Annotated in this window: 58 protein-coding genes and 1 pseudogene (1 of these 59 only partly in view); 52 read left to right on the top strand and 7 right to left on the bottom strand. The window is 60.8% G+C overall.

From position 1 onward, the window contains the following. The 16 genes from AWB77_RS30820 to AWB77_RS30750 all read left to right on the top strand — a co-directional run. Positions 1–305 carry the 3' end of a hypothetical protein gene (locus AWB77_RS30820; protein WP_061138271.1) on the top strand. Its footprint begins 490 nt before the window's first position, so the window shows 305 of its 795 coding nt (coding positions 491–795); its start codon lies off the left edge, out of view; its stop codon occupies positions 303–305. Between the two features lie 63 nt (positions 306–368). After that, positions 369–2,366 (top strand): SNF2-related protein, encoded by a 1,998-nt coding sequence (locus tag AWB77_RS37370; protein ID WP_341845020.1) that lies wholly within the window; start codon positions 369–371, stop codon positions 2,364–2,366. A 105-nt stretch (positions 2,367–2,471) separates the two neighbouring features. Next, entirely contained in the window at positions 2,472–3,488 is a 1,017-nt protein-coding gene (locus tag AWB77_RS37365; protein ID WP_341845019.1) for a helicase-related protein, read from the top strand. Next, positions 3,489–3,734 (top strand): hypothetical protein, encoded by a 246-nt coding sequence (locus AWB77_RS30810; protein ID WP_061138270.1) that lies wholly within the window; start codon positions 3,489–3,491, stop codon positions 3,732–3,734. Positions 3,735–3,984: 250 nt separating this feature from the next. Then, complete coding sequence (locus AWB77_RS30805; protein ID WP_063936588.1) at positions 3,985–4,560, top strand: hypothetical protein; 576 nt, start codon at positions 3,985–3,987, stop codon at positions 4,558–4,560. 376 nt (positions 4,561–4,936) lie between these two features. Continuing rightward, on the top strand, positions 4,937–5,635 hold the full coding sequence (locus AWB77_RS30800; protein ID WP_063936587.1) for a DUF7673 family protein: 699 nt from the start codon (positions 4,937–4,939) through the stop codon (positions 5,633–5,635). A 176-nt stretch (positions 5,636–5,811) separates the two neighbouring features. Further along, positions 5,812–7,488: a PRTRC system ParB family protein gene (locus AWB77_RS30795; protein WP_061138269.1), complete on the top strand. Its 1,677-nt coding sequence runs from the start codon at positions 5,812–5,814 to the stop codon at positions 7,486–7,488. Positions 7,489–7,576: 88 nt separating this feature from the next. After that, positions 7,577–8,056: a PRTRC system protein E gene (locus tag AWB77_RS30790; RefSeq protein WP_061138268.1), complete on the top strand. Its 480-nt coding sequence runs from the start codon at positions 7,577–7,579 to the stop codon at positions 8,054–8,056. A 9-nt stretch (positions 8,057–8,065) separates the two neighbouring features. Continuing rightward, positions 8,066–8,302 (top strand): PRTRC system protein C, encoded by a 237-nt coding sequence (locus tag AWB77_RS30785; protein WP_061138267.1) that lies wholly within the window; start codon positions 8,066–8,068, stop codon positions 8,300–8,302. Then, a complete protein-coding gene (locus tag AWB77_RS37105; RefSeq protein ID WP_061138266.1) occupies positions 8,295–8,510 on the top strand; it encodes a hypothetical protein in 216 nt (71 codons plus the stop codon). Before AWB77_RS30785 ends, AWB77_RS37105 begins: the two co-directional genes overlap by 8 nt. A 41-nt stretch (positions 8,511–8,551) precedes the next feature. Then, entirely contained in the window at positions 8,552–9,541 is a 990-nt protein-coding gene (locus tag AWB77_RS30775) for a PRTRC system protein F (RefSeq protein WP_061138265.1), read from the top strand. 13 nt (positions 9,542–9,554) lie between these two features. Further along, positions 9,555–10,286: a PRTRC system protein B gene (locus AWB77_RS30770; RefSeq protein WP_061138264.1), complete on the top strand. Its 732-nt coding sequence runs from the start codon at positions 9,555–9,557 to the stop codon at positions 10,284–10,286. Then, on the top strand, positions 10,286–10,942 hold the full coding sequence (locus tag AWB77_RS30765) for a PRTRC system protein A (protein ID WP_082852792.1): 657 nt from the start codon (positions 10,286–10,288) through the stop codon (positions 10,940–10,942). The genes AWB77_RS30770 and AWB77_RS30765 overlap by 1 nt, the downstream gene beginning before the upstream one ends. After that, complete coding sequence (locus AWB77_RS30760; RefSeq protein WP_061138263.1) at positions 10,939–11,772, top strand: PRTRC system ThiF family protein; 834 nt, start codon at positions 10,939–10,941, stop codon at positions 11,770–11,772. Before AWB77_RS30765 ends, AWB77_RS30760 begins: the two co-directional genes overlap by 4 nt. Before the next feature lie 89 nt (positions 11,773–11,861). Continuing rightward, a complete protein-coding gene (locus AWB77_RS30755) occupies positions 11,862–12,341 on the top strand; it encodes a hypothetical protein (protein WP_061138262.1) in 480 nt (159 codons plus the stop codon). Between the two features lie 81 nt (positions 12,342–12,422). Continuing rightward, positions 12,423–13,517, top strand: coding sequence for a hypothetical protein (locus AWB77_RS30750; RefSeq protein ID WP_157694953.1), 1,095 nt, complete (start codon positions 12,423–12,425; stop codon positions 13,515–13,517). A 59-nt stretch (positions 13,518–13,576) separates the two neighbouring features. Here AWB77_RS30750 and AWB77_RS30745 read toward each other — a convergent pair whose 3' ends face one another. Then, positions 13,577–14,782 (bottom strand): adenine nucleotide alpha hydrolase family protein, encoded by a 1,206-nt coding sequence (locus tag AWB77_RS30745; protein WP_061138260.1) that lies wholly within the window; start codon positions 14,780–14,782, stop codon positions 13,577–13,579. A 945-nt stretch (positions 14,783–15,727) separates the two neighbouring features. Here AWB77_RS30745 and AWB77_RS30740 point away from each other — a divergent pair. The 11 genes from AWB77_RS30740 (at position 15,728) to AWB77_RS30695 (ending at position 24,012) form a co-directional block, all read left to right on the top strand. Further along, positions 15,728–15,973, top strand: coding sequence for a hypothetical protein (locus AWB77_RS30740; RefSeq protein WP_157694952.1), 246 nt, complete (start codon positions 15,728–15,730; stop codon positions 15,971–15,973). A gap of 117 nt (positions 15,974–16,090) precedes the next feature. Next, the gene (locus AWB77_RS37255; protein WP_279616200.1) at positions 16,091–16,225 is read left to right on the top strand and encodes a hypothetical protein; all 135 of its coding nucleotides are present in this window, start codon (positions 16,091–16,093) and stop codon (positions 16,223–16,225) included. A 99-nt stretch (positions 16,226–16,324) separates the two neighbouring features. Then, complete coding sequence (locus AWB77_RS30735) at positions 16,325–16,786, top strand: outer membrane lipoprotein (RefSeq protein WP_061138258.1); 462 nt, start codon at positions 16,325–16,327, stop codon at positions 16,784–16,786. A gap of 37 nt (positions 16,787–16,823) precedes the next feature. After that, positions 16,824–17,108: a hypothetical protein gene (locus AWB77_RS30730; RefSeq protein ID WP_061138257.1), complete on the top strand. Its 285-nt coding sequence runs from the start codon at positions 16,824–16,826 to the stop codon at positions 17,106–17,108. A 105-nt stretch (positions 17,109–17,213) separates the two neighbouring features. Then, positions 17,214–17,612 (top strand): hypothetical protein, encoded by a 399-nt coding sequence (locus AWB77_RS30725; protein WP_061138322.1) that lies wholly within the window; start codon positions 17,214–17,216, stop codon positions 17,610–17,612. Next, positions 17,609–18,070, top strand: a complete 462-nt coding sequence (locus tag AWB77_RS30720; protein WP_061138256.1) for a hypothetical protein — start codon at positions 17,609–17,611, stop codon at positions 18,068–18,070. Before AWB77_RS30725 ends, AWB77_RS30720 begins: the two co-directional genes overlap by 4 nt. Positions 18,071–18,319: 249 nt before the next feature. Continuing rightward, entirely contained in the window at positions 18,320–18,757 is a 438-nt protein-coding gene (locus AWB77_RS30715) for a hypothetical protein (RefSeq protein ID WP_157694951.1), read from the top strand. A 103-nt stretch (positions 18,758–18,860) separates the two neighbouring features. After that, positions 18,861–20,378, top strand: a complete 1,518-nt coding sequence (locus AWB77_RS30710; protein ID WP_063936586.1) for a hypothetical protein — start codon at positions 18,861–18,863, stop codon at positions 20,376–20,378. 252 nt (positions 20,379–20,630) lie between these two features. After that, complete coding sequence (locus tag AWB77_RS30705) at positions 20,631–21,656, top strand: P-loop NTPase family protein (protein WP_061138321.1); 1,026 nt, start codon at positions 20,631–20,633, stop codon at positions 21,654–21,656. 106 nt (positions 21,657–21,762) lie between these two features. Continuing rightward, entirely contained in the window at positions 21,763–22,677 is a 915-nt protein-coding gene (locus AWB77_RS30700; protein WP_045463797.1) for a hypothetical protein, read from the top strand. A 9-nt stretch (positions 22,678–22,686) separates the two neighbouring features. Continuing rightward, a complete protein-coding gene (locus tag AWB77_RS30695) occupies positions 22,687–24,012 on the top strand; it encodes a vWA domain-containing protein (RefSeq protein WP_061138253.1) in 1,326 nt (441 codons plus the stop codon). Between the two features lie 77 nt (positions 24,013–24,089). Here AWB77_RS30695 and AWB77_RS30690 read toward each other — a convergent pair whose 3' ends face one another. Next, positions 24,090–24,557, bottom strand: coding sequence for a hypothetical protein (locus AWB77_RS30690; RefSeq protein WP_061138252.1), 468 nt, complete (start codon positions 24,555–24,557; stop codon positions 24,090–24,092). Beyond that, positions 24,502–24,957: pseudogene (locus AWB77_RS36210) on the bottom strand (zinc-finger-containing protein). The gene AWB77_RS30690 and the pseudogene AWB77_RS36210 overlap by 56 nt, the downstream one beginning before the upstream one ends. A 368-nt stretch (positions 24,958–25,325) precedes the next feature. Between AWB77_RS36210 and AWB77_RS30685 the strand changes: the two are divergent. The 13 genes from AWB77_RS30685 to AWB77_RS30625 all read left to right on the top strand — a co-directional run bounded on the left by AWB77_RS30685 (position 25,326) and on the right by AWB77_RS30625 (position 38,758). Next, entirely contained in the window at positions 25,326–26,375 is a 1,050-nt protein-coding gene (locus tag AWB77_RS30685; RefSeq protein ID WP_061138251.1) for a TadA family conjugal transfer-associated ATPase, read from the top strand. Positions 26,376–26,387: 12 nt separating this feature from the next. Next, entirely contained in the window at positions 26,388–26,741 is a 354-nt protein-coding gene (locus tag AWB77_RS30680) for a hypothetical protein (protein WP_035967777.1), read from the top strand. A 46-nt stretch (positions 26,742–26,787) separates the two neighbouring features. Further along, positions 26,788–27,051 (top strand): conjugal transfer protein, encoded by a 264-nt coding sequence (locus AWB77_RS30675; protein ID WP_053572942.1) that lies wholly within the window; start codon positions 26,788–26,790, stop codon positions 27,049–27,051. Continuing rightward, a complete protein-coding gene (locus tag AWB77_RS30670; protein ID WP_061138250.1) occupies positions 27,045–29,507 on the top strand; it encodes a VirB4 family type IV secretion system protein in 2,463 nt (820 codons plus the stop codon). The genes AWB77_RS30675 and AWB77_RS30670 overlap by 7 nt, the downstream gene beginning before the upstream one ends. 23 nt (positions 29,508–29,530) lie before the next feature. After that, positions 29,531–30,298 (top strand): TrbJ/VirB5 family protein, encoded by a 768-nt coding sequence (locus AWB77_RS30665; protein WP_082852790.1) that lies wholly within the window; start codon positions 29,531–29,533, stop codon positions 30,296–30,298. Continuing rightward, entirely contained in the window at positions 30,295–31,317 is a 1,023-nt protein-coding gene (locus AWB77_RS30660) for a type IV secretion system protein (RefSeq protein WP_061138249.1), read from the top strand. The genes AWB77_RS30665 and AWB77_RS30660 overlap by 4 nt, the downstream gene beginning before the upstream one ends. Further along, positions 31,314–32,690, top strand: a complete 1,377-nt coding sequence (locus AWB77_RS30655; RefSeq protein ID WP_061138248.1) for a TraI domain-containing protein — start codon at positions 31,314–31,316, stop codon at positions 32,688–32,690. Before AWB77_RS30660 ends, AWB77_RS30655 begins: the two co-directional genes overlap by 4 nt. Continuing rightward, a complete protein-coding gene (traD, locus tag AWB77_RS30650; protein WP_061138247.1) occupies positions 32,687–34,558 on the top strand; it encodes a conjugative transfer system coupling protein TraD in 1,872 nt (623 codons plus the stop codon). The genes AWB77_RS30655 and traD overlap by 4 nt, the downstream gene beginning before the upstream one ends. A 10-nt stretch (positions 34,559–34,568) precedes the next feature. Next, entirely contained in the window at positions 34,569–35,087 is a 519-nt protein-coding gene (locus tag AWB77_RS30645; protein ID WP_061138246.1) for a hypothetical protein, read from the top strand. Next, positions 35,044–35,298, top strand: a complete 255-nt coding sequence (locus AWB77_RS30640) for a hypothetical protein (RefSeq protein WP_244158710.1) — start codon at positions 35,044–35,046, stop codon at positions 35,296–35,298. Before AWB77_RS30645 ends, AWB77_RS30640 begins: the two co-directional genes overlap by 44 nt. Continuing rightward, positions 35,291–35,905: an IncC plasmid conjugative DNA transfer DtrJ family protein gene (locus tag AWB77_RS30635; protein ID WP_061138245.1), complete on the top strand. Its 615-nt coding sequence runs from the start codon at positions 35,291–35,293 to the stop codon at positions 35,903–35,905. Before AWB77_RS30640 ends, AWB77_RS30635 begins: the two co-directional genes overlap by 8 nt. Before the next feature lie 284 nt (positions 35,906–36,189). Beyond that, positions 36,190–37,026 (top strand): hypothetical protein, encoded by an 837-nt coding sequence (locus tag AWB77_RS30630; RefSeq protein WP_061138244.1) that lies wholly within the window; start codon positions 36,190–36,192, stop codon positions 37,024–37,026. A 10-nt stretch (positions 37,027–37,036) separates the two neighbouring features. Then, positions 37,037–38,758, top strand: coding sequence for an ATP-dependent helicase (locus AWB77_RS30625; protein ID WP_061138243.1), 1,722 nt, complete (start codon positions 37,037–37,039; stop codon positions 38,756–38,758). A 605-nt stretch (positions 38,759–39,363) separates the two neighbouring features. Here AWB77_RS30625 and AWB77_RS30620 read toward each other — a convergent pair. From AWB77_RS30620 to AWB77_RS30605, 4 genes are all read right to left on the bottom strand, one after another. Then, positions 39,364–39,573: a hypothetical protein gene (locus AWB77_RS30620; protein ID WP_061138242.1), complete on the bottom strand. Its 210-nt coding sequence runs from the start codon at positions 39,571–39,573 to the stop codon at positions 39,364–39,366. A gap of 58 nt (positions 39,574–39,631) precedes the next feature. After that, positions 39,632–40,084 (bottom strand): bactofilin family protein, encoded by a 453-nt coding sequence (locus AWB77_RS30615; RefSeq protein ID WP_061138241.1) that lies wholly within the window; start codon positions 40,082–40,084, stop codon positions 39,632–39,634. 12 nt (positions 40,085–40,096) lie between these two features. Further along, complete coding sequence (locus tag AWB77_RS30610) at positions 40,097–40,927, bottom strand: hypothetical protein (protein WP_157694950.1); 831 nt, start codon at positions 40,925–40,927, stop codon at positions 40,097–40,099. A gap of 86 nt (positions 40,928–41,013) precedes the next feature. Next, positions 41,014–41,613, bottom strand: a complete 600-nt coding sequence (locus tag AWB77_RS30605) for a hypothetical protein (RefSeq protein WP_061138239.1) — start codon at positions 41,611–41,613, stop codon at positions 41,014–41,016. 674 nt (positions 41,614–42,287) lie between these two features. On the opposite strand from AWB77_RS30605, the gene AWB77_RS30600 reads away from it, so the two are divergent. The 12 genes from AWB77_RS30600 to AWB77_RS30545 all read left to right on the top strand — a co-directional run bounded on the left by AWB77_RS30600 (position 42,288) and on the right by AWB77_RS30545 (position 54,967). Beyond that, positions 42,288–42,557 (top strand): DUF7696 family protein, encoded by a 270-nt coding sequence (locus AWB77_RS30600; protein ID WP_061138238.1) that lies wholly within the window; start codon positions 42,288–42,290, stop codon positions 42,555–42,557. Continuing rightward, positions 42,554–43,882, top strand: coding sequence for a recombination directionality factor (locus tag AWB77_RS30595; protein WP_061138237.1), 1,329 nt, complete (start codon positions 42,554–42,556; stop codon positions 43,880–43,882). Before AWB77_RS30600 ends, AWB77_RS30595 begins: the two co-directional genes overlap by 4 nt. A gap of 182 nt (positions 43,883–44,064) precedes the next feature. Beyond that, positions 44,065–44,547, top strand: a complete 483-nt coding sequence (gene ybiA / locus AWB77_RS30590; protein WP_061138236.1) for a riboflavin biosynthesis intermediates N-glycosidase — start codon at positions 44,065–44,067, stop codon at positions 44,545–44,547. A gap of 81 nt (positions 44,548–44,628) precedes the next feature. Next, positions 44,629–46,053 carry a metallophosphoesterase family protein gene (locus AWB77_RS30585; protein WP_061138235.1) on the top strand — a complete coding sequence of 475 codons (1,425 nt, stop codon included), beginning with the start codon at positions 44,629–44,631 and terminating at the stop codon, positions 46,051–46,053. 227 nt (positions 46,054–46,280) lie between these two features. Continuing rightward, the gene (locus AWB77_RS30580; protein WP_061138234.1) at positions 46,281–46,829 is read left to right on the top strand and encodes a hypothetical protein; all 549 of its coding nucleotides are present in this window, start codon (positions 46,281–46,283) and stop codon (positions 46,827–46,829) included. Beyond that, complete coding sequence (locus AWB77_RS30575) at positions 46,817–49,138, top strand: nuclease SbcCD subunit C (protein WP_061138233.1); 2,322 nt, start codon at positions 46,817–46,819, stop codon at positions 49,136–49,138. Before AWB77_RS30580 ends, AWB77_RS30575 begins: the two co-directional genes overlap by 13 nt. Before the next feature lie 309 nt (positions 49,139–49,447). Further along, complete coding sequence (locus AWB77_RS30570; protein WP_157694949.1) at positions 49,448–49,834, top strand: hypothetical protein; 387 nt, start codon at positions 49,448–49,450, stop codon at positions 49,832–49,834. Between the two features lie 92 nt (positions 49,835–49,926). Then, positions 49,927–50,112 carry a hypothetical protein gene (locus tag AWB77_RS30565; protein ID WP_061138231.1) on the top strand — a complete coding sequence of 62 codons (186 nt, stop codon included), beginning with the start codon at positions 49,927–49,929 and terminating at the stop codon, positions 50,110–50,112. Next, positions 50,109–50,924 (top strand): hypothetical protein, encoded by an 816-nt coding sequence (locus AWB77_RS30560; RefSeq protein ID WP_061138230.1) that lies wholly within the window; start codon positions 50,109–50,111, stop codon positions 50,922–50,924. The genes AWB77_RS30565 and AWB77_RS30560 overlap by 4 nt, the downstream gene beginning before the upstream one ends. Before the next feature lie 68 nt (positions 50,925–50,992). Further along, positions 50,993–51,907: a phosphoadenosine phosphosulfate reductase domain-containing protein gene (locus AWB77_RS30555; RefSeq protein WP_244158709.1), complete on the top strand. Its 915-nt coding sequence runs from the start codon at positions 50,993–50,995 to the stop codon at positions 51,905–51,907. Beyond that, complete coding sequence (locus AWB77_RS30550; protein WP_157694948.1) at positions 51,879–53,894, top strand: hypothetical protein; 2,016 nt, start codon at positions 51,879–51,881, stop codon at positions 53,892–53,894. The genes AWB77_RS30555 and AWB77_RS30550 overlap by 29 nt, the downstream gene beginning before the upstream one ends. Before the next feature lie 137 nt (positions 53,895–54,031). Then, a complete protein-coding gene (locus AWB77_RS30545) occupies positions 54,032–54,967 on the top strand; it encodes a hypothetical protein (RefSeq protein WP_061138228.1) in 936 nt (311 codons plus the stop codon). The last annotated feature ends 74 nt before the right edge of the window (positions 54,968–55,041 follow it).

Here is a 55,041-nt window from a genome sequence, read left to right as displayed (position 1 = left end):
GCTTCCATTCGAAGGGGCAACGCGAGGTCTATTACTCCTCTCAGCAGGCGGTCGCCACAACCTTCGACGGCTTGGCGACCTTCGCGAAGAAGCATCAGTTCGGCGCGCTTGCGATGCAACTGCGCAACTTCAGCGTTCACCGACTGACGTTCTCCACTCGCGAGAAGCTGTCGTTCACGGGGCTGGAGATCGTGCTGTTCAACGACAAATGGCAGTTCAAGTTCGCTCACGACGTGGGCGACGCATTGTCCCTCTTCATTAGTGAGTTTGGGGCTGAGTATCTCGCCTCCCGCGACCGGTACTAAGGCGTCCACCGCTTTCTCCTTTCGACCCGCTTCGGCGGGTCTTTTCTTTTCTAGAGGCAATTCATGCAGAGAGATTTGTTTTCGTTTGAGCGGGACTGGTATGAGCCGTTGCGCGCAATCAGAAGTTTGGGATCGCAGGCGCCGTCGATCGCCCATCAGGGCGAACTGGCAGCGGCACGGCGTCAGCACCTCGGGCAATTCTTCACACCGGACGCCATTGCGGCGTTTATGTGGAGCTTCGTGAGCGGCTGGAAGGTCAATCGGCTTATCCGAATCCTGGATAACTCGGTTGGTTCCGGCCGGCTGCTTCAGTACGCAGACCCGGAACGCCATGCCGTGTACGGCGTCGACGTCCACGCTGACGTGATCCAGCAGTGCCAGAAGGTGTTTGAGGACGTAGGGTTTCATTGCGAGTTCCGGCAAGCCGGTATGGAAGACATCCATCCGGCGCGCTTCGATATCGCACTGATCAATCCGCCGTTCTCAATCCATCTCGAGTCGCCGCATCTGCAGACGCTGGAATGCACGACGTGGGGCCGGTACGGCGCGCGCACCAGCGCGTTGAGTCACAACTACGCCGTGCATCAGGCGCTGGAGGCGGCGAACATCGTCGTCGCGCTCCTGCCGATCACGACCGCCGAGTCGATGATCGCGGGCGAGCAGGGCGACCGCTCGAAGCGCCGCGCGGCTGGCCTGTTCGAACTTCCAGGCGACGCGTTCAAGCTCGAAGGCGCGAACGTGCGCACGGCCGTGGTGGTGTTTGACCGTTATCGCGATCGTCCCTCTGACTTCGTGCGGGCGGTCGTCGACGATCTGGCGAAGCCAGGCCCGGATATCGGGCTGCACTTCGAGGATCGTTCCTTCGGGGAAGCTCGGTTGCGACTGCAGAAGCTCGATGACAGCGTGCCGTTCATCACGCGTGCCGTCACGGGAGACAAGTCAGTCATGGTGTCACACGATGGCCGGCGCATTCGCTTGTCCTTTGCGTGTGGCTTCAACGAAGCGATGGTGCTCAACACCGTTCTCGTGAAGCGCATCTACTCGCGCGACGGCCACCGGCTGCCGCGTGGCTTCCGTTACTCCGGGCAAGGCTTGCTAGATATGGAGACGTATCTGGTGCAAGACGATCCGGTCGCGGCCTTTGGTCAGTTGCTCGATCGAATCGGCAGCGTCGGTGGCAACCCGCAACTCGCGCCCGGCTTCATGGAGCACTTCCGCAGACGCATGCGGCGTAGCGCGCGCCAAGCAATACCGCTGAGGCACGTCGCATGGACGACCGGCGCTGGATCGCGAGATCAGGTGTCGGGCATCGCCAAGGAGACCCACAAGGTCGACGCGACGCGCTGGGCCAGTCCGCTAATCAAAGCGGGCGACGAGGTCCAGTTTGATCGCGAAGCCGACGGGCGGTACCGATACGAGCTGCATGGCGTCTGGTACCACCTGTCTGTTGACGAGCTCAATGCGCGGTTCGCGGTCGAGAACGTCAGCGAGGGGTGGGAAGTGGTGCACGAAGGTCTGTGCGCGCGCTTTCCCGACCAAGCAGCGGCGTTGCGCTCGCGCGTGAAGGCGCTCGGCGTCGATCAGTGGCTCGACTGGGAGTTTCAGGTCGATGATCTAGTTGAAACGCTGTTGAAGCCGACCGGTTGCGTCGTTGCGTGGGAGCAGGGCTGCGGCAAGTCCCGGCTCGCGTTGGCGCTGATCCTCGTCTCCGGTGCGAAGCACGGCCTCATCGTCGTTGAGTCCCGGCTCATCGAGGAGATGTTGAAGGAGATCGGCCAGTTGCCGATCGCGGCCGATCAGGTGAAGGTAATCGAATCGGCGGCGGACCTTGGTGACCTGCGGCAAATCAACCTCATCTCGTATGAGCGCCTGCGTATGCCGGTGGACAAAGCCGCATCTGCGCGCGTGACATATGCGCATCGACTGCGGCGTCGCATCGGCCTGCTGGTGGCCGACGAAGGCGAGCGCCTCGCCAACCCTACGAGCGATCAGAGCCGCGCGCTTTGGCAGCTTTCGGCGCGGCGACGGTTCGTTTTGACGGGAAGTCCCATCCCGAACTAACCGAGAGATGCGTTTGGTCTAATCGCGTTTTCCGGTGGTGACGGAACGGCAGCGCAGCCTTACGGCTACCGCGTCGGCTATCTCGAGCAGAACTGGATCAACTCGGTGGAATACGCGATGCGCGGCGTCGATCGATTCAGGGATGACTTCGTGGTGCTGGAGTGGGTGACGTGGCAGTTCGCGGAGAGCCTGCAGGACGGGGCGAAGCGCGAGGTGCCCAAGATCGGCAACCTGCACCTGTACCGGGCGATGCTCGCGCCACATATCAAGCGTCGGCTGGTCGCCGAGCCTGAGGTGTCGCGCTACATCCAGATCGAGCCGCCGCAGTTTGAGGTGGAAACGGTCGACTGGGATCGCGGGCATCTGGCCGCGTACCTACGCGCCGCTGACGAGTTCGCCGATTGGTATCGCTCATCACGCGATGACAAGAAGGCGTGCAACCTCGTGACGATCCTCGCTCGTATCCGCGCGGTTCACTTCTCTGCCAACTACCCGCAGTTCGGGATGGAGGGCGTGGAGTACATCGGCGGGCTGACGAGCAAGCAACGCGCGATCGTGGCCCGGATGAGAGCGATTGCGGCCGAAGGCAAGCAAGCAATCGTGTTCGCCGAAAACCCGGGCGTGCTCGATCTTCTGGCGCGCGAGCTGGATGCGCATGGGGTGCAGACGGTCCCGTTTCATGGCGAGATCCCGATCAAGCGTCGCGTGGCCGATAAGGACAAGCGCTTCTTGGGCGGACTGGCAACCGGGCTGATGGCCACGAAGGCATCGGGCCGCGCCGGTTACAACCTGCCGAACGCCGACTACATCCTCTTCTACGACCGTTCGTGGACGTGGCGCATCGAGTATCAGGCGATGCGGCGCGCGCTGCGATGGAACCGGAAGGGCGTGTTGAAGGTGCTGTATTTCCACTTGCCGGGCAGCATCGACGAGTATCAGGACCAAATGGTCGCGCACAAGCGTGATGCGACGCAGGCGGGGCTGGACTGGGCAACGCCGGAACTGGAAGACGAGACCTTCTTGCACATGGATTCTCTGCTGGATCGCTTCGTTGATGACCTCGCATTGCTGTCGGCGGAAACGTCCGGTGACATGCGCAAACTTTTGAAGGAGGCAGCGTAAATGCCGAAAGACTCAAACGTGTATGTGGTGGTAGGGGAGGGCGTCGTCACGGTTAAACGTGAAGGCTCCAATCGTGCGGTGCTGGCGAACGTCCTCGGCAAGGTACAAGTTGATGGCGTCGAGGTGCTGTGCCTTGACCGCCTCGTTCATGAAAGCCATGAGCAGCAGTTTGGCGAGTGGACGTTGGCGGGCGCGGTCACAACCTTGCTGTCTCGACCTATGTTGCCCACGACTGGCGCGGCATAAGACGTAGCGACGCCCTTAGGTGGCGCTCGTCTCGATCATTTAGTCACAACCCGGCTTTCGAGCCGGGTTTTTTTTGCCTTCGGCGATCGAGTTGTCGTCGCCCGAGAGTTCGTAACTGGGTTCTCGGAGAAGGGCTGTATGCGACCCTGAAGGGACACTCCCAGAAACCCAATACGGACATTCGCGGGCACCACCGACCGTCGGTCTACGTATGACACAATTGCTTAATTTGCGTTGACGGCGAAATTTTATGGCAAACACCCGGGCAGCGAATAACGGAGTTCAAAGCAGCCCATTGCTGACTGCCTTTCCCGAAGTGCTTTGCTCCGAAGTGACCGTCGTCACGGATTTGATTCGACCCAGCACTGCGACTCATCCCGGGGCGGCTGTCGTTGTTCGAGGCGAATCGCTCAACATCCCGTATCGAATTCACCACGAATCCGATGACACGCTATTCCCTCAACTGAACTCGGCTCAAGCGGCCATCTATGCTTGCGTGCTGACGAGGCATCTTGACGGACATGTGCGCCAGCGCCATATCGGGCGGCTGGCCACTTCACCCGAGCCTTGGATTGCGCCTTTCATTGTGCACCTTTGCGGCGAGTATGTAATTGAAATCCTCGCTGAGATTGAAGCGAACTTGCCATCCATGGATCGATGCGTTTACGGCGCGTTTTTCAGGGAAAACGCAGTTTTCATGAAACGCACGCATGATCGAATGATCAGTTACTGGAATTGCTACTACCGTTGGCTGTACAAGCGAAAACTCGATTACGTTGGTTTCCGGGTATTCGAACGGTTCCACGAATGGTGTGTCTCCTCCTGACGGCCATTGGTGCGTCGACCTTGGTCAACGCGAGCGATTGTGAACAATTCGGATGCTCAAGCCGACTGACCGTTCATGGCCGGGTAAAGCCAACGAACGATCCACCAGAAGTCTGCGAAGAACCTTTCATTCGGCCGGTCCCCGAGACCTAATGACGGTTCGGCCACGCGCCGGGGTGTTTTCGCCATCGTGGGCGCGAGCGTTGGTTGCACCGCGTTATTTGGCCCTTAAAGTTATACGCTCCGTTCGCGGTTTGGCGTCCCCCGGTTCTGCGCCGACTGGCTTTGGGCGCCGGCGTTCTGCCGGCGCATTTTTTCGCTCATGGCATCATGCGGACAGACGCAAATTCGAGCGTCCGTCATGCCACCACAATGCAATGAGTAATCCGCCAAGACCCAGCAGCCGATCCATCGCCTTCACCGTCCCGACGCATTTAGCCGAAGCACTCCAAGAGACCGTTGACGATTTCTTCGCGAGAGCGGCGGGCGGAACGACCCCCGCGCAGCGGGCGGCCGAAATACGCGCGCAGAATCGCGATGCGAGCCTGGATTCGCTTGCGCATCTCCTCGACGTAGCGGAGGGCAACTCTCGACAGGCGCGCGTGGCTGCCCAGTTCCTAGCAGGCCTCTACAACGGCGACGACTTCCCCTTCAGCCTCCCTGACTTTCGCCGACTCGATGACGATTTGCTGGAGCATTGCCTTCAGGTGCTGCGGCTGGACAGGCGGCACGCGACGGAAGTGCAACGCTACTTTCCCAATGGCGAAACGCGCTGGCTGGCGATGATCAGACGATGGGGGCTGTCTGATGAGCCAACGCACACGCCGCTGCCCGACGACGACGTGGTGCATTCCTGTCAGTATGAAAACAAGCTAGACGCGCCGGGCTATCGGGACGTGACCTTGTTCGTCAAAGTCGCGGTTGGCGTCGACGATGTCCGCTCGCTGGGCCTCGCGCTGTCGGCGGCCGACTCCGAGCGGCTAGCTGCGGACCTCGTCGCAGTCCATCGCCTTGCGTGGACACGGGGGAAGCCGTTAGATGCCGACGAGAAAGAAACTCGACCTGCGTGGTTGTGAAAGACGGCATGAATTCGTGAGCTTTCGCGCAGCGTGCCCGCAATTTAAACGCTATCTTTACTCCATCACCCGCGTCATAGACGCATCGACCCCGCGCTGACTTTTGTCAGTCCACGTTGTTCAACCCTTTGGGAACCACTCCCAAAGGGGGCAGGTTCCCTCTCAGGAGCCCTGCCATGCAACAGCAACCTACTCTCGCCCTCAAGCAAATTCAGGTCAGCGTCAATCCCCGCAAGTACTTCGATGCGGCGGAGATGGAAGAGCTGACCGCGTCTGTGCGCGAAAAGGGCGTCATCCAGCCTGTCATCGTGCGCACGCTCGCTGACGGCGGCTTCAGCCTCGTCGCTGGTGGCCGCAGATACAAGGCGGCACTCGCGGCGCACGGCGAAGACTATGAAATTCCGGTCGTCGTTCGAGACATCGATGAGATCGAAGCGAAGCAACTCGCCATCATCGAAAACATCCAGCGAGCCGACATGTCGCCCGCCGAAGAAGCCATTGCCGCAGCCGAGCAAGTCGGGCTGTGCAAAGGCGATCGCGACGAAGTCGCGCGCATCTTCGGCTGGTCGCGTGCGACGCTGGATAAGCGTCTCGCGCTGATGAACTGCAGCACTCCCGTGCTCGATGCGCTCAGCACGCGCCAGATCCTGCTCGGTCACGCCGAGCTGCTGGCTGCGCTTCCCAAAGAGACGCAGGACAAGTTGCTGCCGGTCATCATCAAGGAAGGCAAGGCGGTCGCTGAGGTCAAGAAAACCATCGAACAGGTCGCCTGTTCGTTGGCGGCCGCGATCTTCGACAAGGCCGACTGCGCCGGATGCCCGCACAACTCGTCCACGCAGGGCGAGATGTTCGGCGAGTCCATCGGTACGGGCAACTGCACCAACCGCACCTGCTACAACGAGAAGACCGAAAAGATGCTCGAAGCGACGGCCACCGGCCTGCGCGACGAATATCCGGTCGTGCGCATCGTGCGTGCTGGCGACAACCACACCCGCGTGCAGCTCGCTGTCGACGGTCCGAAGGGCGTCGGTGAAGAGCAGGCGAAGGCGTGTCACGCGTGCCAGAACTACGGCGCGGCGGTGAGCGGCCTGCCTGACTCGATCGGCAAGGTCTATCGCGGCCAGTGCTTTGACACCGTCTGCAACATGAAGAAGGTGGCAGCGCAGTTGCAGGCGGTGAAAGCCGCGACGCAGCCGAAGCCCGAAGCAGCCAAGGCGGGCGCGAAAGCGTCGCCTGCAGCAGCGAAGGGAGCGGCCGGTTCGTCCGCGGCATCGACGACAAGCAATCCGCCGGCGACGGTGGTGGCTGAGTCGGATCGGATCAAAGCGTATCGCGTGGCGTTGTGGCGTAAAGCCCTGCGCCGCGAGGTGCGAGCCGATCCCGAGTTGGCTCAGCGATACCTCGTTGCGATCGCACTGTCCGACCAGATGCGCTGCGTCGATCAGAAGACGCTGTCTGGCATCTGGGAAAAGCTCACGCAAGAGCAGATCGCGGCTGGCGACGTCTCGAAAGCGGCTGCGGCATCGACCGCTGCCGACGACGCGCAAATCGCTCATGCCGTAACCGGCGTGACGGTCGCTGCAATTCAAGGCCTTGACGTCCAGCACCTCACGCGTCTGTGTAAGCACCATCACCTCGATCTCGCGAAGCACTGGAAGCTCTGCAAGGAGTTTCTGGAGTTGATCACGAAGTCGGAAATGATGGTGGTCGCTGACGAGTTGGGCATTCGTGCCGCGCTCGGCGACAACTTCAAGAAAGTCTTCGGCAAGTCCAAGTCCGAGGTCATCGACGCGCTTTTGGCGGTCGAAGGCTTCGACTACGCGGGCAAGATCCCGAAGGTGCTCAAGTTCTAACGCGCGGCTCGCCCGTGCATCGATCGTGATTGACATCCCTTTATAGACCGCCTCCGCGCGGTCTTTTTATATTCCTCAGGAGTTTTTCATGTTTGCAGCTATTGAACCGCTTCTGCGTCACTGCACGAAGCTCACGTTGTCCTTGCAGATGAAGGGCGACGAGATGGTTGTCTGCGTTATGCCGCAAGGCACGGCAAAAGACGCCGCCATGCTTCAGCCGCTCGCGCTCACCGCGATGGCGGCTGAACTCGACGCGGGCTTCGTCGACGCGCTCGCGGCCTATACGGGCGCGCACGCGTCGCTCGCCGAGCAGGTTGCTGCGACCACCGCCATCCTCGAAGCCGCCAAGACGACGCAAGTCTCCAAAGCGACCAAGACGCTGGCTAAGGGCGGAAGCAAGCCGGCATTGCCGGCGCCTGGAAGATCGAGCACCGACGCGGACAACGATGATGACGATGGAAGTGCCGATGCTGAAGGGCAGAGCACCGCCCCGAACGCATCGCCCGCATCGGAAGCATCGGCGGAACCGGCTAGCACCGGGACCAACCTCGCATCGCTTTTCGACTAAGGAGCAGACATGGCTATCCAAGTTGCGAAGCTCACGCGCGAGTTCGTCTACAACGGCGTGACGTTCCCCGATCCGGGGCCGACCTTCTCGCCCGACGATGTCCGCGATCTCTACTCCGCGCAGTATCCGGAGCTGACGACCGCGGCGATCGACGGACCGACGACGGAAGGCGATGTGATGCGCTTCACGTTCGTGCGAGCAGCCGGTGCCAAGGGTGCGGTTATGCCCTGCAGCGTCCATGCGTAAGCGCGACCTCCTCAAAGCCCTGTCCGATCCGGACTTGGCTCTTTCTCATCAGCAACCGCCCGGAAGGGCGGTTTTTTTTCATGACAAGGAGATCGAGCAATGTACTTCGATCCTCGCCCGTCTGGTGCAGAAGTCGCTGTCTCGGGAGAGTCTTGGCAATCGCGATGCGCTCCCGTTGCCCGACGTCGACCTCCCAATGATTTTCTAAGCCTGCCGGCCATCGGCTCGGACGTCAAAACGCGCGCAGTGATGCGTTGGCAAGCCGAAAAGGATGTCGCCGGTCTCATCTCCGCCCAGTTCAACTCGCGCGTGCTGAGGCCGCGCGACGTACCGGAGTTCAAAGGCGCGGGGGACGCGCTTGCCCACGGGTTCTTTGCGTGGGCCAAGCGTCATACGCCGCGTCTGGACTGCCTCGGTTTCGACTTCGTACTGTGCGACGTACAGGCGGTGCAAGACGTTGTCCAGTATCAGGAGGACAGCAGCGACTTCAATCCCACCTCGCCCGTGTATCTCGGCATCGAGATAACGGAGGAGAGCATCTTCGAGATCGGCAGGCGTGCCGCCGAACTTCGCAATGTTCATCCGCGGTTAGTGTCTACGGCGATGGTGCTGATCAATCGAGCAGCGGGACGCACGATGTGGATCCGGACGCCGGACGAGTTCCTTGGGGAATTTGCCTCGTGGTTTTGGGACGGCGACTCGAACGCAACCGATGAGGACGCGCGCGAGATGCTGACGGACCGGTTCGGCGATGACGAGGCGGAGATCGAGCATTACCTCCCTTCCGTTGTACGTCCGCAGCTTTGTCCCGACGACATGGACGTCTACCGGTGGCATTCGAAAAGCCTAAGCCATCGACCGCTACATGCTCTTGGCGTGGCTGCGCTCAGGCGGCTTCAGCGCTTTACCTCCGGGCGCACGCGGCGCATCTGTGCTGAGCTCGAACAGCTCTCGCTCATGCTGCAGCGGGTGGGCAATCGCGACCTCTTTGGTTGCGAGTATCGGCCCCGCTGCGCGTATGCGGCCGCCACGCTCACCGTGCAGAACGACGGGCGTGTGGGTGAAGTACTCGATTCGCACTACGAGTACCTCGCCAGCGCCGGCGACGGCACGACCTACCTCGGCTTTACGCCGCTTGCCTCTACGCCTGACGCCATCCGTAAGCAGTACGCGGACTGGTCGCAGGGCTTATCCATTCTTGGCCAACTCGACCGCGTCATCGCGTGTCTCGCGGCATAACTAGGAGTTTTATATGAAAGGGCTTGATATTGGCTCCGACCGCGTCGACGAGCTCGCGGCGACCAGCGCCATCTTGCTGTACGGCCGTCATCAAGATCGCAGCGCAGTCTACGGCACCGTTCATCCGGTGACGCAGGGTAAGAGCGGCCGGGCGACGATTGGAGCCGGAAGGCCGATCGACCGCATGGCGCTTGTTGATTGCCTGCGTGAGCTGGCCCAGAACGCGGCGCCGAAGGCGGAATTTTTGCCTGAGACGGTGCTCGCGGTGTCGCAAGAGGCGGTGATGTGGTGGTGCAGACCGGCGATGCGAAGAGTGTTCTTCGACTGTCAGGAGATCGGGCGGCGCAGTGCGGTCGTCCCGCATCCGGGGTTGGTGTTCCGTGCAGCTTCGAGCGGCTTTTCCGTGTTCGCGCTGCAGGATGACAGCCGGCCAACGCCTGAATCGAAGCTGCACGAACCGCCTTACTTTAACACCTGGGACTGGGGACGGATCTGCATCGGCTCGGCGCATGTGCCTAAGCGCATCGACATCGAGGCGATCGGCGGATGGGAGGACGGATTCTTCGAATCTGCCTTCACACACCCGAACCACGGCAACAAACGTGTTTCGCATGCAAACGGCGAATTCGCTTTCTGGAAGGAAATGCTCGACGGCAAGTACGGCGAGCAATTCCCGAAAGACGCGCTCGTCCCTATGGACCTTACCCTCGCTGAGCTGATCGCCGGCAAACAAGGAGTTCGATGATGAATGCTGGTGCTTTGAATCCTGCCGATGCCGCGCTTCAGCGCTCATTCCCGACTGTCATGGTGCCCCGGCGTGAGCCGGTCGCGCCAATGCAGGCGGCTGGTGAGCGGCTGCTGATGGGCGAGAACGGTGTCTTCCTAGAAATCGATCTGCCGTGGCTCTCGGTCGTTCGCCGCATTGCGCACTACACGGTCCCGACCGCGATCCCCTACGGGAAAGTAGCCGAATCGACCGAGTTGCGCTGTGGTGCGGTGCCGCCCGAGTTGATTGGCGAGTTCGTTGCAATGGCGCGCGCCGCGCATCCGCTGGAGACCGGTGCCTGGATCGTCTGGAATGTGGAGACGAAACGGTTCCGTCTGGCGCCTGTGAAGGTGCTGTCGCAGGGCACCGGTTCGCTGAAGTATGAGCGGCCGGAGCTTCTCGCGAGCGAACTACGCGTGATCGACTGCCACTCGCATGGCGCGCATCCCGCGTACTTCTCGCCGACAGACAACGAAGATGACCGACACGAGACGAAGTTCGCCTTCGTCCTCGGCAACTGCGCATCGTCGGTGCCAAGTATGGCGATGCGGCTGTGCGCCAAAGGCATCTTCGAGAACGTCGAGCGCGTGCCGAGCAGTTGGTACGCGGCGGCTCGCGCTGAGGAGGTTGCATGAACGGGACTATCCGACATCAACTACCTTCGCGGATGCTCGAGCGAAGCTGGAATGTGGTCGTTGTAGGCGCGGGCGGCACCGGAAGTGCGGTGCTCCCGAGCTTGGCGCGGCTGCATCACGCGATGCTCGAACTGGGCCACCCCGGCGGCATCGACTGCACCGTGTTCGATGACGACACCGTCAGTCCGACCAACGTCGGCCGTCAGGGCTTCTATCCGAACGACGTGGGCGAGTACAAAGCCTCGCTTATCGTCAACCGGCTAAACGCACTGATGGGCACGAACTGGCGGGCGGAAACCCGGCGCTTCGGGCCAGGCGAGCCGCTCTACAACGTCGATCTCGTGATCGGCTGCGTCGATACGCGGGCCGCGCGGGCCGCAATTGTTGGTGCCGCCCAGCACACGGGGGCGTACTACCTCGACTGCGGCAACGACACGGATCGCGGGCAAATTGTTATCGGTCAGGTCTGTGGCAAGAGCTACGCGCTGAAACATCCTGAACGGCTGCCGCATGTGGGCGAGTTGTTTCCGGAACTGATCGACGCGAAGCTCGATGCGAAAGACGAGACCCCGTCCTGTTCGATGGCCGAGGCGCTGCGCAAGCAGTCGCTGGTCATCAATCAGGCCATCGCGGTCCAAGCGTTCAACATGCTCTGGACCATGCTTCGAACCGGCGCGGTGCCGTTCTCGGGCGTGTTTGTGAACCTCGCAACGGGGCGCACGAATCCGATCCCGTTGGATGCGACCGCTTGGGCGCGCTTTGGGTACGAAGTCCCGAAGCCGCCTGTGAAGAAAGCGACAAAGAGCCGAAAGGCTAAGCTCGCTGCGTAAGCAGTCGCTTTTCCATCACTGCCGACCTCCGCAAGGGGTCGGCTTTTTTTCGTGCTCAACGGGCACGACAACCTCACAGGAGTATTCGAATGTCGGAAGACATTGATATCGTAGTTTCGGCACCGCTCAAAGTGGCAACGGCGTTGTGGCAAGAGCGCTGGTGGTGCTGTGCGGCCTTTGTTGTCGCAACGGCCGCCTATACGCTCCCGCCGGCGGGCTACCTCGGCATGGCCGTCAGGTTCGCCTACGAGCACTTGTTGCACGACGCATCGGGCGTTGGCCGAATCATGGCCGGGGTCCTTGGCGTTCTGGTGGCTTCGCTCGCATGGCAGCTCGCCTGTCAGCGAGACCGCGCCCGCCCGGGACTCTTCGCCCGTGCGTGCGATTGGGTCGTCAACCGCTTCCTGATGTCGCACATTGCGCGCGGCGTCGCGGTGGTTATCGGCGCGAGCGTCGCGTTCGGCGCACATGGCGCTGTATTCGGCGCGGCATTCGGCGTCTGGCTCGGCCTTGTCATGTGCTGCATGCAGTGCCTGACCGCCTTCTCGGTTATGCCGCGTCTGCGCTAACAGCATTAGCCGCTCCCCCGTGGAGCGGTTCTCTTTTTACCTCAGCGGGTACGCAGCCCGTTGGGGCTGCTCCGCGTACCAATGGAGCAAGACATGGGTTCTTCGATTTTGACGGGCAAGCGCGCAGGCGCAATGCAGAAGGCCGACGGCGAGTGGATCTACGCGTTGTTCGAGCGCGGCTATGAGTCGAACGTCTATCCGCACACCGACCGCTGGTCGGCAGTGGCACTGGGCAACTATGCGCAGGTCATGCGCCGCATCTTCTCGCACGCGACCAGTTGCGAAGGCGGGATGCTACGCAGCCGCAATGGATCGATACGGCCTGAAAACTACATTGCGAGTTGGAGAAGTGAACTCGCCAAGCCCACGCTGCTTCTGGACCGGGCGGTCGATCTGTCGGTTGGCTCCTCGTGCTACTCGGCGGTGCCTGAGTCGCAGTTGGACGATGTCCGGCTGTCGCTGATCCGGGCGGGCTTCGAGTCTCGCATCGAAGAGTTGGTTGGGGGCAGCTTGAGCGTTTCGCTGCACGCGGACATCGACCTGTTGCTCTCGATCTACGGGAACAGCGGGCCGCTCAGCGTTTGGCGAGTGCTGAAGGAATACGACTGTGGGACCGCACGTATCGAAGTGCCGGTGCCGCCCACAACGAAGACGGCGATGGAGCGGATGCCCGAGGTGCGGTGTCATTCCATCGACCAGCACAATGTGTTGGTTGCAATGGGCGCCGCGCCGTTGCGTCACGCTGGCTGGCAATACAGCGCGGTCGGCTCCTTCATCACTGAAGTCGCGTATCCGGTGGAAATGGAAACGCCGGGGTTCGCGAAGAAGGCAATCCCTGCGTTCCGCGACGCCTTGAGCAACGCTGCGCAAGTGCCTGTGGCGACGCGCATCACCGTGACGCGCGCGCCCGAGGGCACCGAAGAGTGGCGGGTTCGCCGCGCTGACGAGCTTGAAGGAACGCTCAGGCTCGTGGCGGAGGGCGCATGCGCTCCGGCTGTCTTCAGCTTCACGTTCGGCGACTTGCTCAATCGCGAAGACACGGACCGGCTGCTATACGGTCTCGGTTCTTTTGGCGATGCGCAACTTCAGTGGGAAGTCCCCGTGGCGCGTGAAGGCGCCGCGCCGGATCCCGCGTTTTTTGCGGCGGACGTTCAGCTTTCGCTGTGTCTCGCCTAGTGCTGTTTTAATCAACGCCACGCTCCCGGTTTCCGGGGCGTGGCTTTTTTTTTCGCCCGCTAGAAGGCGAAGCTCGCTTGTGCCGGGACTGACGCGACTGCGGGTGCCGTGGCATCTGCGTCTTCAACTGAGGCCGCGCCTTGCCGCTGTGCGAGTAGTTCGTCGTAACGGCGCATAACGTCGGCCGCGCTGGTGTAGCCGACCTCGATGCCCACTGTCTGGGCGACGCGGCGGCGCACGCTCGCGAGTAATTCCGCTTCGTCGGGCGTCGGGCGTGCGGTCGGCCACCCCGACGAGAAGAGCAGGTGCGCAGGGATCTCCGCCTCGATGGTTTGGCGCTCTATGGCGGCAGCCTTCGCACGCGCCAAGTCGGCGGCCAGTTCAGGCGGCAGAAGATGGGGTGCGACGTCGGCCAGCCACCGTTGCCCTTGGAAGGCGAACGTCGAGTCGGCTTCCAGGCGCACCATCTCACGGTAGACATCGTGGTTGTCGGTGCAGCTTGCCGCGGCTCGCAGGTCGTCGAGGGAACTCATGATGCAGTAGGCGCATGAGACGCGCGACGCGCCATACACCGTGTATGCCTCATGCAGCGCAAGTCCGGCCGCAGCGATCTCGGTGAAGACCTCGTCCACGGTCCATTCGATGATCGCATTCCACGTCACACCGGTGCGCCCCTTGGTCGACAGGGGAGCGAGCGGGGCCGCGACAGCCATCTTGCTGCGAGCACTGCTTTCCTGACGTCGAACACCGGTGATACTGACGATGTTGTGGGTCGGGAAGCGCTTGTTCAGCGCGGAATTAATTAGGTTTCCTTTCAACTCTGAGGTGCAGAAGCGCATGGACGGCGTGCTCCACGGCAGGATCAGCCGCACGCAGGAGAGATCGCGATAGCGCTCGACGTTGTTCGACCAGCGCTTCTCCCATCTGGCGAGCATGTCACCGGCTTGCCGTTGCAACGTGAGCAGTTCCCAGCCCAGATGGGCGGCAAGCCGCTCGCACGCCGGACCGCTGTCCTTCCATTCAACACGGCCGAGATCGGAATGAACGAGGACTCGCGGACCGTTGTGGCCGGTGGCGTCCAGATAGCGCGCAACCGCGAGCGCGCAGGCGACGCTGTCCTTGCCGCCGCTCACGCCTATAGCGACGACAGCGTCCGTTGTGAGCAGCGCCGCCACCTCCGGGGTAAGTGCGACGTCGCGGGCACGCGCTGGAGCGTAGGCGTTTGAACGGGTGCGAAGCGAGGACAGGTCGATGGTCTGGAGCATGGTCGAAGAAGAATCGGGGTAGATGATTCATCTTCGCAGCTACAGCGAAAAGTCAAGCTGGGCGGGCTTCCGCGACGAGCTGCCCGAAAAAAAGCCCGCGTCGCGGCGAACGACAGCGGGCGACTGGATGTGATCTACAACAGCGCGCGTCCACAGCCAAGAGGACACGCAGTAGTAGCTTAGTTGCTAAGCTCCGATGCGCAAGAAAAAGCCGCGCATGAGAGAGAAAAGTGATCTGTCCAACAGTCGGTTTTTATTTGTCAGTCTATATTGACCCTACCCGCTAATAAGGGTGCTGAGAGACCAGACAATACAAAACAAGAAAAAACTGAGGCCATCCTGGGGGCATCCCTGGGTGGCCTTTTCTTCGCCCTGCAAATTGGCGGCTATCAACGTCTCTTTGTACCGTGCGCTTTTGTCAGAGCGCCCTGCATTTGCTTCGCTTCCCGTCGTTGGGACGGTGTTTATTCCGAATCGCGACGTTTTTAGCGTCCTTTTCAACGCATCGGCTACGGTATCGCTGGCTAGAATGGCGTCTCTCTCAGGTTCGTCGACGGCCCTCGGATTTGCGACGGACTTTCAAGCGCCGCTTCAGTAATGGAGCAGGCGCTTTTTTTTCGTCCCGGCTTCGTGCTGCCGGCCCCGCTCCGGAGGATTCGTCGCGCGGAAAGTCACCGTCCGAAAGCTGTCCGTCTCGGTGTTGGAGCGAAAGGCATAGCGATTTGTTGAGCTTTCCGACTTCTACTGCGCGATTGACTTCGTAGACTGGCCCCATTCCCCGCGCTTTTGCGCATCGACCTACCCCTCCAGCGTGCTGGAGGACCAGCTTCTCTCCAGCCGTCTATGACGGCAATCTTCTGGCGACCCTCGTTGGTCGCCTTTTTTCGTCCCGTTGGGAGCCTCTCCCTCCGGGAGACAGCTCCCATTATTTTTTTGGAGTTGTCTATGTCTCGCAATCTCGCACCTGTCGTCAAAGTTTCCCGCAAGAGCGGTTTCATGGCGAATCAGCGTGTGGTCGGTCAGGACGTCGAGGCCAGCCCGCCGCAGCTTTACACCGGACGTATTCATTCGGTGTGGAGCGACGGCACGGCAATGGTGGATTGGGACTATTCGCTCAACCATCAAGCCGAACGGCATCTGGTGCAAAGCGGTCGTGTCAGACTGCATCACCTCAGCCATACCGCCTCGTAGGTCTTCGTAAACGACGCGTCCAGTGCGGTTCGCTGGACGCCGTTTCTTCAGGTCCAAATCTTTCCTTGATGGGAGCCTCCCATCAAGGGCGGCTCCTATCTTTTTCAGGAGTTGCCCATGTTTCCGATCCTCAAACACGCTCTCAGTAGCCTCGCCTGGTACGCCAAGCAGGACGCCGAGGCCTGGAAGATGCTGTCGTTTCTCGTTGCCGTGGCGTACGTCTCGACGGCAATCGCCTCGGTCACCCACTGACTCACGCAGCTTGACGCTGCGTATTTCCCGTTTCTCTTCCCTTTGGGGCAAACCAGCCCCTTCGGGAATGGATTGCCTCACATTCAATCGAGGTGATCCATGATCAAGTTTTTCTGTTCCGTGATGCTTCTTTCGGTTCTCACTGGCTGCGCCACGGCGGACTTCGGCTCGCCGGATACCTACCAGCGCTACGACATTCAACGCATCGGCCAGTTCGAGCAGGCAACCATCCTGCGCGTGCGTCCGATCACCATCGAGAGCAATTCTGGCTCGTCGGGCATTGCATCGATCGTCAGCGCAGCAGCAGGTGCCTTCCTGGGCTCGCAAGTCATCGGCAACGGTAGCGGCCGCTATATTGCCGGCGCGCTTTCCGGCTCCGTGTCCGGGTTGGTCGCTCAGCGCGTAAGCGCCGCTATGTCTCGTCACAGCGGTGTCGAAGTTTTCCTTCGTCGCGCAAACGGTCAGACCGTGGTCGTTACACAGGTCGACGATCAGCAGTTTGCTGTTGGTCAGCAGGTGTTTCTCGTCTCGAATGGGTCCGGCTACCGGATCACCCACTAACTGGCGGCAACGCCTCGACCAACTGGATGAACCATCGATGAACCACTATCAGTTGATCACCCACGGCCAGACCAGCGGCTGGGACGCTTCGACCAACGATGTCAACGGCAAGAACTTCTACGGGATGCTTCCGGTGGAAGTCGCTGCGCAAGCAGGCGACGTTGACGAGTTCGCGGCGATTGTGTCTCACCCGCGGTTCAGCCCATCGGGCGCGCGGCCGCATTTGTTCGCCGAGGTTGGGCGGATCAGCGACGGTTACGGCGACGCGAGCTTCAAACGCTTGAAGCCTGCGCTCGACGCTTACAAGGCGCGATTCCTCTAACCGGGCGTCGCAGTACGCATCTTCTGAATGTGCGGTGAAAACCGCGCCAACCCTTGCGGGGCAGGCTCCCCGCAAGGGACCTGCCTCGTCTGCAATGAGGCAATCATGAAAATTCCCCGAGTGTTCTATGCGGACCGCAGTAGTGCCAATGCCGGCGCGAAAGCGGCTCTGCAACGTCATGCGGCGCGCGTTCTGCGACGCGTCGCCCACGACTTGCGTCTTCCGGCGCATGCGCACGAGATCGTCACCGATACCCGTCGCGGCAACGCTGCCGTACGGGTGTCGTTGCGTACCGAAACGTTGTTTGTCGACGTGCTCGAGCGTGGAGGTGGTTCGGGTGTCGCGCTGAGCTTCAGAACCCGGCGCGGCCGATCTGACCAGACGGGTGGGGGCGAGAACCACGTCGCCCTGACGCAACTCGAAACGCGCTCCGGCTATCGAGCGATGCTGGACGGCCTGCGGTTGGCCGGCGGCATCGATCCGAAGTGCGGAGGTCGTCGATGAAGCTGGCGAAGGTGAAAGTCGAATACAGCTGCGGTTTGACTATCACGGAGACAGCATCAGTCGAAACAGTGACGGGCGCTGTGTTCCTGCCGCCGCGTCTGATAGGGTTGCTCGAAGCGATGAATGGCTCGGAGTGTCCGCCGGTGTTCACGATGGACTACGACGGGCACACCCTGCAGATACGCGCCGACGGCAGTAACTGGGAAGTAGCAGTTCCCACCGGGAACGGATCACGCTTGAAGCGATTGGTGGATTCGATCGCGTCTCCGACGAAAGGGCAACGTCAGCAAAATGGGCGGCTGCTCCACACTTTGTCAGCTGCCGCAATCGTCAGTGCAGCCGCAACGGTGCATTCCGCCACGTCCTTTAGCTGGAGTCTTGTCGGTTCCGTCGCGCTACAGGCGGGCGGCGCAGTGTTACTATGGTACGTAGGCTTTCGATGCATGAAAGGAGATTAATATGACAACTGGCTTGGTTGTTTTTGGCTTCTCGGTCGTCATTTCCGCGTTCTTCTTGTGGACGAATCACAATGGGGAAAAGCGGGATCGCGAACGCGAGTGGGGCAAATGATTCGACACAGCGCAAGCTGAGTCCACAGACCGGACCGCACCCTTGGGGTGCGGTTTTTTTTCGACTTCCTTTTTCTAGCGCGCCTCCGGGCGCGTTTTTCATTTCAGGAGCTGGTTATGTCTCAAGCAAACGCCGATGTGCTGTCGGACCCTGTCACCAACGGTATCAGCGCCGATGGCGTAGTCGATATCAAGTTAGTCGCGCGGCTCGACACCGACGGCAAAACGGTCGATCAGGTCTTCCAGGACCTGTGCCGATTCTTGCGCGGAACGGAGCTCGAACCGGAGTGGCTTTGTCACGCGAACCTGCAGGACGACCCCAACGAGGCGATGTACGGAGCGCGCCACAGCAGACCGTGGCCCGAGCCGTCGTCACGCGACCGGATTTCCGTGTCTGTGTGCATCGGCAACTCGGAAGGGTGGATCGTTCATGTGGACTTCGTCAGCCGACCGCAGCTCAGCGACTCGCTCGACCGGACCTACGCGATCATGCCGTTGCTTCGCGCGAAGGTGTTTTCGACTGACCACGCGTGGTCGCTCGCGCGTCTGATCGCCCGTCTAATCGACGCGGCGTAATAGCTTCTCAACTCTTATCCGCGCCCGTTTTGGCGCACTTAACCCTTGCCGGGCATCGACCCGACAGGGAACGATTGCCCGCAATTTTCCGAGGCAATCAACCATGTATCAGCTTTCCTTCTCAGGCTCCGCCCATTCCTTCCGTACGATGCTCGAAGTGCTCCGTTTCCTGCGAGACGACGCGAGCGTCGCAGCAGTCGACGCCGCAAAGATCGCGCTTACGTTCGTCAGCCACTCCGTATGCGTCGCTCGTTATAACGGCACGCTGACCGTTCGTCGGCCTGGAACGGCGACAAGCCTCTTCCTGTCGCTCATCGACGAGATCGACGCGGCCTACTTCAGACCGTCGTTCGCCGCGCTCGAAGCGTGGCAAATCCGGCGCGAGCACTGGCAACTGCTCTATCTGGCTTTTGATCTGGCACGCGAGCCGCTGTATTTGTTCTCCTCGGATCAGGTGGCGCAAGCCAACGAAGAGGCGGCTAAGAGCGGCCGTCGCGGGCTGGACCTGTTCGAGCTGCTGCAGGGCGAGTCCGAGCGTCGGTTCGGCTTTCGCTACGCCGGCCCGGTGCTGGACAATCGACAGTGCAACGGTCGGCACGAAGTTCATGTGGCCTACGCGCTCGCTGCGGGCAAGCCCGTTCCGCAGGCGGTGATCGACGACTACGCTTCGTTGTCGAAGTTCGATTCCGACTTGCAATGGGCCAAGCCGCTTCTAGCGGTGCCGGAGTTGCGTGGGGCGCTTCCGCTCGCGAAGCTCGTGCCGCTGGCAACGGTGATGCGTCATTCGAAGCAGGCCATCACCTCTGACAATGCGGCGCTGCTCGCGATGCTGATGGGTCTCGTGCGGAACTCGCCAACGACGGTCGAAGTCGACGACTTGCTGTACGCGAAGGGCATTCTCGAAGCGCATCCTTTGCCGGAGGCGTACCTGAAGCCCGTCGATGTCGGCCTGCCAACCTGCCAGTTCGCGGAAGTGCTGCGGCGTACGCTCGCCGATCGCGCGCGGGACAACCGGCTGGCGGAACTGGAGCAAGCACGCAAGTCGGGCAGCATCAGCGCACGCCGCTTCCAGCTCGACTCGCAACTGGCCCTTCTCGACCACGGCAGGCATACGCACACGTTCGCCAACGAGTTTGCGAAAGCAGTGCAGACGGCCGACATGTCCTATCTGCTCAGCATTCTGGACCGGCCAGACGACGCCAACCGCGCGACCAAGCAAGCGGTCCGCGAGGTGTTCGGCATCAAGCTCATTGGCGTTCGCGCCGCGGCTCGGCGTCGCGCCATCTTCCAACTGGCGGGGATGGACGCCACGCAGCAGGCAGAGTGGGAGGCGCTGTCGGTCTCGCAACGCGAGGCAAGGCGCGTCGCCCGCGAGGTTGCACGCGCTCGCGAGGCGGCCGAAATCTCGCGCATCCGCATACAAGACGGTGCAGTCGTGACCGGTGCGCAATGGGTGGACAGGACGATCGCAGAAGGCTTCTCCGAGATCGTGAGCGTGCGGCAGGGCACTAGCGTGCGTTATGCGCTCGCTGACCCGGTTCGGCATTTGCAGGTATCGCTTCGCGCAAACGACGGTACGCTCGCCTACGCGCGCGCGTCGCTTGAACAGCGCGCAAGCTGATTCTCTTTCGACCAACCCGGCCATCGTGCCGGGTTCTTTTTCACCGCTCGCGATGACACGGCGGCTTAAGGCGCTATGAAATAGTGACCTTTGCACGGATTGACTGATCCCACGACCCCTACACTGCATCTATCACCCGCGTCACTGACGCATCGACCCAGCCGGCCACGAGCCGGCTTTTTCATATCTTGCCCCACAGGGACCACGTCCCTACGGGCGTAGTCTTTATGGGGCTTCTCTTTGGAAGCCATCATGAAAGTCACGCCCGCTCAACTCGCCGAACTCCTCTCGCTGTACGTGCCGAAGCGTCTGCCGGTGCTCATCACTGGCCGCCCGGGCATCGGCAAGAGCGACATCGTCGAACAGACCGCGCATGCGACTGATCACGAACTGCTCATCAGTCACCCGGTTGTCGAGGATCCGACCGACTCGAAAGGGTTGCCGTTTCCCTCGCCCGATGGCGCGACCGCCAAGTTCCTGCCGTTCGGGGATTTGGAACGAGCGATGACTGCCAGACGACCGCTCATCTGGTTCCTGGACGACCTTGGGCAGGCCTCGCCCGCCGTGCAAGCCGCGAAGATGCAGTTGCTGCTCGCGCGGCGCGTCGGCGAGCACGTTCTGCCGCCGCAGGTCACGTTCCTCGCGGCCACGAACCGCCGCACGGATAACGCCGGTGTCTCCGGGATTCTCGATCCGGTGATCTCGCGTTTCGCCACGGTGGTAGAGCTGGAACCGACCATCGACGACTGGACGCAGTGGGCCGTGCGCGAAAACATCCCGCCGGCACTCATCGCGTTTCTGCGCTTCCGTCCGGACTTGCTGTCCGTGCAGAAGACGTCGCGCGATATCGAGAATGCACCGAGCCCGCGTAGCTGGGGGTTCGTGGCGAAAACCATGGACGTAGTCCCCAAGCACCTTGAGCACATCTCCTATGCCGGTTCGGTGGGAGAGGGTGCCGCAACGGAACTGGTCGCGTTCCTCCAGATCTTCCGCGAACTGCCGAATCCGGACGCGATTCTTCTCGCGCCCGACACGGCCATGATTCCGACGACGCCTTCGGCGTTGTACGCGATCGCGGCAGCGCTTGCGGCACGCGCGAACGAAAACAACTTCGATCGTGTCGTGCGCTACACCGAGCGTCTGATCGGTGAAGGGCATCGCGAGTTTGCAGCGCTGCTCGTGCGAGACGCTGTCCAGCGCTCGCCGCAGATCCAGAATTCGTATGCCTTCATTGGCGCGCAAGGCGGGGAGATCGGCAAGATCATCCGCGGCGAGTAACAAGCACTCCACTTTTCTCAGCATCACCCATGTTGGCCCTGTCGCGTCTTCGGACGCACAGGGCCTTTTTCTTTGCTTCATCCATTCATTTCTACGAGGTTCTCTCATGGACATCACTTCCATCCAATCGAAGGTCATGCTCTGCTCCGTCACGATTTCGACCTGGGTCGCCCGCCGTTTCGACGGCAAGGTGACGCAGGAAGTCGAGAGCAAGCACCACGCGAAGGGCATCGGCAGATTCAACAAACGCCTGTTGCCCGAGCACGCGCCGAGCTTTGCTGAAGTCGTGACGCTCGCCGGCCGCATCCGCTCGTACTTCTACGATCACACGCTGAAGTACGACCAGTTGGGCGTGCGGCTGCTGCCGACGATGGTCTACATGGATTTCGCCGAAAAGATGCGCTCGTTGAAAGACGAGTTCGACTTGGCGGTCTCCGTGTTCCTCACCGACTACCTGAATCTCAAGGAAGCGGCTCGCGAAGAACTGAATGGGCTGTTCAACGAGGCGGACTATCCGACCCTCGCTGAGCTGACCACGAAGTTCGGCGTGAAGATGGCGGTTCTGCCGTTCCCCGATGCTAGCCAGTTCGGCGTCGAGCTTCCGGCGAACGTGCTCAACACGCTCAAGAGCGAGTTGGACCAGCACGTTCTCGCCTCGATCGCGACCGCGAACGAGGACCTGGTGCGGCGTCTGTACGAAGCCGTCTCGCAGATGGCCAATCGGCTGTACGCGACGGGCAACGTCCGACTGGACGTCGCCAACAACGTGCGCGAGCTGTGCGCTTTGCTGCCGAAGCTGAACTTTGCGAACGACCCGCAGCTCACGCACATCCTCGAGCAGGCCAAGACGCATCTGGCCGTGCATACGGGAGCGGAACTGAAAGACTCGCGCGTGCTTCGTTCCCAGGTGGCCAGCAAGGCACAGGAGATCGAAGGGCTGATGGCCGCGTTCATGGGCATGCAGCCGGAGCCGATGGAAGTCGAGTCGGCCGGTGCAAGCCAACTGCGCCTCGTCGCGTAAGGGGGCGTCATGGACCGCACCGATGTTGTGCTGGGCAGTAGCGCGGTCCATCCGCGCATTGCCCGGCAGCGGACCGAGCTCGTTCTCTCGCAACCTTTCTTCGGGGCGCTAGCGCTCCGATTAAACGTTCGCGAGGATCCGTCGACCAAGACGTTTTGGGTCGACGGCGAGACGTTGGGCTATAACCCGACGTACATGGAGTCGCTCAGCGACCTCGAAGTGCGCGGCGTCGTCGCCCACGAGGTGCTGCACGTGGCCAATGGCCACTGCTGGCGTCAGGGGGCGCGCGATCCCGACCGATGGAACGATGCCTGCGACTACGCGATCAACCCGATCGTGCTGTCGTCGGGGATGATTCTGCCGAAAGGGGCGCTCGTCGATCCGCGTTATACGGGCAAGTCGGCCGAGGAGATCTACGGCTTACTGACGCAGGAGGAGAAGGAAAAGCAGCAACAGCAGCAACAGCCTCCGCAGCAGAATCAGCAGCCGCAGAACCAGCAGCCTCAGAACGGGCAGCAGCCGCAGCAGCGGCAGCAGCCGCAGCCGGGTCAGCAAGACCAGCAGCAGCCGAACGGCGGGCAGGCTCCGAAGCCTGGTGGCCAGAACGGCACCGCGCCGGGGCAGTCGCCCGCCGATCAGCCAGCAAAGCCCGGCTCCTTCGGCGAAGTGCGGCCCTACAAAGGCCCGGACAAGCCGGTAAAGGAGGCGGAGTGGAAGGTTGCCGTCACGCAAGCCGCGAAAGCGGCCGCGATGCGCGGCAAGCTCCCCGGCGATCTGCAGGCGATGGCCGGGGAAGCGGTTCGGCCTGTTGTGGACTGGCGCGCGGTGCTGCATCGTTTCGCTCAGCAGTCGTCGCCGTCGGACTACAGCTTTGCGGCGCCGAATCGCCGGTATCTGCATCTCGGCTTCTATTTGCCGTCGTTGCATACACCAGCGATCGGCGATGCGGTGTTCGTCCGTGACTCAAGCGGCTCGGTGTTCGACGAGACGCAGGCGCAGTTCGACGCGGAGATCCTCGCGGTTTTCCACTCGCTGAAGCCCGCGCGCTTGATCGTGATGGATTGCGACACGCGCGTCACGCAGGTGCAGATCTTCGAGCGAGGCGACTCGCCGGAGATCAAGCCCGTGCGTGGTGGTGGCGGGACGGCGTTCGTCGATCCGTTCAACCGGGTCGCGCAAGACGACATGAACCCCGCCTTTCTGGTCTACCTGACAGATATGGTGGGGCGCTTTCCGACCGTCGCGCCCCACTATCCGGTGCTGTGGGCATCGACCACGCCTTTGACGCGCGCTCGCAAGGCGCCGTTTGGCGAGACGATGGAGGTGATCTGCTAGTCCCCGGCTTTGGCCGGGCATTCCCTGAAAAACGAAAGCCCGGCAAATTTGCCGGGCTTTTTTTCTGCGCGCGAGTTTCACGCGCGGCGTTTCTGCAGCGGCTGGTAAGCCTCGCCGCCTTTGAACCTTTCCAGACGGTCGCTTGCGGTGGTTAGCGCGCCGAGCGTCGCGCTATGGAGTTGACGATCGTACATGCAGACGATCGCGGCCAGTAGCGCAAAGGCGGCGTCGGAGGCGACACCCCACGTTCCGGTTTGCCTGCCGCCTTCGAACACTTCAGCCATTGCTCGGTCGGCCGCCAGCAGCGATTCGTGAGAAAACTCGCCGTGACCCGCCTCGCTAAGGAACTTGCCGAGCAATACGACTTCTGTGATGTGCTGCGCCGGGCCGATATGGTCACAGTCGCCGCGGATGGCTTCCAACGACAGGTGGGCACAAAGCGCGAGCTCATCGGCAACGGAACGCGGGATCGGGAGCAGTTGCGCTTTGTTAAGGCGCGCGCGGGCGGCCTGAGAGGAGCGCTGGAATGGAAGGGTGCGAGACATAGCAAACGTTTGATTGGCTGCCAGTGTTAACGATCTTCCCACGCCGGTTCTGAAGGGCTAGCGGTGCATCCGCGCCGAGCGTATGGATCGAGCACTTCTCCGCATCCGCCCCGATTTCGGCCGCGAGCCATTTCGTTGCTTTGGCGCGCGCCTCAAACACATTGCAGCCATCGCGCCGGACCTTCGCGGCAACCAACGGTTCGAGCGCCGCATGGAGCTTCGCCTTTAGGTCGCGCAGCCGGGCGTCAGCGAGACGGCCTAGCGGTACGTGGCGGGTGCTGCGCGGAAAAACGCCGGCCCACGCGTCCGCTCAAAGCCACAACGGACCGTCTTCCTCACCCCAACTGCGACTACTGCGGCACGCCCGCGACGCTGGCTTGACTGGTTTTCCAACGTGCATCGCCGCGGACTCCTGGCGGAAAGGTCAAATATAGCAAGCCGGATCGGTAACGCCAGTCAACCGCTACGTCTCACAATGCGAAAAGTGAGCCGACTAAGGGGGTGTGAATATCCGGCTCATTTTGTAACATGGATTTTCGGCGTTAAATTCAGTGACTTAACATAAACGAGAAGTGCAGTGGGACGCTCTCCGGAGAGCGTTGGTCGACACCCTCAGCGAAAGAATCGGCGGGTCCTTTCCGTAACAGCCCCCGAATATATCTCTGCAGTCGCGGAGAAAGCTGCTCAATTTGACGCCTCTTTCGATGCCTGCGCGCGTTTGCCAACGCCAACAATAGCCGACATGTTAGATAGCCCACAAAGCATCGCATGTCCGAGTCTGTCGATAACCCACTCCTGAAGCTGCGTCCGCTGGAAGCTGAAGCCGTGCGCATGTTTTTCCATGCGCTCTCGCCGCTGCGCGAGCTGCTCGATGCGCCTGACCTCGCGGAAATCATGATCAATGACTACCGCAACGTCTGGGTGGAGCGTCGGGGCGTGATGACGCGGGAGAACGTCGACCTGCGCCCGGAACAGCTTGAAGGCGCAATTCATTCCCTCGCCTCGTCCGTCGAAAAGTCGGCGAAGGCGGGAAGCGACAAGGGGATCATCAACGCGGGCCATCAAAACCTGCGTATCGCAGCGGTCATGAGTCCGACGTCGATCGACGGGCACGCGCTGAGCATCCGGAAGCATCGGGAGTCGAAGCTGACGCTCTCGGACTACGTGAGCATGGGGGCGTTCTCTGCGGCGAATGCTCGGCCGGAGTTCGCGGAAGCCATTCACTTTGAGGAAGGCATCGAGGACGAGGCGCTCATGCGCGCGCTCGTCGCGCTCGTCCAATCACGCAAGAACGTCCTCGTCGCCGGCGGCACGTCAGCAGGTAAGACCACGTTCCTCAACGCGCTGATCGAACAGATCCCGTCCGACCAGCGGGTGATTTCCATCGAGGACACGATGGAATTGAAGCTGCACGTGCCCAACCGCGTGCGGCTGCTCTCCAATGCCGACACGAACGTGACGACGCAACTGCTCGTCGCGCTGTGCCTGCGCTTTCGCCCCGACCGCATCATCGTTGGTGAAGTCCGGGGCGGCGAAGCCTATGACCTGCTGCAGGCGCTCAACACCGGCCACGATGGCGGCCTCGCGTCCATCCACGCGAACAACGGGCGCACGGCGCTCAGCCGCCTCGAATCGCTCGCCATGCTCGGCATCCCGACCGGATCGCGGTGGGAGCTCGAAGACATGCGCAAAAACATCGCTGACTGCTTCAACTACGTCGTGCATTTCAAGCGCACCGGCGAGATGCGGCACGTCTCCGAAATCCTCGAAATCCGGGGATTCAAAAACAACGATTACGACCTACAACGCGTTTTTTAACGGGAGCATCAAATGAAGGGCAAGAAGGTACTCAACAGAGCCGCCACGGTGGCGAAGCGTCTGCGTCCGGGCAAGTCCATGCTGGTCGGCGCGCTTTTGAGCGTCGTGTCGGTCGCGGCAATGGCTGCGGGCGATTTTTCGAACCTGACGGGCCTGACGGACATCATCTGCACGATCAGCAACCTCATCAGCGGCCCGTACCTGTACGGCATCGGCATCGTGCTCATCACGCTGGGTGGTGTTGCAGTGGCGAACTCGGAAAGCAATATCGCCAAGACGTTCTCGGTGGTGCTGGTCGGCCTCGGTATCGCATCCGTCGCCGTGCCGATCATGCAGAGCCACTTCCACATGGCCAACGCCTGCTGATATGCGCCAGCACAAGGTTAGTCGAGGCCTTTCATTGCCGCGCCAGATGGGCGGGGCAGACCGGGGGCTTGCCATTTTTAACGGGACGATGACGGCGCTGCTCACCTACACGAGCTGGACGCCGGGATTTCTCCTTGTCGGCGTCGTGGTGCATGTGTTTTTGCGCTGGAAAAGCTCGACTGACCCGTGGTGGCGAATCGTGATGCTGGTGTACAACCGTTACCCGGACGTCTATGAGCCGGGGCCGAGCAGCCGGTTTAGCGCGCGCTTCAAGCGGCCGTATGGGTTTGATCAGGACCTTCCATGCTGAAAATGACGTTCACCAAGCGGGCGGTACAGGAGATCGCGCCATGGGCGACGATGGTCACGCCCGAGCTGGTGCTCAACAAGGACGGGTCGCTCCTGACCGTGTTCGAGTTCGAAGGCATCGACGCGGATTCGCCGAATCCCGGCGACATTACGGCCGCGCGCGACAACCTCGACCATGCATGCCGGAACTTCGACCACCGGGTAACCGCGTGGTGGCGGATGTCACACCGGCGCGTGCGCGGCGGCATGGAAGGCACATTCGCGTCGGAAGCCGATGCGCGCGTCGACGCGATCAATCAAGCGATCATCGGCAGCGGTAAGTTCTTCAAGAACTCGCATTCGCTCGCGCTCGCTTTTACACCCGAGACCGGCATTTCGCGGATCTTCGACAAAATCAGCTATCACATGACGGTCGGCGGCAAGAATCTGGCCGTTGCGATGTTCGAAGCGGCGAAAGACACGATTCTTGCGCGCAGCGCCTTCGCCTTCGACCTGACGAAGATCCAGAACGAGATCAAGCGGTTCGAGTCCGTGATCGACGGCTTTGTCGGCGGCGTCACGCGCCTGAAGATGAAGCGGCTGCAATTGCAAAACGCGCTGTCGTTCCTGCACCAGCGCGCGAACCCGTCGTCACCTAAGCGCCGCGTGCGCTATCCGGTCACGATGCTCGATACCCACCTGACTGAGTCCGAAGTCACGATCGGCGCGACCGAATTGATGTTCGAATCGGCGCACGGCAAGGTGTACGCGCGGATCATCGGCATCAAGGAATGGATGGGCTTTCAAGAGGCGGCGCTCGACGTCCTCTCGCAGGTGGACGCGGAACTGGATGTCTGCGTGATGTTCCGTTTCCTCGACACCTCGCGCGCAAGTGCGTACATCAAGAAAATTCGCGGCTTTTATAAAGTTGCTGCGTTCAATCCGGTCGCGATCCTCAAGCAGTGGGCAACGAAGGAAGAGCAAAAGAACGACGAAGGCCGTGAAATTCTGGCGAAGGAGGCGGGCGACGCGCTCGCGAAGCTCGACGCCGAAGGTCAGCAGTACGGCTTCGCCAATATTTCGGTGGTCGTCTACGGCAGTACGCCCGAGGAATGCGAAGACGCGACGCGTCAGGTCGTCGGCGTTATCGGCAACGCGGGCTTCGGCGTGATCCTGGAAAAGACGAACCTGTTCGCCTCGTGGAGCGCGACGCTACCGGGACGCTGGGATCAGCAAAAGCGCCTGCAGTTCGTTGAGACGCCCGCCGTATCCGACATCGCGCCGCTGTGCAGCGTGGGTGAGGGATCGAAGGTCAACGAGTGGCTCACGCAGCAGTCTGGCACCAAAACCGGGCCGCTCACCTGCCTGCCCACCCGCCATCGCACGCTCCAGTATTTCGACCTGCATCATCCCGGCGGCAAGGCGCACACGCTGGTCGTGGGCCCGATCGGTGCCGGTAAGTCGGTGTTCCTGAACTACCTGATGACGCAGACCGGGCGCCACGGCGCACGGCGCATCCGTTTCGACAAAGACCGCTCGACTCGCATTCCCACGTTGCTCGCGGGTGGCCGGTTCATCGATGCAACCGGGCGTTTTGAAGCCGCAACCTCGGTCAATCCGCTCTCGCTCATCGGCGAGGAAAAGCACTGGTCCTACGTCGCGGACTGGGTGCAACTCGCCATCGAGGGCGAGGACTACACCTGCACGCCGCAGCAGCAGACCGAGATTTACGAGCGCATCCGGACGCTCGCGCTCGGCTTTCCGCCGGAGAAGTGGCGTCTTTCGGGGCTGATCACGCTGCTGCCGGCCGATTTGCGCGAGCGCCTTCAGGTCTGGACCGAGGGCAACAAGAACGGCAAATTCTTCGACCACGCGGAAGACGGCTTCGCTATCTCGGACGACTTGTCGATCGAGATGGGCGACCTGTTTCAGAATTTTCCGGTGGCCGCAGCCTTGTTCATGGACTACGCGTTCTACCGGATCGCGCAAATCCTCGACGGCAAGCGATACACGGTGATCGAGATCGAAGAGGCAGGGTTCTTCTTCACCTACCCGAAGTTCTACGCGCGCCTCGAAATCTGGGCGGTGACGATCCGAAAGCTCAACGCGGCGCTGCTGATGGCCACGCAGTCGCTCGGCCAGTTGGCTCGCGTGCCGAACTTCGAGATTCTCAAAGAGAACATCCCGAACATCATTTACCTGCCGAACAGCGACGCGATCAACAACCAAGGGCTGTACAGCGACGTATTCGGTCTGACGCAGCACCAGATCAAGATGATTTCCGACGCGGTGCCCAACCGCGACTACCTGTGGGTGACGGCCAAGCAAAGCCGGATGCTGCAGGCGCAGTTCCCGAAGGAGGCACTTGCCTACCTGCGCTCGGACGGTCGCGCGCAGGCGCTCCTCGACAAGCACGTCAAGTCAGGCAGCCCGCACTGGCGGGAGGACTACGTGCGCGACGTGCTCGTCAACGCTTGAACGCATTAGATAAAGGTATCGCCATGATGAAAAAACTGCTCCGCTGCGTCGCAGCCACCGGTGTTCTGACACTGGCATTCGTGCAACACGCCAACGCGAACATGCCGGTGTTCGACGCGTCTAACTTCATTCAGAACACGATGACCGCCGCGGCCGCCGTGAAGGGTGAGGTCTATCAGGATTCGAACCTCGTCTATCAGTACCAGATGATGCTCAACCAGTTGAAGCAGGCGACCAACCTGAATCCTGCAGCGATGCTGGCGCAGTTCAATAGCATCACCAGCGACATTACGAGCTTGTCCAAATACACGGATGCGCTGAAGGACCTGTACGGCGGGCTGCAAAACAACGCGGAATACGCAAGCAAAGTCCAGGCGCTTATCACTCAGTCCGGCAAGACGCCGGAACAGTGGTTCACCGACCAAAACACGCTGCTTCAAAACAACGACAAGACGGCCAAGCAACTCTTCCAGCAGGGCAACGACGTGATCTCGCATGTCAGCACGCTCGCGAAGCGCCGGCAGGAAATTCAAGACCAACTGAATATGTCGCCGACGATGCAGGCAACTGCTCAACTGACCACGCACATGCTCGACATCATCTCCAGCCAGAACAGCGACCTTCTGACGATGATGGCGGCGAAGCAACGCAGTGACGCTGTCAAAGATTCCGCAACAGTCGCGGATCAGAAGGCGAACAATGCGAGTCAGGCGGCGATCAAAGCGCAACAGGATCGAGAGCGTGCTGCCTTCGACACACAGATCGGCTCTTCGAAGGTGCTGGGGCAATGATGCTGCGGTCTGTCATGACTTTAATTAGAACGCTGCTTGTGCTTGCCGCAACGATCTGCTGCTTTGCTGTCACCTCCAACCGTGCCATGGCGCAAGCAGCGGCCGACGCGCCGGCTTCGGCCGCAACAAGCTCTGCGGCGTTGCTTGCGAGCAAGCCAGGCGATTTCGCTAAAGGCGCGACGAGTGCGGCTCAGCAGATCCACGTTCTGCTATCCAACGTCGTCGACGCGGCCGTCGCTGCGAGTTCGGGGGTAATGAGTGAGGCGAATAAGTTCGCGTGGGGGCTGGGCGTGATCTCGCTGGTCCTCGTGGGCGTTCGTTTCGCCGGGACTCATCACCCTATTTCGGCGTGGGTCGATCTTTTCGAAGAAGTGGCAATCCTGGGAATCTTCGTCGCCTTGTACCTTGGATATACCACGTCAGCGGCCGGTTTCTGGACATGGTTCGAGCAGTTGGCGGCGCATATCAGCCAGTCGGACAACGGCTCAGTCGGTTCCCAGATGGCCTCGCTCGCGGGGACCATCATCGACGCGCTGACCACCAAGCTGAAAACGGTCAAGTTGTGGGACATCCCTGCACTGCTGACTGACGTTGTCGTCCTCGCCGTCTCCGCGCTTGTGATGGCTCTTGCCTCGATCATCTTCGTCTACTACACGGCCATAGGCCAAATCCAGGCAGCGATCGGTATCGTCCTAGGCCCGATCGCAATTGCGCTTGGATTCTCGTCGTACACGCGGAGCTATTTCAAGAAGTGGCTTGATTGGATGATTAGTGCGGGGATGTACACGGTCGTAGTTGCCGTCCTGATCAAGCTTGTCGGCTCGTCGATCACAGACGCAGTGAAAAAGGCGACGGAAGTCGGCGGGTCAACTACCGTCAACGGAGCGTATGTCTTGGATCTAGCGATATTCGTGCTGCTGCTCTCGTTCGAGGTTCCGAAGCTCGCGACGATCTTCGGCGGCGGAGCGACAGCAACCGGTACCGGTGCGATGAAGCTGGCGGCCAAATTTATCCCATGACGACCGCTCACCTTGCAATCTCTGTCGAGGACCTGTTCGCCACGCACCAAAAGCGAGTCGAACTAGTCCGACAATGCGCCAATGAAAGCACGGAAACGGAGTTCGCACGCAAGTGGGTGTCTGTGCTGCGTCGCTGTGCTAACTGGTTCTCGTCTATGCCGCTCACGCCCGAGATGCATTGCGAGCCGGGCGGTGCATTCCGCGCGACGATTGAATCGACCTTTTATGCGATGCGGCTCGCGGGCGGGCAGAAGTTCGCGGCGGACCTCACGTCAGATAAGCGTCGGCGGCTGGAGCCACAATACAACTACGCCGTCTTCCTGGCCGCCGCATGCTCGCTGCTTGATGAGCCGTTTCGTCACTTTGAGATGGTGCGCCTCTCGGACCGCACGAAGTGGAATCCGGCGGCGCACGGGGCGTTCGGCACGTGGATAGGAACCGGTCAGTTCGCCGTTGAGCGGCGTGTGACGCCACTGAAGAATGAGCGCATGCGCACTGCCATGTTTGCACAGACCGTCATCACGCCCGAGTTGCTCTCCGGGTTCGACACAGCGGTGCTCGACGACCTCTTCAACGCAATTAATCCAGAGCGCAGCCCGCAGGGGTTCGAACCCCTCGTCCACAAGGTGGTGCGGCAGGCCATGGACGTTGCGGTGGACTTTGAGCGCAAGGCGCAACGCGCCGTCTTTGCGCCCGTGAAGTACGACGTTCCCTCAGCCGTGCACGTCGCGCTCGCGCTTGAGCCGCAGTTCGTCGCGGCACCCGCCCCCGCGACCGCCGATTCGGCCGTGCCCCCGGGGCAGCCTCCGGCGAGTTCCGGTGCGCCAAACGGGGAAACGGCTCCGGCGTCGGTGACGAATACTGCCGACCCGCAACCTGCCGTTGTTGGAGCAACGGTCGCGTCGCAGCAGCAGGCGAGCGCCTCCGCGCCGAAGTTCTCTCAGTCGTTGCTCGATGCGTTGGAGCGCAGCGAAGCACAGGCCGCTGGTGCGACTGAGCCCTCGACCGGCTCGAGCGCGCCTGCGTCGCGTCCGGCGCCGGTCGACCCCGCCACAGCGCGTCCTACGAGGTCGAATGCAAACAGGGTCGGGCCGTCTGACGAAGAATTGACGGAACTCCTCGGCCCCGGCGCTGCAATGCTGAAAGAGTTTTTCAAAGCTCTTGCTGGCGACGTGGCAGCAGGGAAGGCGGAAGTGGCGTGGGAAGAGAAGGGGCTGGCCGTCAAGAAGCGGCTCGTCGGCGGATACGGCATCACGAGCGATACGCTTGTCGAACAACTCAAGAAGCGCAGCCTGCTCATGCGCGCACACGGCAATGACATCTGCATTGTCGAGCGCGCCGGCCGTCTCATCGTGGAGAGACCCGCGGCATGAACTACGTCAATCACTTCCGTCCGATCTACGAGTTTCGGCCGTTTCTCGTTTGGCCCATCGTCATCGTTGGCATTCTGATCTCTGGAATGCCGTACGGATGGGCATTCGCGCTAGTCGGTGCGGCGCTCCTCGCGATCCGTGCGCTCCAGATATGGAAGGCGCTGAGCTTTCGCATGGCCATCTCAACGAAATGGCTGAGCAAGATTCGCATCGAAAAGCTTCTTGCTACGCAGAACGCGATGCGGAAAAGAGCGGACTCGATGTATCTGGGCATCGGATACGAGTGGACGCAGAAGCATACGCAGATTGCGCACGAGATCCTCCGGATGCCCGTAACCGACATTCCGTCGTTGCCGAAGTGGCTGCCGAAAACCGAGATAGGCCGGACCGTTGAGGAGCGGATCGAGCGGCTATTCGGCCCGCGCGACAGCATTCGCGATCGCATGCCGCAGGGATCGTCCTGGATCCACGGTATGGAGCAGAAGAAGGTCGAGGTGCCGTTTCACTATAAGGCGATGGGCGGTCACACGCTGGTGGCGGGGACGACTGGCGCGGGCAAGACCCGCACCTACGAAGTCATTTCCACGCAGGTAATCCACAACCCCAAGGACGTCCTGATCATCGTCGACCCCAAGAACGATGACGAGTGGAAAAAGCGCGTGGAGAAGGAATGCGCGCGCACCGGGCGCAAGTTCCTGTACTTCAATCAGGCGAAGCCGCATGAGTCGATCCGCCTGAACCCGCTCGAAAACTGGTCGCAGCCGTCGGAAATCCCGTCGCGCATCGCGCAGTTGATGGAAGAAGGCCGGTTCCGTGACTTCGCGTTTCTCTTCATCGACCGCGCCGTGAAAGGCGAGCTGTATGTGGGCGACAAGCCTAATTTGCGCTCGATTCTCAAATACGCACAGTCTGGCATTGGCAATTTGCTCGACCGCGGGCTGCGACGATTTTTTATCGAGAACGGCCTGACCGATTGGGAAGAACTGACCGTCACGGCGACGGTAAAAGACGCGCAGCGTCGCAACGATGCCTCGCTGATTGACGGGATGGTGAAGTTGTATCTCGACCGCTTTGCCGCTCACGACAGAGGGCACGAGACGATCGATGGGTTGATCGCCACGCACACCCACGATCGCGAGCACTACATGAAGATCATCGCGTCCGCGTTGCCGCTGCTACAGATGCTGGCGACCGGGGAAACGGGCCTCATGCTCGCGCCGAAAGCGGACGACTTCGAGGACGAGCGCGAGATATGGGATATCGACAAGATCATTAAGCAGAAGGCGGTCTTGTACATGGGGCTTGACTCGCTGTCGAACAACATCGTGCAGAAGGCAATCGCATCCATGGCATTGTCGGACGTCGCGGCAGTGTGCGTTGCGATCTACAACTTCTATGCCGAGAAGCCCGATGTAGTGCTCATCATCGACGAGATCGCTGAGGCCATCAATGAGCAAGTAATCCAAATCCTGAACAAGGGACGCGGAGCAGGGTTCAAGGCGTTCGTCGCATTCCAGGCGCGTGCCGACCTCGAGGCGAAACTCGGAAACGCAGCGAAAATGCTGCAGGTTTTGGGTAACCTCAACAATCAGGTGGTGCTTAGACTAGAGGACTCAGATACAGCAAAGTGGTTCTCGGACAAGGTCGGAGAGACTGCGATCCGCGTGGTGAACGTGTCCAACAGCACCAATACCACGACCGAGGCGCATGCGCTCGAATTCAGTGGCTCGCAGTCCCGTTCCATTCAGTTGGAGAAGGTGCCGCTCATTCCAGTGAAGCTGCTCCACAGTCTGCCGAATCTGCAGTACTTCATGCGCATCTCTGGCGGTGCCGTGTATCAGGGTCGAATTCCTATCATCGAAGGCTAAAACACAAGTTATGTCCGCTGCATATAAAAACATCATTCGCGATCACAAGCTCTCGCACAGGCTGGTTGCGGTCTTCAACGTCGCACCGGAGCTGGAGCTTGCGTGCTCGCGTGTGGCCGACTTCATCGGGGAGCGGTTTATGGGAGACAAAGGGCCGCTGGCCGCGGAGATGATCGAGTCGGCGCTTGATGGCTTCCGGCGCGCGAAGCGCACGGGCGACCAGCATATCGCCTTCATGCAAGGTCTATTCGAGCCATCGAAATCTTTATACGCTCGCCGGCTTGTCGCGCGGTTCGGCGACAAGGTGTCGGTGTGGTGTCCGATGGTCGAGGCAATTCCCGCATTCGAAGCGCGCCACTTCGAGTACCAGTTCGAGATGGTCGATGAGCGTTGCCCGGACGAGATCACTGAGCGCACCGCCGCGTTTCAGCTCGCCGCACGCGTGCTTCAAGGAGAAGCCTTCCGCCGTTACTTCGAGGAATACGATGTCGCTCACCGTTACGATCATAGCGAAGCTGTCGGGAGTTGAGCCGCGCACGGCTCAGCGGGCGCGTGACACTGCCGCCGCCTTCGACGGCGACGTCAACGCGGCCGTGCCCGAGGAATTTACTTACGGCGCGGGCGCGCGGTGCTACGCGTTGGCAACAATCGCCGAATTCCGCCCGGCGCTGTTTTGGGGCGGACTGATGGCAATCGTCGCGGTGCCCGCCCTCATGCTAGTCAAGGTGATACATGGCTAGCCGGTTCGGTTCGCACATCAAGGTGTGGTTTCTGCTCGTGCCAGTGCTCGCCATCGCGGTGATGCCGGCGATCCCGGAGCGTAAGCTATTCGAGGTGCCGGAAGCGGAAACACATTCTCTCGTTAAGTCAGTCGGGCAGGACCGGGTCGACCGCGCGATGCGCAGTGCCAACGACGAGTTCCGCCGTGCGTTTGTCGATAGTGGGCTGCTGCACCGTACGCTGAATGCCTCTGGAAAGGTCGGCGGCTTGGACGACGGCGGGTTCTCATCGTTCGCCCATACCTGGACCGAGAACTTCTGGCTGCTGGTGTACCGCATGCTCTTCCGTGCGATGGTGATGAAGATGTGGATCGTTGGAACACTTCTTTTCGCCGTCGGCATGTTCGTCGACGGTGCGGCGCGCAGGAAGATCAAAGCGTCGGCTGCGGGCTTTGTGAGTCCCTTGTCTTTCCATCTGGCAGGCCATGGACTGCTGCTTGTCACTGGAACGCTGTTCGCGGTGCTGGTGGTTCCGTTGCCGGTCCTGGTTGGCTACTGGGTCGCCGTCGCTGCGCTCCTCGGAGGTCTCCTGTGGAAAGCTGCCGAGTCCTTCCAGTCGTCGAGATAGGGAAAAACGTCGCGCGACTCGCGTTAGCTGTTCGACAAAAAGATTGCTCTGTTCCCCTCAGGCAACGCTACCCGGATAGCGTTGCCTTTGTCTTTTCCGCCTTCGTCTTCGCTTCCAGTCTAGGCGCGCCGATAATTCCGTGAAAGGCGCTCTAATTAGCCACCGTTTCGAGCTCTCGCACGCTGCCACCGCCGCAACAATGTCGAATATGGGCAACGCGCTTTGCTTGCCTGATCCCCAACGATGAAACGGGACCGATGCGGTCCAGACAGGAGAAACGGCGAATGAGCACGATTGTCGAACCCGGCAGTGAAGAGAAAGTCGCGCTGAGCGCACTTGAACAAGGTACGGCCGAGGCGCCGCTCACGACCGACGGCGCGGACGACGGCGAGCTTGAGCGCGAGTTGACGCAGATGGAGGCCGATGCGGACCGCCTCCAGAAGGAAGGCGTGATTTCCACCGACGACGCCGACATGAAGCGGGCGGAAGTCGCCAAGACGCGCAAGCTGTTCCGCGATCTGCCTGCCGCTGAGCGTATCTCAATCATCAAGCGCCGCCGTGAGATCGGTCGCCAGTTGCTTGACCGCCAGCTTTCCGGTGCCGCAGTCGTGACCGCCCGCGTGCGTCTGAACCATACGCGCCTGAAGCCGCTGTTCGAGCAGTGGTGGCCGTACATCAACCGCATGAGCATCAACATGCAGCGTTTCGGCCGCTCGACCTTCGGCGAGAACGACAAGGAAGTGGTCAACAGCGCGCTCGAAAAGCTGCTCTCGGGCATCGAGAGCTACGTTGACGAGCAACTGCGCGTGGCCGAAGGCTTCCGCCAGCAAAAGGAAGCGGAGCTTCGGGCTAACAAGGAATTCGTGTTCGAGCCGACGATCCCGATGCCCGCGATGGACATCGAAGTCGAGGCGTATTCCCGCTTTTCGATGCGCGTGCTGGGCGTCATCATGAAGTTCGACCGGGCGATGGATCACTTCGACTTCATGGTGTGGAACGGCATTCGCGACCAGTCCGACGTCGACGACGAAGCCGTCAACTTTCTCAAGCGCTTCAACCCGCTTGGCATTCGCGGGTACATGACGCACCTGAAGCTGATGACGACGGTTCGCGGCAACTAAGGAGGGCGCGATGCTGGACGAACTCAATCCCCAGCAACGGGAAGTCGCCCAGTTGCGCCAGCATTGCGTGGCGATCGCCTGTCCGGGCGCAGGCAAGACGAAAACCATCGCCACGAAAGCGGCCCTGCTGCTACAAGACAGCGCCGCGACGGTCGGCGCGGTCACTTTCTCGAAGGACGCCGCGCTGGAATTGCGGGAGCGCATCCTGGCTGCCGCCGGCGAGTCGGCGAAGAAGCGCTTGATCGCCGGTACCTTCCATTCCCTAGCATTCAAACAACTGAAACGCCCCGGCGCGCAGGCGCTCGATATCGCCTCCGATGGCGACAGGCTTGGCCTGCTCATCCGGGTGATGCAGGAACTCGGCCGCGACGGCAAGGCAGAAGACGTTATCCCAACGATCGAGAAGATCAAAACGAATTTCGGGCGGTGCGACCGGAACACCGCCGACGGCGAGCTTTATCACGCATATCAGGACGCGCTTGCGCGTAACGGCAAGATCGACTTTCAGGACATGCTGCGCTTGGCTGTCGAGGGGATGGAGCAAGGCACCATCGCCCCATACGCGTTCACCTATCTGCTCGTCGACGAGTTTCAGGACACCGACCCGCTGCAGTACCGCTGGATAGAATTGCACGCGCAGGCAGGCTCGATCGTGACAGTCGTGGGCGACGACGATCAGAGCATCTACGCGTTCCGCGAGGCGCTTGGCTACCGAGGCATGGAGTCGTTCATCCAGTCGTTTTCCGCAAAGCCCGTTGTCTTAGGCAGCAACTACCGGTGCCGCGCAGAGATTCTGGGCGCAGCGGACCGGGTGATTCGGAATAACGCCGACCGCATCGCAAAAGTCCTGCGTGCGGAAAAAGGCTTAGGCGGTACTGTGCAAACGTCCCGCCATCCGGATGAATATGAGGAGGCAACCGCGGCGGTCGAGGTGCTCGGGCCGCTGCTCGCGAAAGGGCAGTCGTGCGCGATCCTGGCGCGTACCAACCGCATACTAGACCCCCTCGAGTCCGTTTGCCGCTCGCATGGCATTAAATACTACCGGGCATCGGGCGCGTCCGTCCTGAGCCGCCCGGAGGGCGCGCTGATGTGCAATCTGCTCGAAATCGTGGAGCGAATCAAACACACAGGCCTCGATGCGGTCTTGGCGCACCTAGGGCTTACCGCTCAGCAGCTACGCGCCCTTCACGCGGATATGGGCGCGGAACTGACGCAGAAGGGCCGGGCTGAGTTGGTAGAACTGGGGCTGCCCGAAGACGTGGCGACGAACTATCGCGAGTTCATGAAGCGGCTCGCTGAGTGGCAAAGTCTGTGCGATCGCAAGTTTTATTCGCTTACGCTCTCCGGCGTCGCCGAATGGATGTTGAAGTACGCGAAGAAGGATTCCGCAATCCGCGCAATTCAGGCGACGAACGACGTCTTGTCGCGCCTGTCCGGCAGTTTCGCAGAGCGGCTGCTGTTTTTGCGCCAAGACAACAATGAGCCGACACCGGGCGCTCTGATTCTCACGACAATGCACAGCTCCAAAGGGCTCGAATGGGATCACGTCTGGATTGCCCGCAGCGAGGAGACGATCGTCCCAGACCCGAAATCGACCGAGCCAGAAGAGCGGCGGCTGTTCTATGTCGCCATGACGCGTGCTCGCGAATCGTTAATGGTCTCGGGAACGTCAAAAAACTTCGAGTCCCGATTTGTGATTGAGGCGCAGCTTAACCAGGGCGCCGCGGCTTAACTCCGAATCTGCCGGGCATCGCTAGCCGGCAAAATTTCCGCAAATCGACCGGCTGATTTAGGAACTTACCACGCGCAAAGGCAGCCCCGACAGGCTTTCACGATACGAAAAGTGAGCCGACTAAGGGGGGTGTGAATATCCGGCTCATTTTGTAACAGGCTTTTTTTGCCTTAAATTCAAAGCACTAACCAGGTGCCCAGCCGCAGTGGGACGCTCTCCGGAGAGCGTCCCTCCACCACTATTGGGGCGAGGTCGGCCACGCTGTCAATGGGAACGTCGCAGACTTCTTGTTGAGTCCCACCAATGCCCGACGCCGCCCCGAAGCCCGAAAGCGAGTTTCTGAATGCGTTGCGCGAAGAGCGCAAGCGCGTCGGGATGTGCAGACGCTGGCAACCAGAGCTGTCACATCTGTGGAAGGCATCGCGCCGTTGTATGCGTCCGGGCTTCAGGGCGCAAATATACCAACTCGTTGGGCGGTGCTAACCCGTCGTCACTCACCCTCACGTGGACCCGTGACGTCCATACGCAGCAAAAAAAAGCCCGCTTAAAAGCGGGCAGCAATCCATATCGGTCGAGCGTGCGGGAGACGAGGATTCAGTCAAACCCTAAGGTTTCCGACGCATGGCCAGTTTGTACGTCACGACCGACTTGTACGCCGGGCGGTTCCAGTGCGGCGTGCCCGGCGTCATTGCCTGACCGTTCACAAGCCGCCCGGTGTCGAGCATGCAGAAGCAATGGCCTTCGAACGCGGCTTCTTGCGCTGCCGCGTCCCACGTCACGGTGAGGAAATCGAAGATCGGGTCAAACGGTTTCATGGTCGGGGTTCTTAGAGACTTTGACCCGTTATCGGCAAATCATGGGGCTTATAGAGACTCAGGCCATTGCGCGGGAGAGCTCTGTCACATTTGATTCCGCGCGTTCGTGGCCTTTCACGTCGTCCAGGCGCGGACCGGCGATAGGCCCTTCGTCCGGCGTGGAATCGGCCTCGATCGTCAGCATTCTGGCAACGCGCTTGAGGGTGCCGTTCAAAGACGCACGCGGCCCAAGGCGGATCGTGCCGGAGTAGAAGATGTCGCCCGAGACTTGGCCGTTGATTTCCAGCGAGCCCCGAGCGTGAACATCTCCGTCGACGCGCCCGTCAATGCGAACGTGCTCGCCCTGCGCGGAGCCCTTCACGAGTCCGCCTTCGCCGATGTGCAGCAGACCCTGCGTCGAGATGACGCCGCCGTCGAGCAGGCCGAAGAACGAAATGCCGTGATCCACGACCATGTCGCCGGTGATTGCGCAGCCGCGCGCAATAAGCGTGATATTGAGTTCGGTTTTCATGGTGTCGATTCCTTAAAACATTTGTACTTCGTTCGCCCCGCCGCGGTTCGCAGGCGCTGACTTCTTGCTTGCAGCCGACCCCGTGTCGCCATCGCTTACCTGCTCATCCCGCGAATGCGAGCGATGACGGTAGCTGTGCGTACGGGCCGGTGCTGCGTGTTGTTGCGACGCTTGTTCGTCGGCGGCAGGCTGCGTCACCGCTTGCGCGGGCGGCACTGACGCCACGGGTTGAGTGGGAGCCTGGCTGGCCACCTCTGCCTCGCGACGCGCTTGGTGAATAGGCGAGGCAGCCGCGCGTTGCACATCGTTCGAGATTGGAGGAACGGCCTTGATGGCGGCCGTGCTTGCTGCGCTCGCTGTTGGGCCGCTCGTTGTACCCAGCGAATTCTTGAACTGGTCAGCCGTCAGACCGATTGGAGAAGCCGCAGCAACGTCTTTTCCCGTTAGCATCGGAGCGAGCGCTACCGGATGAGGCGGCTCTGCGTCGATCGGGCGCGTCGCCGGGGCTACTGCCGGTCCTTCCGTTGTTGGCCGTTCGCTGCCGTCGGATTTCGGCTGCGCGGCGGTGTTCTTTACTTCGTGCGCGGACGGCGCGCCCACCGATCTGTACAACGACGCGGCTCCCATACCCGCCATGGCCACGACAGCGGCGATAGCGACTGCGACGACGCTTCGGCGAGCGACCGGCACCGCCTTCGGAAGCCGCATTCTGAACGTGGTTGTCTTGGCGTCTGCCGTCAGGTCGGCCGGCGCTGGGAGCGCAGCGATCTGCCGCGGCAGATCGATGGTCATCGAGTCAGGTGCGAACTGCGCATGCAGTCGTTGAATTTCGCGTAAGTCCATGCGGGGTCCTCCCGTCGTTGTTAGGTCGAGCAAGTCCAGGCACACCGCGTGGCAAACGCGAAGCGCAGGGCCGTTCTTATCGGATGTCAGTGAGTACGATCCGAGTCTGGAAGCAGCACACCTTCTGGCGCAAAGCGGTCGTTGTCCGGCATGCACAAGAAAGGGATTTGATTGATGCGTGCCTCGGCAGCCTCCAGTGCGGATTGGCGCACTTGAGCCGTCATGGTTCTCGCCATCAGCGCTTCCATCGTCTTGAGGAAAAGCTGGTCATACATCGAGAGGAGTCGCACGAGACGACCAGACATGGCGTGCTTGATTTCAAGCGTGACCATCCCAGGCGGAGTCGGTGCACGTCGACCTGGAAACTTACCTGCCCATGCGAGCGCCTTCTTCATGAACGCCTCGGCAGCTCGAAACTCCGACTCTATCGCGATGAGCTTCCCTCCGCGCGCAACGGTCATCTTTGCGGCCGCGAAGTTGAAGTCGGCTCGGAGGAATTCACGCGCGAACAACGAGTAATAGGGCAGTTCCGTTTTTGCCAGCGTGTCGCCGTTGATGCGTGCGAGACGACTGTCGTTCGTCAGTCGGTTTAACGGACGAAGACCGCTCTGCGCAGCGGTCTCGTTGCCAAGCGCAGCAGTTTGCTTCGGGTCATCGTCAGGCGCTTCTAGGTCGGTAACGGCCATGGGATTTTCGGTATGTCTGTGTTCTCTCTCACATATAATTTTCATTGATTAGGCAAGAGTCGAACGGGCGAAAGCTACATGAATTTCGTGAGCTTTCGAGCGCACGCGTACGTCATTAACCCGGATACTCAACTCCATTCCCCGCGTCACCGACGCATCGACCTCGACTCCAAGCCCGGAGTCCATCTTTTTTCTGCAAGTCGTGCCCGCCTCGTGCGTTGGCATGCGCCGACCGGATAGCTACCGGTGTGGAAATCTCCCTTGTGCTGAGTGTGCTCGCTACACACTCCCCCATTTCAGCCGTGATACTCGTACCCTGTGCTGCATTCAATTGCGCCGGTACATCGTTCGAACCCGGGTTTTCGGGTGTTCTCTCTCCAGAGCCTGATCTGGGTAGAACGATCGGAGTTGGCTGTTCCGTGATTCCTGCGGCGGAAGTAATTCCGAAAAGGGCTGTTGCGCGGCGTGACCATGCTGCGCGAGAACGACTTTACGTTCTCTGACCGAGCGACACCGGCTATGCCGGCCGCTCCCTGCACGCCACGTCCCCGGAAGGGACGTGGCGCGTAGGTCTCTATATCAATTTCAAGAAGCTCGCTCCCTGACCGGAGCGGGCTTTTTTTTCGTCTGTCGCTTCCTGCGGCCGGACATTTTCTCAACGGAGGTGCTGTTCCATGCTTTTGCCCGACCGCCTCAATCAGCGTATCGCCGAGGCCATCACGCATCAAATCAATACCGAGCGCGAGCAGGCGGACACCGCGTCCCCCGTTTGGCGTGAGCGGTGCGAAGTCGCTCGAGTCGCGATGTTCAGCGACGCGGAGCGCTCTGTCTTCATTTCCCATGTAAGCGAACGTCGCGGCAGTGCGGCAGCCCGAGAGATGCAATCTCAGGCCGAATCACTGCGGACCAACGCCATCTTCTTTCTTGCAAGGAAACCCTCATGAACGCAGTTGTTCAGATGTTCGATCACGCGCCGCGCAGCCTCGTTGAAGAACGAGCTATTCGCCCGCCCACGATCGGCAAGATTCGACCCGGTATCAAGGTACTCACGCGGGCGCACCAAGCCAACGAAAAAGCGGTCAAGCTCTACAACGACATGGTCGCTGCGGGCGAGTCGTTCGAAGCCATCGGCAAGCTGCTCGAAACGTCGCTGAAGCTTCGGAACGCGCTGATTCCCAGAAACGTCGATTACTTCGTCTGTAGACGGTCCGACTTTTCCAATCCGGACACAGCCGACGAGATCCTGCGGCTGTATGGTGAGGATCGCGGTCACGGGTTGAGGCTATACCGCTTCCCGATCATGTTTGCGTTCGACGACTGGCTGCGCAATGTGCCGAACCAGATGGCCGCGTACACCACAACCGGGCGACAGTACTTCTCGGAGTACGACCGCGACGGCAAACGCTATTGCAAGACGTACGCGCCGGTCGAGCGTAACGCACGAGCACAGCGGGCCCGTCGATCCTTCGGTGGGCGGCTGGTCGTTCACCGGCAAGACGACGACATTCCCGATGGCGTCTGTGATCCTCACGTCTGTCCGCAGTATCAGGACCGGAAGTGCAACCTAACCGCTAACTTCTTGTTTGCGGTTCCCGACGTGAAGGGGCTTGGGCTGATCGAGCTGCCGACCAACTCGATCTACGTGCTGCAGAAGGCGTATTCGGCGATGCAGACCGTGGCATTGGCGCGTGGCAGGCTCACCGGCACGCGCTTTTGGCTCTCGAAGAAAGAGTTTGACATCACGCGGATTGACGATAACGGCCAGGCCGTGCGTCAGAAGCAGATGTTGACGGTGCTCGATGCCGATATCGACCTGGGCGCGCTTTTGGACGGTGCGGATGAGGCTCAATCGGCGCTCGATGCTGCCAGTCGTGCGGTGGCGCTGTTGGAGTCCGACGGGACGTTACAGTCGGTTGGCGATCCGGTCGTTCAGCCTGAGCAGGAGCAATCTGAGGCCGACCGGGCAGGCGATGGCGAGCCATCGGGCATCGACGGCGCAGCTGGTCATGACGACGACTCGCCCGACCCCGATGAGACGCTGGAAGACAAGCGTCACCGTATGTCCGACTTGCTGCATCGTCTGGGCCTAAGTCAGCCGGAGCGACAGAACGGCTTTCGCAAATACGCGCACCAGACCTACGGTCGCGGCTGGATCGAACGCATCGCTGATGTCGATGCGATGAATGTGCGTCTCAAGAACGCGCTCGATGATCCCGCCTCGCTCAACGTCGAAATTCAGGACGCGATTGCACAAGCTGCTTACGTCTAACCTTGGCCAGTCCCCTTCGGGGGCTGGCATCCTTTCTTCGTGTCACACAGCCTTTCTCGCTCGCGCATGAGAGCATTTCAGCAAGAACCGCTTGCTCAAATGCTTTCGACCGCGCTCACACGTGCGCATCGAATTCGTCCGCTTTGGCGGCCCATCTACTTGTTCGCGCGAAGGAGATCCCAATGCGTAGAGTCGGCAATTTCACGCTGTTCTTTGGCGCGGAGGACGCTTTTAGCAACTGGCATCCGTGCCGCTTTTCGTATCACGACGTCGATTTCGGCAGTGTCGAACAGTTCATGATGTTCTCCAAAGCCAAGCTGTTTGGCGACGAGGACATCGCTGAGGCTGTGCTCGCCACGCATCTGCCGAAGGAACAAAAAGCCCTCGGCCGCAAGGTCAAAGGCTTCGATCTGGAAATGTGGAAGGCGAAACGCGAGTCGATCGTCTATGTCGGATGCCGCGAGAAGTTCGCGCAGCATCCCGGCTTGCGAACGCTGTTGCTCGCGACGCCGCCGACCGAGCTTGTCGAGGCGAGTCCCCACGACACGATATGGGGCGTGGGTCTCGGTGAGCATCATCCGGACATCACGGACAAATCGAAGTGGCGTGGCCAGAACCTCCTGGGCAAGACACTGATGAAAGTCCGCGACACGCTTTCAACGTAACCCCTTTCTTAGCGCGCCCGCGCGGCGCATCGGCAAGTACTGGCTACCTTCGGGTGGCCTTTTTCATTCATAGGAGGCGATTTGAAGATCGCACATTTTTCTGACCTGCACTACGCGCCGGGCAACATCGAAGAGTCGGACCGATGCTTCGGTTTCGGCATCGACCATGCGGTGCTGGCGCATGCCGACGTGGCAGTCATCTCGGGTGATGCGACGGATCATCGTCTCGACGCACACGCGCCGTCGTTGAACCGCCTCGCACGCCGCATCAACGGTCTGAGCGGCAGCATGCCGGTCCTGATGCTGCAGGGCACGTTCTCGCATGAGCCTCCGGGTACGCTGCGCAATTTCGAGCTGATGGCCACGACGCATCAAATCTATGTTGCGGAACGCGTGCAGCAGGTAAGCCTTCACGAGGGGCGGTTCTACCCCTCAGACGGCCCGGTGTTCTCGGACGACGAGCTTCGCGAAGTCCTCGCGATTGGCGCTGACGTCGTGTTCACCTGCTTGCCCACCGTCAACAAGGGTCAACTGGCGGCTGCGGTGGGTGCCAAGGAAGCCGGTACGGGCCTCGAAGCTGTGCTCAGCAACTATTTGGTCGCCGCAGGCCGCATCAACCAGCAGCTCAGAGCGGCGGGGATACGCACTGTCGGCGTGTCGCACGGCACGGTCAACGGTTGCACGACCGAGCACGGCGTCACGATGGCGGGCTTCGATCATGAGTTCTCGCTGGGCAGCCTGTTCGAAGCCGAGTGCGACGCCTTCATGCTTGGACACATCCACAAAGCGCAGCAGTGGGAGCGAGCGGGGCGCGTCGTGGCCTATCCCGGTTCCATCGGGCGGTTCCACTACGGTGAGGAAGGCGACAAAGGCTTTCTCATGTGGAATGTCGAGGTCGGAAGCGCGCACGCCGATCTGGTCGTTACGCCTTCGCGGCAGACGATCTGCGTCGACTTTGACGGACCTCCCGACATGCAGCGCCTCGCGGCAATCGCGCTCGATGCGACCGACAAGTTCGTGCGAGTTCGTTGGCAGGTTGACGAGGAGCACAAGCAGTCAGTGGACCGTGACGCGATCGCGGCGCTGTTTGGCCATGCGGCCGAGCTGAAAGTCGAAGCTCGCATTCTTCCGGTCGTGCGATCACGCGCGCAAGGCATCAGCCTCGAAACGTCGATTGATCGGAAGCTCGAGCGCTGGTGCGAACACGCTGTTGTCGATCCGGCGCCCTTGCTTGACCGGTTGCAGTTACTGGAAACGGGGGACGCGGACGCAATTGCTGCTGGCGTGCTGGCTCGACTGAGCGATGCGGAGCCGGCGCATCCGTTGGCAAATGACGGGCTGCCCGCATTGTCGAGCATACCGGAGCCTTCGCCGGCGACTGTCCAAGAAGCTCGGAGTGACGATGTCGGCGACGCTCTACCGATGCCCGATGCGACCGTGGAATTCGTCGAGTCCGCTTCGGCAAGTGAGCTTTCGTGGCTCAACGATGATCTATTCGCGGCGTAGGTTGCCGCGCATGCAGGGGAGGCCAGCATGGCTCCTTTGCCTGAACACGCAAGCCGTGTTCCGATAGCCGACTGTCAACGTCGCTATCGAAACAGAGGTTTCACCGCGTCTTTGACGCATCGATTCGTAGTGGCAGGACCTTTCTCTAGCAGTTCATTTCTTCTTTCACCCTGGCGGGGAGCGATCCCCATCGGGGCCGCACTCCGCCCACCATAACGGAGTGCGTCATGTTTGGTCTTTATCCCGCTGGCCCAAATTGGGTTCGCACGTTCGCCTTGGGCGACTGCTCATCGCGTGATCTTCAAAAGTCGTTGGTCGATTTGGCCGGCTTTACCGCTGCGATTCAGCATCAGCCGTTCGGTCAACACCGCGGCGCGGTACTGGCACAGTCCGGTCAGACGCTGTTACTGGTCGCGACGACGCCCGGCGCGTGCGAAGTTGCAGTGACGCCCACGGTCGAAATGCAGCACCTTCTCTGGTCGTATCAGGAAGGGTATGCAAGCCAGTGGTCTGCTGCCGAAATCCGTAGCCTCACCGGGTACAGCGGCTGGTCAGAGCTTCTGACGAACGCGCGTCGCGAGTTCGGCAGAGTCTGCGACAACGTGGCGGCCGCACTAGACGGAACGCTTCAAGCGCCCAAAGCGCCGGTGCGATCTGTGTCGTCCGTCGTGATGAACGAGCCGTTTCCCAACGAGGACGACGACGCGTTCTACTCGCAGATGGCAGCGATGTCCGCCTCAATGAGCGTGTCGGAGGACCTGTCATGCGGCCTCTGAAATTGACACTGGAAGGCTTCGTCGGCGTGCGCGATGGCATGAAGCGCGAAAGCGTCACGCTGGATTTGGAGACGTTGCCGGATGGTCTGATCGCCTTGACCGGCCCTAACGGGGCGGGCAAGACGACGATCATGGACAACTTGCACCCATATCCAATCATGCCGTCGCGAGCGTCGAAGCTGTCGGTCGACGCCTTCTCGTACTGGGATCACATCTGTGGCACCAGTGCGTTGAAGGAACTCGAATGGGAGCATGACGGCATTCGCTATCGCTCGTCCTTCACGTTTCGCAAGCCCGGCAAGACAGGCAAGGCGGAGTACTACCTGGCCTATCGCGGCGTCGACGGTAGGTGGCGCCCGGTGTCGCTGCCAGACGGAACGGTGTCGGACGGCAAGGCGGAGTCGTATAACCGCTGCGTCGAGGCGATCAACGGTTCGTTGGAAACGTTCTTCACGAGCGTGTTCTCGGCTCAGAACCGGCGGCCGCTCGCGTCCTACGGCGCGGGCGAGATCAAGACGCTGCTCGCCGAACTCCTTGGCATCGACCACCTGAAGGCGTTGTCGGCGAAAGCCGGTGAGGTCGCGAAGGTGCTCAGCAAGTCGCTCGAAGGCATCCAGTCTGAGCTTGGTGCGCTCGCCGGAAAGCGGCAACGTAAAGCAGACGCTGAGCAGTCGATCGTCGCGCAGGGCAACACCTTGCGTACCGCTCGAGAGCAACGCGACGCCGCGCTGGAGCATGCGAGCAAGCTGACTCAAGAGCGGGCGACCCTTGCGGCCAAGCAGAGCGAATCGGCCACGACCGAAGCGCGCCTGCGAGAACTGGGCGTGCGCCGCAACGAGTTGGGGCGTGCCCTGAAAAGCGCGGCCGACGACGAGCAAGCAGCGGCGGTTCGTTGCCAGCAGCGCGTTTCCGTGCTGAGTCGAACCGTGGCCACGCACCAAGCAACGCTGGCTCGCCGAGAGGCGATCCTCGGTGCGGCGGCGAAGCGCGAGGAGGCCGAGTTGGCGATTGCGCGCGAGGAAGCGAGGTTCGCTCCCCTACAGCGCGACATTGCCGATTTGGAGGTCAAACGTGCGACGTTGACGACGCTCGATGCAACGCTTACCAGCTTGATGAACCAGGGCACGACGAAAGCCGCGCACTTCGACACGTTGAGCAAGCAGGCAGCGGTGGCGGGGCAGGTACCGTGTGTCGGTAATTCGATGCACGCGCAATGTCCGCTGCTCGCGCAAGCCTTTCAAGCGAAAGAGCAAGCGGAGTTGCAGCGCGTTTCGGTGGCAAATCTTCGCGCGGAGTATCGCGAGAAGAAGGCGCAGGCCGAAGCCTTGGCTCGCGTGCCGGCCGAGTTGGCGGCAAAGCGCGTCGAAATGCTCGCCATCACCGATGCGGCGGCGCAGCTTCGCCGTGCACTGCAGGCGGCGGCTGAGCTTGCTGCGACGAAGCCATTGCTGGATGCCGCCGTATCGGGACTCGAAGCGGCGCAAGCTGAGTTGCGTTCGATCGCCGAGGAAAGTGCCGCACGTACCGCAAAGTACCAGTCTGAGAAGACGCGTATTGAAGCGGAGCTTGCTCGCATTACCGAGGAGGTCGGACGACTCGCTTCGGTCGACGTTACAGCAGCGATTGCGACGCTTGACCGCGACATCGCGGCGAACCGCGAGACCGTTGCTGCATTGGACGGTCGGATCGAGCAATCGATCCGCGCGCAGAGTGTGTTGCAGGCCGAAGCGGAAGCGCTGGCGATGGAGTTGGAGAAGTTCTCGGCCACGCAGTCGCGCGCCGATCGCCTCTCCGATGAAATCGCGCGGTGGAAGCTGCTGGCTAAGGGCTTGGGCAACGACGGCGTGATCGCGTTGACCATCGATGACGCGGGTCCGGCGCTGACGCATACCGTCAACGAGCTGCTGCTCGCTTGCTACGGTATGCGCTTCACGGTGGAGATCCGCACGCAGCGCACGCTCGCAAGCGGCGATCTGCGCGAGGGCTTCGAGATCCTGGTTCACGACGCCGAGTCCGACAGCAGCAAGTCGGTCTCCGTCATGTCCGGCGGTCAGAAGGTCTGGATTAACGAGTGCCTCACACGGGGCATCGCGCTCTATCACGCGCAGAACACCGGTCAGCCGTATCAGACCTTGTTCAGCGACGAGTCAGACGGCCCGCTCGATCCCGAGCGCAAAGTGCAGTTCATGCGTATGAAGCGGGAGGTGTTGCGCCAGGGTGGGTATCAGCGGGAGTTCTTCATCTCGCAGACGCCCGACCTCGTCGCAGAGGCCGACGCAGTCATCGACGTTCAGGCGCTTGCCGCCTGATTCTTTATCAACCCTTGTGGGGAGTCGCCCCCACAAGGGGCGCTTCTCGTCTTTCCGACCCTTTGCTCGCGCCTTCCGGCGCTATCCCTATGGCAAATCTTTTGATGCTGCTGCTCGCGGCAGCCGGTAGTCCGTCCACTTCGAACACGGTGCCTCACCGGCCGCCTGCGCAGCAAGCTGCACCGGCTACTGCCCAGTCGCAGCCGCCGCGCCCGCCGTACTTGCGTCGCGCATCTGCGTTCGATAACGGCCGTTTGCGTCGCATCTGATAGCGGCAACTTTTTTTCCACTTCTTGACTGGAGCCTTCCATGGCCTATTCCTGCACTGATTTCGTTGACGACGTACTGAACGACATGGTGATCCGAAGCTGGATCAAACCCGAGCAGTACGAGCCCGACGACCCACAAGCCCAATGCAATGCGGTGGTCGTCGCGATTGCCGACGCTGACGTGTCGCTGCGCCTCGCTGCTGACGCAAAGCAGTTCAATGCGGAACTGCTGGATGCCGTCGAAACGCTGACCGGCATCGCTGAACAGCACGGCGCGCTCGCCCTCGCGAACGTCGTCTATCTCCAGGCGGCCATCTTGAAGGGCGGGGTGATCGAGCTCACGCGCGACGAAGCGGAGAACTTCACTTTTGTTAGAGACCTGCCTTCGGGCGGTCGCTGGTGGCAAAGCATCAAGCTGATCGAGTAAGTGGCACAGACCGACGTCAAACTTTTTTATCAACCCTTGCGGGCAAGCGGCCCGCTGGGGTCGCTCCGCATTCTCTTTTGTCGAGTGTTCTCATGTTTGAAGCAGCCAAGCTGGGCGCATCGCCCCAGCGGTTTCCCAACCTCGAAGCGGCAATTAGCTATATCGCAGGAACCGCGACGCACGCGGGTGAAGTTCGCCCGTGGGTCCGCAACGTCGATACGAAGGTTTTCCTGATCATCGGTGGCAGAGTGCAACCCCAAAACGGGGTTAACCAATGACGCCGCCGTGGCTGGAGCAATACGCCAGCGGCCAGAAGACCGGCTACGCGCAAGCCTTCATGGCGTACGCCGAGTACTACGCAGTCGATGGATCTGTTGACGATGACCCGGAAATCGAAGAGCGGATCGCCATGCATCGGCAGCCGCTCGTCGGTTACGCGAGCCGCACGGGCACCCGCCGCAACCTCGCCGCACTCAAGGGCGCAGACTGGCGCTTGTTGGTCTCGGCTAAGGGGGAGTTGCGTACCGAGGGCTTCGATCGCTACGCATTGGATAACGGCGCTTGGACCGCGTTCCAGCAGGGCCTGCCCTTCGATGAGCACGCGTTTACTGTTGCTGTCGAACGGCTTGGCGAGCGGGCCGATTGGCTTGTCCTTCCGGACATCGTCATGGGTGGCGTGGCCTCGCTCGACTACTCGCTGAAATGGCTGGAACGACTTCGCGGGATGCCGTGCCGGATGCTGATCGCAGTTCAGAACGGTATGCAGGTCGAAGATATCGCCTCGTTGCTGTCGCCTGCTGTGGGCATCTTCATTGGCGGTTCGACAGAGTGGAAAGAGCAGACGGCGCACGTGTGGGGTTCGCTCGCTCGACGCCGCCACTGCTACCTGCACGTCGGTCGCGTGAACTCGGCGCGGCGCATCCGCATCTGCGCGGCCGCCGGTGCGGACAGTTTCGACGGTACCAGCGTGAGCCGGTATGCGAAGTCGCTTCCGCGGCTGGATCGAGCAACACGGCAAGCAGACATGTTTGCCGCAGCACACGACGGTCTGGAAGAGGCGCAACGAGCGACGGCTGACCTTTTGATTTGAATTAGACCATTAACCCTTTCGGGAGCGCATCCCGTTAGGGTCGCTCCTATTCTTTTGGAGCGAGCAAGATGGAACAGGAAATTGTATCGAAGATGGAAGCCGCGATCGGCGTCATGCAGCGATACATCGAACTTGGGCATAGCCTCAGCTGCGCCTATTCGGGCGGCAAGGACAGCACGTGTGCTCTGGTGTTGATGGTTGAGGCGATTCGCCGTGCTGGCGGCACGACGTTCACCCACCATGTTCAGTCGGTCGACACTACGATAGAGAATCCGACGATCGCAAACTTCTTGCACTCAGTGTTGGACGAGCTGCAGTTGTATATCGAAGCGTCGGCCTTGCCAGTGCAAACCCATGTCACGACGCCTTCTTTGGCAAGCCAGTTCGTCGTCTCGACGATAGGGCGGGGAACGTTGGCGCGCACGCCAGAGAACGGTGTGCGAGACGGTAGGCGGACCCGACCATGTGCGGATACTTGGAAGGTACGCCCGGGAGGTCGACTTCGAACATTGCTCGAACGCCAGGCGGCAGATGACGGCGCTCGCGAAGTCATAACGGTGTTGGGCCTGCGCAGGGATGAAAGTGCCTCACGTGCGGTGGCAATGACCGAGCGACGCGATAACGCCGATCATCCGGTGAGAAGCAGAACTGGGGCGCTCACACTTAGCCCGTTAAGCGAATGGTCCTCCGATGATGTTTGGACGATGCTCGCGCTGCTGGCGGATGCTCACAGCCTGCCGTTTCCATCGCCGTTGATGCCGCGCACGATACATCGCCTGTCCGAAATTTATCGCGCAGGGAACGGTGGAACGTGTGGTGTCGTGGTGGGCGACTCAGGGGTTAGGGCTTCTTGTGGCAGTCGTTTTGTTATCTGTCTGCACTCGATGTGTGGCTATTCTCTCTCATTTGGCGGCGGAAACAATATTGTCAAGTTCGTGTGTCTATATGGCTGGTATGGCCAAAAGACCTCGACCGTTCTCTAAATCGGGCGCTACAACCGTTCAGACGCCTACCACGCGGGCCCTGACCGTCGCTGCGCTTCCCAACGACCCCGTCAGCCTGGCGGCGCGTCGGGAAGCGCGCACTCGCCTGCCAGAATTCAGCGCGGTCGACCTCGTGATGCAGTACGAGACACATAATCCGCGGAAACCAGTCTTCAGCCGCGATCTTTCGGCGCTCGCCGACGCCTATCCGCACCATCGCTTCCTGATCCAGCAGTTGCTCGTCGGCGTCAGCCTGCACTTCGCGCTGAAGCCCCGCGCGTTCCAGTCCTACCAATCGTCGCATCTCGGTATCGAGAACTTCATCGCGTTTCTTAACAGCGACGAGCCGCTGCAAAGCGTTCCCACTAACGTGGCAGACCTCAGCTATGCCACCGGCCGTCTTTTTCACGCGTGGCTGATGCGAAAGCATTCCGGTAGGGCGAGCAACCGCAAACTGTATAGCTACCTTCGTAACGCCATTCTTGCCCTCCAGAAGAAGCATGGCGGATCTCCCGTTGTCGGACCGGTGATCGAGTGGCCGCCAGGCCCGCGCGCGACCGAACAAGTATCCGAAAGCTATCCGGGAGCTACGCTCAACGCTTTGGTTGGCGCCTGCCTCGAAGATATCAAGTACGTCATTGACAAGATGTCGTCATTCCTTGCGCAGCTTGGCCGAGCTGCGCCGTTTGTGGATAACGACGGCGTACTGGTCAATGTTCGCTCAAGCCGGTACCGGGCAAAATCTTCCTTAACATCCGTTGAGTCGGAATGGCGCGCGATGGCCACGGCGTACAACATTCATCCGACTTGGCCGCTTGGCATGCCACTTGAGGAAGCGACAATGACCTTCTCCATGGAGGAGCAGCGCGCCATGTATCAAGGGATGCAATCCGCCCATGGGCGTGCGCGCCGGGCGATCCAGGCGATGTCTTTCGGCCCGCAGGGTAAAGAGATGAGCCACGGCCAGAACGCCTATTTCAGCCACTTCGCCTTCTCGGCCGCATCGCTCTATCCATTTATCCTCTTCGTGCAGATCAATACCGGGTGGAACCTGGAATCCGTGCTGTCGCTCAGCCTGCCGCTCGACAGCCATATTGAGTCTGACCTCGTGGATGAACATTACTGCATCATCTACAGCAGCAAGCAACGAACGGGGAAAGCGGTGTCGCACCGAACAAACAGAAAGTCGCCCTACGGTGTTTATCGGGTACTAAGGTTTGTCGAGAAGATGGTCACTCGACACTCGTCCTCGCCGCACTTCCTGCCCGGCCAGCTTTGGCAATTCCTGCCGGTCAAGAATCTGTGGATGAAGACGGGGACCATGCTTACCAGCGTCACAAGCGGTGCGATCCCGCTGTACAGTGCTACATTCCTCACGCGCCATGCCATCCCGGTGCACACCGATGCCAGGAGGCCAGTCCTTGAATCCCGTCGCCTGCGTACCACGGTGCAGACTGCGCGGCGACGGCAAGGCTTGAGCATCGATCAGATGCAGGGACTGCAAGGCCACGCCGACGTTGACACGACGTCCGTCCATTACGACGACGATGTCGGTGCGACAGAACTTAAGAATCAGCAGATCAGGAAGTTGCAGGAGCGGCACGTCGCGGACTTTCGCAGCTACCATGCACGGCTTGCGCAGAGTGCGACCCTGCAAGAACTACGGGAAGCTGTGCGAGGCACCCGCCACGTTAGGCAACAGCATCTGCGCCTTGGGCGCGCGGACGATCCGTTGCACCTCACTCAAGATCAGGTCACTCACCTGATGTCTCCTGTCGGCCAGACCTACATTGCGGCATGCACAGACGCCTTGGCACCCACCTGGCCGGGCGCAGAAAAATTTGTTAGCGCTGGCGAGCGTTGCCGATTCTTCAACCGTTGCTCGATGTGTGACAGGGCGCTCATCTTCAAGGAAGCGTTACCATGGGTGGCACGCCGAATCCGTGACCTCGATGACCTGCGCTTGATTATTCCGGCGCCGGAGTGAGCCATCAATTACGAGGATGAGCGTGTCGGCTGGCAATGGGTGCTGGACAACTGGAGCAATCGTGCGGAGGTCGCTGATGGTGTGGCCTTGGCGAGGACCGACGCGTACATTCTGCCGCGCATAATGCGAGGTGCCGCATGAGCAAACGGATGTTCTGGGATGAAGGCATCGAAGCTGCGGTCAGGGATCTGGGAGATTCGCTGATCCAGGAGGATGCCGAAGAGGATGCGCTGCTGGCGCAAGCCGGTCCCGACGCTGCTGGCTATTTCGTTGATGGCGACGAAGACGATGAGCATGAGGATGTGCCTGCCGGCCTCATCTCGTTGGCCGACATCCCCGTCGAAGAATGGGATTCCATTGCGGTTTCTCCGCTAAGCAAGTTCGGCGATGGCCTTTGGAATTTTACATGTTACCCACATGTCGTGGCCAAGGGCGCTAGGCTCAATTTTGATTACGTGAACGCGCTTGACTTCAACCTAACGACGCAACGCTTCGTTCATTGGTTGCGCATTTCCAAGGCGTTGCTCTTTTATCAAATCCCTCATTTCGCGGTGTCTGTGTGGATTCGCTCGTATGGGAGCATGGCCAGTCGCAAGACCCGACTGGCGAGGCTATTCCAGTTGTTCAATGAGGAATCTCTGTATCTCGGACCGCCAGGCGACACCGGGTTCAGGACGATCAACGATCTGTCGGTCGAGACTGTCCTGGCTTTCATCGAAAATCTGCCGACATCTGGTGCCAAGTGGGAAATCGCGTGGACGCTCCGGTATTGGAGAAAGCTTTCTGTCTCCTGCATGTTGCCACCGCAATATGCCATCCATGACAAGTACGTCGACAAGGCGACGGTTGGGCGCTATCGGGAAGCCTACGACAATGCATCGACCCCATTCAGCCCGATTCCACTCGACGACTATGCTGAAGTCGTGGTCCATTGTCTGCGTTGGGTCAATGACTACGGCGACGATGTTCTTTGGGTGTTCCGAACGTTCTTCCGGTCCGTGGTGGGCCAACAGGCGCAACAGGCGAACCTGCGTCCGGATAGCCTATCGCTGAATTCGCGCGAAGGACTGTAGATAGCGTCAAGCAGCATGGCCGGTTTACCGACAATCATCTTGGCCGGTCGACCGGGATGATTGTCGGTAGTTAT

It is taken from the genome of Caballeronia fortuita (assembly GCF_001544835.2).
Taxonomy (GTDB): Bacteria; Pseudomonadota; Gammaproteobacteria; order Burkholderiales; family Burkholderiaceae; genus Caballeronia; species Caballeronia fortuita.
Note: the sequence above shows the minus strand (reverse complement) of the source record. Positions and strands in the feature narration are given on the sequence as shown.

What these genes read in the sequence shown, in the direction of transcription:
- AWB77_RS30555 (WP_244158709.1), top strand. Translation starts at nt 50,993, where the DNA reads ATGGAACAGGAAATTGTATCGAAGATGGAAGCCGCGATCGGCGTCATG.
- AWB77_RS30660 (WP_061138249.1), top strand. Translation starts at nt 30,295, where the DNA reads ATGATGCTGCGGTCTGTCATGACTTTAATTAGAACGCTGCTTGTGCTT.
- AWB77_RS30705 (WP_061138321.1), top strand. Translation starts at nt 20,631, where the DNA reads ATGAAAGTCACGCCCGCTCAACTCGCCGAACTCCTCTCGCTGTACGTG.
- ybiA (WP_061138236.1), top strand. Translation starts at nt 44,065, where the DNA reads ATGCGTAGAGTCGGCAATTTCACGCTGTTCTTTGGCGCGGAGGACGCT.
- AWB77_RS30695 (WP_061138253.1), top strand. Translation starts at nt 22,687, where the DNA reads ATGGACCGCACCGATGTTGTGCTGGGCAGTAGCGCGGTCCATCCGCGC.
- AWB77_RS30690 (WP_061138252.1), bottom strand. Translation starts at nt 24,557, where the DNA reads ATGTCTCGCACCCTTCCATTCCAGCGCTCCTCTCAGGCCGCCCGCGCG.
- AWB77_RS30745 (WP_061138260.1), bottom strand. Translation starts at nt 14,782, where the DNA reads ATGCTCCAGACCATCGACCTGTCCTCGCTTCGCACCCGTTCAAACGCC.
- AWB77_RS30685 (WP_061138251.1), top strand. Translation starts at nt 25,326, where the DNA reads ATGTCCGAGTCTGTCGATAACCCACTCCTGAAGCTGCGTCCGCTGGAA.
- AWB77_RS30720 (WP_061138256.1), top strand. Translation starts at nt 17,609, where the DNA reads ATGAAGCTGGCGAAGGTGAAAGTCGAATACAGCTGCGGTTTGACTATC.
- AWB77_RS30775 (WP_061138265.1), top strand. Translation starts at nt 8,552, where the DNA reads ATGCGTTGGCAAGCCGAAAAGGATGTCGCCGGTCTCATCTCCGCCCAG.
- AWB77_RS37105 (WP_061138266.1), top strand. Translation starts at nt 8,295, where the DNA reads ATGCGTAAGCGCGACCTCCTCAAAGCCCTGTCCGATCCGGACTTGGCT.
- AWB77_RS30725 (WP_061138322.1), top strand. Translation starts at nt 17,214, where the DNA reads ATGAAAATTCCCCGAGTGTTCTATGCGGACCGCAGTAGTGCCAATGCC.
- AWB77_RS30565 (WP_061138231.1), top strand. Translation starts at nt 49,927, where the DNA reads ATGTTTGAAGCAGCCAAGCTGGGCGCATCGCCCCAGCGGTTTCCCAAC.
- AWB77_RS30635 (WP_061138245.1), top strand. Translation starts at nt 35,291, where the DNA reads ATGGCTAGCCGGTTCGGTTCGCACATCAAGGTGTGGTTTCTGCTCGTG.
- AWB77_RS30805 (WP_063936588.1), top strand. Translation starts at nt 3,985, where the DNA reads ATGGCAAACACCCGGGCAGCGAATAACGGAGTTCAAAGCAGCCCATTG.
- AWB77_RS30665 (WP_082852790.1), top strand. Translation starts at nt 29,531, where the DNA reads ATGATGAAAAAACTGCTCCGCTGCGTCGCAGCCACCGGTGTTCTGACA.
- AWB77_RS30580 (WP_061138234.1), top strand. Translation starts at nt 46,281, where the DNA reads ATGTTTGGTCTTTATCCCGCTGGCCCAAATTGGGTTCGCACGTTCGCC.
- AWB77_RS30680 (WP_035967777.1), top strand. Translation starts at nt 26,388, where the DNA reads ATGAAGGGCAAGAAGGTACTCAACAGAGCCGCCACGGTGGCGAAGCGT.
- traD (WP_061138247.1), top strand. Translation starts at nt 32,687, where the DNA reads ATGAACTACGTCAATCACTTCCGTCCGATCTACGAGTTTCGGCCGTTT.
- AWB77_RS30630 (WP_061138244.1), top strand. Translation starts at nt 36,190, where the DNA reads ATGAGCACGATTGTCGAACCCGGCAGTGAAGAGAAAGTCGCGCTGAGC.
- AWB77_RS30670 (WP_061138250.1), top strand. Translation starts at nt 27,045, where the DNA reads ATGCTGAAAATGACGTTCACCAAGCGGGCGGTACAGGAGATCGCGCCA.
- AWB77_RS30700 (WP_045463797.1), top strand. Translation starts at nt 21,763, where the DNA reads ATGGACATCACTTCCATCCAATCGAAGGTCATGCTCTGCTCCGTCACG.
- AWB77_RS30795 (WP_061138269.1), top strand. Translation starts at nt 5,812, where the DNA reads ATGCAACAGCAACCTACTCTCGCCCTCAAGCAAATTCAGGTCAGCGTC.
- AWB77_RS30625 (WP_061138243.1), top strand. Translation starts at nt 37,037, where the DNA reads ATGCTGGACGAACTCAATCCCCAGCAACGGGAAGTCGCCCAGTTGCGC.
- AWB77_RS30765 (WP_082852792.1), top strand. Translation starts at nt 10,286, where the DNA reads ATGAATGCTGGTGCTTTGAATCCTGCCGATGCCGCGCTTCAGCGCTCA.
- AWB77_RS30735 (WP_061138258.1), top strand. Translation starts at nt 16,325, where the DNA reads ATGATCAAGTTTTTCTGTTCCGTGATGCTTCTTTCGGTTCTCACTGGC.
- AWB77_RS37370 (WP_341845020.1), top strand. Translation starts at nt 369, where the DNA reads ATGCAGAGAGATTTGTTTTCGTTTGAGCGGGACTGGTATGAGCCGTTG.
- AWB77_RS30620 (WP_061138242.1), bottom strand. Translation starts at nt 39,573, where the DNA reads ATGAAACCGTTTGACCCGATCTTCGATTTCCTCACCGTGACGTGGGAC.
- AWB77_RS30750 (WP_157694953.1), top strand. Translation starts at nt 12,423, where the DNA reads ATGGAGCAAGACATGGGTTCTTCGATTTTGACGGGCAAGCGCGCAGGC.
- AWB77_RS30755 (WP_061138262.1), top strand. Translation starts at nt 11,862, where the DNA reads ATGTCGGAAGACATTGATATCGTAGTTTCGGCACCGCTCAAAGTGGCA.
- AWB77_RS30710 (WP_063936586.1), top strand. Translation starts at nt 18,861, where the DNA reads ATGTATCAGCTTTCCTTCTCAGGCTCCGCCCATTCCTTCCGTACGATG.
- AWB77_RS30605 (WP_061138239.1), bottom strand. Translation starts at nt 41,613, where the DNA reads ATGGCCGTTACCGACCTAGAAGCGCCTGACGATGACCCGAAGCAAACT.
- AWB77_RS30610 (WP_157694950.1), bottom strand. Translation starts at nt 40,927, where the DNA reads ATGGACTTACGCGAAATTCAACGACTGCATGCGCAGTTCGCACCTGAC.
- AWB77_RS30760 (WP_061138263.1), top strand. Translation starts at nt 10,939, where the DNA reads ATGAACGGGACTATCCGACATCAACTACCTTCGCGGATGCTCGAGCGA.
- AWB77_RS30560 (WP_061138230.1), top strand. Translation starts at nt 50,109, where the DNA reads ATGACGCCGCCGTGGCTGGAGCAATACGCCAGCGGCCAGAAGACCGGC.
- AWB77_RS30770 (WP_061138264.1), top strand. Translation starts at nt 9,555, where the DNA reads ATGAAAGGGCTTGATATTGGCTCCGACCGCGTCGACGAGCTCGCGGCG.
- AWB77_RS30810 (WP_061138270.1), top strand. Translation starts at nt 3,489, where the DNA reads ATGCCGAAAGACTCAAACGTGTATGTGGTGGTAGGGGAGGGCGTCGTC.
- AWB77_RS30785 (WP_061138267.1), top strand. Translation starts at nt 8,066, where the DNA reads ATGGCTATCCAAGTTGCGAAGCTCACGCGCGAGTTCGTCTACAACGGC.
- AWB77_RS30570 (WP_157694949.1), top strand. Translation starts at nt 49,448, where the DNA reads ATGGCCTATTCCTGCACTGATTTCGTTGACGACGTACTGAACGACATG.
- AWB77_RS30800 (WP_063936587.1), top strand. Translation starts at nt 4,937, where the DNA reads ATGAGTAATCCGCCAAGACCCAGCAGCCGATCCATCGCCTTCACCGTC.
- AWB77_RS37255 (WP_279616200.1), top strand. Translation starts at nt 16,091, where the DNA reads ATGTTTCCGATCCTCAAACACGCTCTCAGTAGCCTCGCCTGGTACGCC.
- AWB77_RS30740 (WP_157694952.1), top strand. Translation starts at nt 15,728, where the DNA reads ATGTCTCGCAATCTCGCACCTGTCGTCAAAGTTTCCCGCAAGAGCGGT.
- AWB77_RS30675 (WP_053572942.1), top strand. Translation starts at nt 26,788, where the DNA reads ATGGGCGGGGCAGACCGGGGGCTTGCCATTTTTAACGGGACGATGACG.
- AWB77_RS30615 (WP_061138241.1), bottom strand. Translation starts at nt 40,084, where the DNA reads ATGAAAACCGAACTCAATATCACGCTTATTGCGCGCGGCTGCGCAATC.
- AWB77_RS30655 (WP_061138248.1), top strand. Translation starts at nt 31,314, where the DNA reads ATGACGACCGCTCACCTTGCAATCTCTGTCGAGGACCTGTTCGCCACG.
- AWB77_RS30550 (WP_157694948.1), top strand. Translation starts at nt 51,879, where the DNA reads ATGGCCAAAAGACCTCGACCGTTCTCTAAATCGGGCGCTACAACCGTT.
- AWB77_RS30645 (WP_061138246.1), top strand. Translation starts at nt 34,569, where the DNA reads ATGTCCGCTGCATATAAAAACATCATTCGCGATCACAAGCTCTCGCAC.
- AWB77_RS30545 (WP_061138228.1), top strand. Translation starts at nt 54,032, where the DNA reads ATGAGCAAACGGATGTTCTGGGATGAAGGCATCGAAGCTGCGGTCAGG.
- AWB77_RS30640 (WP_244158710.1), top strand. Translation starts at nt 35,044, where the DNA reads ATGTCGCTCACCGTTACGATCATAGCGAAGCTGTCGGGAGTTGAGCCG.
- AWB77_RS30790 (WP_061138268.1), top strand. Translation starts at nt 7,577, where the DNA reads ATGTTTGCAGCTATTGAACCGCTTCTGCGTCACTGCACGAAGCTCACG.
- AWB77_RS30600 (WP_061138238.1), top strand. Translation starts at nt 42,288, where the DNA reads ATGCTTTTGCCCGACCGCCTCAATCAGCGTATCGCCGAGGCCATCACG.
- AWB77_RS30595 (WP_061138237.1), top strand. Translation starts at nt 42,554, where the DNA reads ATGAACGCAGTTGTTCAGATGTTCGATCACGCGCCGCGCAGCCTCGTT.
- AWB77_RS30730 (WP_061138257.1), top strand. Translation starts at nt 16,824, where the DNA reads ATGAACCACTATCAGTTGATCACCCACGGCCAGACCAGCGGCTGGGAC.
- AWB77_RS30575 (WP_061138233.1), top strand. Translation starts at nt 46,817, where the DNA reads ATGCGGCCTCTGAAATTGACACTGGAAGGCTTCGTCGGCGTGCGCGAT.